Origin of the sequence: Pedobacter petrophilus, from assembly GCF_009674725.1 — a bacterium.
GTDB classification, from domain to species: domain Bacteria; phylum Bacteroidota; class Bacteroidia; order Sphingobacteriales; family Sphingobacteriaceae; genus Pedobacter; species Pedobacter petrophilus.
On record NZ_WKKH01000005.1, the window covers coordinates 1 to 57,671 of the forward strand.

Annotated in this window: 48 protein-coding genes (1 of these 48 running past the window's edge); 22 read left to right on the plus strand and 26 right to left on the minus strand. The window is 39.3% G+C overall.

Going from position 1 to position 57,671, the window contains the following annotated elements:
* The coding region (locus GJU39_RS23510; protein ID WP_209437586.1) for a hypothetical protein at positions 1-219 on the plus strand (219 nt) is incomplete at its 5' end.
* Positions 220-852: 633 nt separating this feature from the next.
* Here GJU39_RS23510 and GJU39_RS04270 read toward each other — a convergent pair.
* The 11 genes from GJU39_RS04270 to GJU39_RS04320 all read right to left on the minus strand — a co-directional run bounded on the left by GJU39_RS04270 (position 853) and on the right by GJU39_RS04320 (position 17,239).
* On the minus strand, positions 853-2,478 hold the full coding sequence (locus GJU39_RS04270; protein ID WP_154279461.1) for an NADP-dependent glyceraldehyde-3-phosphate dehydrogenase: 1,626 nt from the start codon (positions 2,476-2,478) through the stop codon (positions 853-855).
* Positions 2,479-2,577: 99 nt separating this feature from the next.
* Entirely contained in the window at positions 2,578-4,017 is a 1,440-nt protein-coding gene (locus GJU39_RS04275; RefSeq protein WP_154279462.1) for an MFS transporter, read from the minus strand.
* Positions 4,018-4,036: 19 nt separating this feature from the next.
* Positions 4,037-4,699, minus strand: coding sequence for a bifunctional 4-hydroxy-2-oxoglutarate aldolase/2-dehydro-3-deoxy-phosphogluconate aldolase (locus GJU39_RS04280; RefSeq protein ID WP_154279463.1), 663 nt, complete (start codon positions 4,697-4,699; stop codon positions 4,037-4,039).
* The gene (locus GJU39_RS04285; RefSeq protein ID WP_154279464.1) at positions 4,692-5,747 is read right to left on the minus strand and encodes a sugar kinase; all 1,056 of its coding nucleotides are present in this window, start codon (positions 5,745-5,747) and stop codon (positions 4,692-4,694) included. Before GJU39_RS04285 ends, GJU39_RS04280 begins: the two co-directional genes overlap by 8 nt.
* Positions 5,748-5,881: 134 nt before the next feature.
* Complete coding sequence (gene uxaC / locus GJU39_RS04290; protein ID WP_154279465.1) at positions 5,882-7,282, minus strand: glucuronate isomerase; 1,401 nt, start codon at positions 7,280-7,282, stop codon at positions 5,882-5,884.
* A gap of 169 nt (positions 7,283-7,451) precedes the next feature.
* Positions 7,452-9,098, minus strand: coding sequence for a UxaA family hydrolase (locus GJU39_RS04295; protein ID WP_154279466.1), 1,647 nt, complete (start codon positions 9,096-9,098; stop codon positions 7,452-7,454).
* A 2-nt stretch (positions 9,099-9,100) separates the two neighbouring features.
* A complete protein-coding gene (locus tag GJU39_RS04300; RefSeq protein WP_154279467.1) occupies positions 9,101-10,612 on the minus strand; it encodes a tagaturonate reductase in 1,512 nt (503 codons plus the stop codon).
* Positions 10,613-10,696: 84 nt separating this feature from the next.
* A complete protein-coding gene (gene pelA, locus GJU39_RS04305; protein WP_154279468.1) occupies positions 10,697-11,710 on the minus strand; it encodes a pectate lyase in 1,014 nt (337 codons plus the stop codon).
* An 807-nt stretch (positions 11,711-12,517) separates the two neighbouring features.
* Positions 12,518-14,449: a glycoside hydrolase family 88 protein gene (locus GJU39_RS04310; RefSeq protein WP_154279469.1), complete on the minus strand. Its 1,932-nt coding sequence runs from the start codon at positions 14,447-14,449 to the stop codon at positions 12,518-12,520.
* A 1-nt stretch (position 14,450) separates the two neighbouring features.
* Positions 14,451-16,124: a glycoside hydrolase family 28 protein gene (locus GJU39_RS04315; RefSeq protein ID WP_154279470.1), complete on the minus strand. Its 1,674-nt coding sequence runs from the start codon at positions 16,122-16,124 to the stop codon at positions 14,451-14,453.
* 146 nt (positions 16,125-16,270) lie between these two features.
* Positions 16,271-17,239, minus strand: a complete 969-nt coding sequence (locus tag GJU39_RS04320) for a pectinesterase family protein (protein WP_154279471.1) — start codon at positions 17,237-17,239, stop codon at positions 16,271-16,273.
* Positions 17,240-17,567: 328 nt separating this feature from the next.
* Here GJU39_RS04320 and GJU39_RS04325 point away from each other — a divergent pair, with 328 nt between their 5' ends.
* Together GJU39_RS04325 and GJU39_RS04330 are read left to right on the plus strand one after the other, a co-directional pair.
* Complete coding sequence (locus GJU39_RS04325; protein ID WP_154279472.1) at positions 17,568-19,208, plus strand: glycoside hydrolase family 43 protein; 1,641 nt, start codon at positions 17,568-17,570, stop codon at positions 19,206-19,208.
* Between the two features lie 10 nt (positions 19,209-19,218).
* Entirely contained in the window at positions 19,219-20,007 is a 789-nt protein-coding gene (locus tag GJU39_RS04330; protein ID WP_154279473.1) for a rhamnogalacturonan acetylesterase, read from the plus strand.
* A 53-nt stretch (positions 20,008-20,060) separates the two neighbouring features.
* Here the strand turns inward: GJU39_RS04330 and GJU39_RS04335 are convergent, their stop codons facing one another.
* The 5 genes from GJU39_RS04335 to GJU39_RS04355 all read right to left on the minus strand — a co-directional run bounded on the left by GJU39_RS04335 (position 20,061) and on the right by GJU39_RS04355 (position 25,479).
* Entirely contained in the window at positions 20,061-20,495 is a 435-nt protein-coding gene (locus GJU39_RS04335; protein ID WP_154279474.1) for a carboxymuconolactone decarboxylase family protein, read from the minus strand.
* Positions 20,485-20,631 carry a hypothetical protein gene (locus GJU39_RS04340; protein ID WP_154279475.1) on the minus strand — a complete coding sequence of 49 codons (147 nt, stop codon included), beginning with the start codon at positions 20,629-20,631 and terminating at the stop codon, positions 20,485-20,487. Before GJU39_RS04340 ends, GJU39_RS04335 begins: the two co-directional genes overlap by 11 nt.
* 375 nt (positions 20,632-21,006) lie before the next feature.
* Positions 21,007-21,576: a Crp/Fnr family transcriptional regulator gene (locus tag GJU39_RS04345; protein WP_154279476.1), complete on the minus strand. Its 570-nt coding sequence runs from the start codon at positions 21,574-21,576 to the stop codon at positions 21,007-21,009.
* 253 nt (positions 21,577-21,829) lie between these two features.
* Complete coding sequence (locus GJU39_RS04350; protein ID WP_154279477.1) at positions 21,830-22,603, minus strand: GLPGLI family protein; 774 nt, start codon at positions 22,601-22,603, stop codon at positions 21,830-21,832.
* Between the two features lie 65 nt (positions 22,604-22,668).
* Positions 22,669-25,479 carry a TonB-dependent receptor gene (locus GJU39_RS04355; RefSeq protein ID WP_154279478.1) on the minus strand — a complete coding sequence of 937 codons (2,811 nt, stop codon included), beginning with the start codon at positions 25,477-25,479 and terminating at the stop codon, positions 22,669-22,671.
* Between the two features lie 135 nt (positions 25,480-25,614).
* Between GJU39_RS04355 and GJU39_RS04360 the strand changes: the two genes are divergently transcribed.
* Complete coding sequence (locus GJU39_RS04360) at positions 25,615-27,423, plus strand: DUF4153 domain-containing protein (protein WP_154279479.1); 1,809 nt, start codon at positions 25,615-25,617, stop codon at positions 27,421-27,423.
* A gap of 305 nt (positions 27,424-27,728) precedes the next feature.
* On the opposite strand, the gene amaB is transcribed toward GJU39_RS04360, so the two are convergent.
* Entirely contained in the window at positions 27,729-29,270 is a 1,542-nt protein-coding gene (gene amaB / locus GJU39_RS04365; RefSeq protein WP_154279480.1) for an L-piperidine-6-carboxylate dehydrogenase, read from the minus strand.
* 122 nt (positions 29,271-29,392) lie between these two features.
* On the opposite strand from amaB, the gene GJU39_RS04370 reads away from it, so the two are divergent.
* Positions 29,393-31,903, plus strand: coding sequence for a M1 family metallopeptidase (locus GJU39_RS04370; RefSeq protein ID WP_154279481.1), 2,511 nt, complete (start codon positions 29,393-29,395; stop codon positions 31,901-31,903).
* An 88-nt stretch (positions 31,904-31,991) separates the two neighbouring features.
* Here GJU39_RS04370 and GJU39_RS04375 read toward each other — a convergent pair whose 3' ends face one another.
* From GJU39_RS04375 to GJU39_RS04385, 3 genes are read right to left on the minus strand one after another with little or no spacing between them, the layout of a single operon-like run.
* The gene (locus GJU39_RS04375; RefSeq protein ID WP_167515636.1) at positions 31,992-32,888 is read right to left on the minus strand and encodes a DUF1735 domain-containing protein; all 897 of its coding nucleotides are present in this window, start codon (positions 32,886-32,888) and stop codon (positions 31,992-31,994) included.
* Between the two features lie 13 nt (positions 32,889-32,901).
* Positions 32,902-34,404, minus strand: a complete 1,503-nt coding sequence (locus GJU39_RS04380; RefSeq protein ID WP_154279483.1) for a SusD/RagB family nutrient-binding outer membrane lipoprotein — start codon at positions 34,402-34,404, stop codon at positions 32,902-32,904.
* Positions 34,405-34,421: 17 nt separating this feature from the next.
* On the minus strand, positions 34,422-37,532 hold the full coding sequence (locus tag GJU39_RS04385; protein ID WP_154279484.1) for a SusC/RagA family TonB-linked outer membrane protein: 3,111 nt from the start codon (positions 37,530-37,532) through the stop codon (positions 34,422-34,424).
* 275 nt (positions 37,533-37,807) lie between these two features.
* On the opposite strand from GJU39_RS04385, the gene GJU39_RS04390 reads away from it, so the two are divergent.
* From GJU39_RS04390 to GJU39_RS04425, 8 genes are all read left to right on the plus strand, one after another.
* A complete protein-coding gene (locus tag GJU39_RS04390; RefSeq protein WP_154279485.1) occupies positions 37,808-38,452 on the plus strand; it encodes a hypothetical protein in 645 nt (214 codons plus the stop codon).
* Between the two features lie 432 nt (positions 38,453-38,884).
* On the plus strand, positions 38,885-40,288 hold the full coding sequence (locus GJU39_RS04395; protein ID WP_154279486.1) for a tetratricopeptide repeat protein: 1,404 nt from the start codon (positions 38,885-38,887) through the stop codon (positions 40,286-40,288).
* Between the two features lie 61 nt (positions 40,289-40,349).
* Complete coding sequence (locus tag GJU39_RS04400; RefSeq protein ID WP_154279487.1) at positions 40,350-41,117, plus strand: phosphosulfolactate synthase; 768 nt, start codon at positions 40,350-40,352, stop codon at positions 41,115-41,117.
* 87 nt (positions 41,118-41,204) lie between these two features.
* On the plus strand, positions 41,205-41,948 hold the full coding sequence (locus GJU39_RS04405) for a shikimate dehydrogenase family protein (protein ID WP_154279488.1): 744 nt from the start codon (positions 41,205-41,207) through the stop codon (positions 41,946-41,948).
* A gap of 49 nt (positions 41,949-41,997) precedes the next feature.
* Positions 41,998-42,588, plus strand: coding sequence for a gliding motility lipoprotein GldD (gene gldD, locus GJU39_RS04410; protein WP_154279489.1), 591 nt, complete (start codon positions 41,998-42,000; stop codon positions 42,586-42,588).
* Between the two features lie 4 nt (positions 42,589-42,592).
* Positions 42,593-43,231 (plus strand): MBL fold metallo-hydrolase, encoded by a 639-nt coding sequence (locus GJU39_RS04415; RefSeq protein WP_154279490.1) that lies wholly within the window; start codon positions 42,593-42,595, stop codon positions 43,229-43,231.
* 89 nt (positions 43,232-43,320) lie between these two features.
* Positions 43,321-44,550, plus strand: coding sequence for an ABC transporter permease (locus GJU39_RS04420; RefSeq protein ID WP_342448176.1), 1,230 nt, complete (start codon positions 43,321-43,323; stop codon positions 44,548-44,550).
* A gap of 2 nt (positions 44,551-44,552) precedes the next feature.
* Positions 44,553-44,936, plus strand: a complete 384-nt coding sequence (locus tag GJU39_RS04425; protein WP_154279491.1) for a hypothetical protein — start codon at positions 44,553-44,555, stop codon at positions 44,934-44,936.
* A 251-nt stretch (positions 44,937-45,187) separates the two neighbouring features.
* Here GJU39_RS04425 and GJU39_RS04430 read toward each other — a convergent pair whose 3' ends face one another.
* From GJU39_RS04430 to GJU39_RS04440, 3 genes are all read right to left on the minus strand, one after another.
* Positions 45,188-46,867: a sodium/sugar symporter gene (locus GJU39_RS04430; protein WP_154279492.1), complete on the minus strand. Its 1,680-nt coding sequence runs from the start codon at positions 46,865-46,867 to the stop codon at positions 45,188-45,190.
* A gap of 129 nt (positions 46,868-46,996) precedes the next feature.
* Entirely contained in the window at positions 46,997-48,328 is a 1,332-nt protein-coding gene (xylA, locus tag GJU39_RS04435) for a xylose isomerase (protein WP_154279493.1), read from the minus strand.
* Positions 48,329-48,352: 24 nt separating this feature from the next.
* Positions 48,353-49,828: a xylulokinase gene (locus tag GJU39_RS04440; protein ID WP_154279494.1), complete on the minus strand. Its 1,476-nt coding sequence runs from the start codon at positions 49,826-49,828 to the stop codon at positions 48,353-48,355.
* A gap of 225 nt (positions 49,829-50,053) precedes the next feature.
* Here GJU39_RS04440 and GJU39_RS04445 point away from each other — a divergent pair, with 225 nt between their 5' ends.
* From GJU39_RS04445 to GJU39_RS04460, 4 genes are all read left to right on the plus strand, one after another.
* Positions 50,054-50,389 (plus strand): tRNA-binding protein, encoded by a 336-nt coding sequence (locus tag GJU39_RS04445; protein ID WP_154279495.1) that lies wholly within the window; start codon positions 50,054-50,056, stop codon positions 50,387-50,389.
* 176 nt (positions 50,390-50,565) lie between these two features.
* Positions 50,566-51,033 carry a nucleoside deaminase gene (locus GJU39_RS04450; protein WP_154279496.1) on the plus strand — a complete coding sequence of 156 codons (468 nt, stop codon included), beginning with the start codon at positions 50,566-50,568 and terminating at the stop codon, positions 51,031-51,033.
* A gap of 405 nt (positions 51,034-51,438) precedes the next feature.
* A complete protein-coding gene (locus tag GJU39_RS04455) occupies positions 51,439-52,047 on the plus strand; it encodes a superoxide dismutase (protein WP_154279497.1) in 609 nt (202 codons plus the stop codon).
* Between the two features lie 99 nt (positions 52,048-52,146).
* Positions 52,147-52,608 carry a hypothetical protein gene (locus GJU39_RS04460; protein WP_154279498.1) on the plus strand — a complete coding sequence of 154 codons (462 nt, stop codon included), beginning with the start codon at positions 52,147-52,149 and terminating at the stop codon, positions 52,606-52,608.
* Positions 52,609-52,681: 73 nt separating this feature from the next.
* Here the strand turns inward: GJU39_RS04460 and GJU39_RS04465 are convergent, their stop codons facing one another.
* Together GJU39_RS04465 and fcl are read right to left on the minus strand one after the other, a co-directional pair.
* Positions 52,682-53,614, minus strand: coding sequence for a hydrogen peroxide-inducible genes activator (locus tag GJU39_RS04465; RefSeq protein WP_154279499.1), 933 nt, complete (start codon positions 53,612-53,614; stop codon positions 52,682-52,684).
* Between the two features lie 582 nt (positions 53,615-54,196).
* Positions 54,197-55,123, minus strand: a complete 927-nt coding sequence (gene fcl / locus GJU39_RS04470; RefSeq protein WP_342448177.1) for a GDP-L-fucose synthase — start codon at positions 55,121-55,123, stop codon at positions 54,197-54,199.
* 113 nt (positions 55,124-55,236) lie between these two features.
* Between fcl and trmB the strand changes: the two genes are divergently transcribed.
* Positions 55,237-55,887 carry a tRNA (guanosine(46)-N7)-methyltransferase TrmB gene (gene trmB / locus GJU39_RS04475; RefSeq protein WP_154279500.1) on the plus strand — a complete coding sequence of 217 codons (651 nt, stop codon included), beginning with the start codon at positions 55,237-55,239 and terminating at the stop codon, positions 55,885-55,887.
* Positions 55,887-56,219: an MGMT family protein gene (locus tag GJU39_RS04480; protein WP_154279501.1), complete on the plus strand. Its 333-nt coding sequence runs from the start codon at positions 55,887-55,889 to the stop codon at positions 56,217-56,219. Before trmB ends, GJU39_RS04480 begins: the two co-directional genes overlap by 1 nt.
* Here GJU39_RS04480 and GJU39_RS04485 read toward each other — a convergent pair.
* Positions 56,209-56,568 (minus strand): hypothetical protein, encoded by a 360-nt coding sequence (locus tag GJU39_RS04485; protein WP_154279502.1) that lies wholly within the window; start codon positions 56,566-56,568, stop codon positions 56,209-56,211. The two genes, GJU39_RS04480 and GJU39_RS04485, sit on opposite strands and share 11 nt — an antisense overlap.
* 58 nt (positions 56,569-56,626) lie before the next feature.
* On the opposite strand from GJU39_RS04485, the gene GJU39_RS04490 reads away from it, so the two are divergent.
* The 3 genes in view from GJU39_RS04490 to GJU39_RS04500 are tightly spaced (at most 47 nt apart) and all read left to right on the plus strand, a layout consistent with a single transcriptional unit that may run on beyond the window.
* Entirely contained in the window at positions 56,627-56,980 is a 354-nt protein-coding gene (locus GJU39_RS04490) for a carboxymuconolactone decarboxylase family protein (RefSeq protein WP_154279503.1), read from the plus strand.
* A 47-nt stretch (positions 56,981-57,027) separates the two neighbouring features.
* A complete protein-coding gene (locus GJU39_RS04495) occupies positions 57,028-57,390 on the plus strand; it encodes a four helix bundle protein (protein ID WP_154279504.1) in 363 nt (120 codons plus the stop codon).
* Between the two features lies 1 nt (position 57,391).
* On the plus strand, positions 57,392-57,671 hold the start of the coding sequence (locus GJU39_RS04500; RefSeq protein ID WP_154279505.1) for a DNA-3-methyladenine glycosylase I. The gene runs 305 nt beyond the window's last position; the window shows 280 of its 585 coding nt (coding positions 1-280); it begins with the start codon at positions 57,392-57,394; its stop codon lies beyond the right edge, outside the window.

Below are 57,671 nucleotides of genomic sequence, written 5' to 3' on the forward strand. Positions count from 1 at the left end.
CCTTGCTATACCGGAAATAGCCACCAACAACGGGTAGCGGCCCTGATCCGTGTTTATCTGTGTCCATCCGTGGCAAATTCTCAACTCCCAACTCCCAACTTTTCTACGCCTCACTGGACACCCCGAAGAAAAATCGGGTCTAAAAATCACCTTGCTAGTGTTAGGGGAAAGAGAGTGAAAAGATTGCACGGCTTATTGCTTCCAAATTTCCTGGCCTGAATAATGGATTAAAATCGTCGTCTTCTTCGCGGAAACCGTCATTGAAGAATCTACAAACAGATTGCTTCGTCGTGCCTTCTCGCAATGAAGTAATAATGTGCCGCTACCGCTTAGGTAATCTCTTTAATCTTACCAAGCCTAAAATAATAATTATCTATAATTCATAGACCAATACAAATCTAAAGGACGATTTTTCGCATAAGGACGATTTACTGACGGCACTCCGCTATTAACACCCCGCTATCTGCACCCCGCTATTGCCACCCTGCTCTCCGGCATAGGAGATGATGGAAGGAAAAGCAGTTGAAAACCACCCCCACCAACTTTCACCCCCTCACCCAACCAAGGCAGCGCACACTTGCCGATTCTTCATCGGTACTTGTGCTGCCGAAATCAGTTTTCGACGCGCTTATCCAACATCAGATCCAAGCCTTGATTTTTGTTAAACTTTTTATCAAGAAAAAGTTTAGAGCCCCTCCGGCGGCGGCGAGCCGAAACCAAGCCAGCGCAGCGGCCAAATAATTAATAAGCCTCCACTGGATAGATTTGCTTCAATTCGCAAGGATGATACTGCTAAAAAACCGCAAATCCACAGATTTGAATCTGCGAACCTGCGGCTTAACAAGAGAGGCATTAAAAAATATATTTCGTACTCAGGAAATTAGAATCATTTCCATTCACAATTTCATTTAATAACTTTTTATTATCATCAGTAAACTTCGTTGCTACCAGCGAACGGATAGAGAACGAACGCAAGGCATCCACCACAGAAAGTGTGCCTTCGGCACTGTCTTTTCTACCTGTAAAAGGGAAAGCATCAGGTCCGCGCTGACATTGGCAATTGATATTCACCCTGCTCACCTGGTTCACCAGAGGATCAATCAGTGAAGAAATAACCGCTGCATTGTTACTAAAAATACTTACCTGCTGCCCGTGTGGCGAACCGATTAAATACTCAATAGGCTCTTCAAGGTCATCAAACGGAACCACCGGAACAATCGGACCAAACTGTTCTTCACGATACAATTTCATGTTGCTGTTTACCGGGTAAACAATCGCCGGGTACACAAAGGTTTCGAAGGTTTGTCCGCCGTTCTGGTTCACCACTTTAGCACCATGAGCAGTCGCATCATCAATACACTCTTTCAGGTATTCTGGTTTATTAAGCTCCGGAAGCGGCGTAAGGTTCACCCCTTTTTCCCATGGCATTCCAAATTTCAGTTTCTCCACTTCTGCAGATAAGCGCTTTAAAAACTCCTGAGCCAAACTGCGGTGAACATAAACGATTTTAATCGCAGTACAACGCTGTCCGTTGAAAGATAATGCACCCAGCACCGTTTCAGAAACAGCCAGATCTAAATCTGCATCTTTCGTAATAATGGCTGCATTTTTAGCATCCAAACCTAAAATTGCCCGCAAACGGTTTACTTTCGGGTGCAGCTTTTTAAGTTCATTTGCTACCTTACTCGAACCAATTAAAGTAAGCACGTTAATTTTTCCAGATTTCATTAACCCGGGTACAATCGAATTTCCACGGCCATAAATGGTATTCACTACTCCCTTTGGAAAACTGGAACGGAAAGCTTCAAGCAAAGGATAATGCAATAACGTACCATGTTTAGGTGGTTTGAATAAAAGCGTATTGCCCATAATCAAAGCGGGAATCAACGTTGTAAAAGTTTCATTTAACGGATAGTTAAACGGGCCCATACAAAGCACCACACCTAGTGGCGAGCGACGAACTTGCGCCACAATACCTTGCTCAATTTCAAAACGCGATGATTGCCTGTCGATATCCTTCAGCGCATCAATAGTAGCATAGATATACTCCACTGTCCGGTCGAATTCTTTCACAGAATCGGCATAAGATTTACCGATTTCCCACATAATAAGTTTAGCAACAATTTCCTTTTGCACTAACATTTTATGCGTGAAATTTTCTACGCAGGTAATGCGGTCAGCTACGCTCATGGTTGGCCATTGTCCGCGGCCGTTATCATAGGCAGCAACGGCAGCATCTAATGCTTCAGTTGATTCTTTCTCGGTACAAACCGGAAAGCTTCCAATCCGTTTTCGTTTGTAACCTTCGGGAGTTTTAACGCAAACCGGAGAAAAAACTTCGTTAAAAGGTCCGCTCCAGGTTTTCATCTCCCCGTTAGAAAGAAATTCTTTTTGATCGATTTCTTCCGCCAGCCTAAATTCATCAGGAATCTGGCTTTCTTCAACGAAAATACTTTCGAGGTTTAATGTTGTGTTCAATTTTAGTCTGGGTGTTAGGTTTGCAATTATAAATCTATGGGGTAAGTATAGATTTTTGGTGTTTTAAAGCTGGATCTTTTAGCAGGATCCGGCTTAAAATTATTTCAGTTCAATCACTTTATATTTTGGAACCAATGTTTTCATCACTGTCCAGCCGATTAAGTAGCAAACTGCACAGATAGAGAAGATGATAAAATAACCAGCTTCTTCACCTTTAAAGCCCATGAAAACGATTTTGTTTTTGCCGGTATAATCAAACAATACGCCAGATCCTTTATTGATGATGAAAGATCCGATCCCCCCAGCCATACCACCGATACCGGTGATGGTAGCGATTGCTTTTTTAGGAAACATATCGCCCACGGTTGAAAAAATATTTGCCGACCATGCCTGGTGTGCTGCACCCGCTATACCGATAATAATTACCGGAATCCAGTAAGTAATGTGGCCCAGCGGTTGTGCTGCTAAGGCTAATAGCGGAAAAAATGCAAAAATTAACATCGCCCTCATCCTGCCTTCGTAAGGATTCATACCTTTTTTTTCAACGAAATAGGTTGGTAACCATCCACCGATAATAGAAAGTAAGGTGATCATGTAAAGTACAAATAATGGCAATGCGCTCTGGGTAGAATCCATATTGTAAACAGATTTCAGATAAGCCGGTGTCCAGAACAAAAAGAACCACCAAACCCCATCTGTCATAAACTTACCAAAGGCAAAAGCCCAGGTTTGTTTGTATTTAAAACAATCTATAAACGAAACTTTTTCTTTGGTTTCTTCAACATAATCAGCCAGTTTACGGTCGGCAATAACATCCTGCTGAATGTAAGCCAGTTCTTCTGCACTTACCCTTTTATGTAATTCGGGTTTGTTATAAACGAAAACCCAAAGGCCCATCCATACAAAACCTAAAGCACCAATAATGATAAAAGACATTTCCCATCCGTAAGCCTTTGCGATAAATGGAATGGTAATTGGCGCGGCAAGTGCACCCACCGTGGCACCAGCATTGAAAATACTCGTGGCGAAAGCCCTGTCTTTTTTAGGGAAATATTCTGCCGTAGCCTTAATCGCTGCAGGAAAATTACCCGCCTCCCCTACTGCTAAAACAAAGCGTGCAAAAATAAACAGGGTTACACTTACCGACACAACCATTCCGGTATTGTTGATGCCTTCAATAATATCTTTCGCTCCTTCAAAACTGACAAACCAGTTGCCGGTGGTAATTCCAGCAGTTGCAATACCACAAAAAGCATGTAAACAAGCCCCAACAGACCATACACCAATGGCCCATAAAAAGCCTTTTTTGGTATCAAGTTTATCTACCAAACGACCAGCAAAAAGCATAGATATGGCATAGAAAATCGAAAATAATGCGGTTATATTCCCATAATCGTTATTATCCCAATGAAATTCTGGCTTGATAAAATCTGTCCAGGTGAGTGATAACACCTGTCTGTCTAAATAATTTATAGTGGTTGCAAGAAACAGAAGTAAACATATGGTCCATCTGTATTTGCTTGGTTTGACTTGGCTCATTTCAGGTTATTGTGGTTAGTTACTTGCTTTGTTGAATCAGGTGGAGTGCGAGTTGAGTGTTTTCGAAAAGTTCGTCGTACAGGCCTTTACTCATCACATCTTTACTGATCAGTTTGCTTCCCATACCAACCGCACAAACTCCAGATTTAAACCAGGTCTTTAAATTATCAGCATTAATTTCCACGCCCCCTGTCGGCATAAATAGCTGCCCTGCAAACAGGTCTTTTATAGATGAAATAAACTCCGGACCTAAAATATTAGCCGGGAAAATTTTAATCAACATTGCCTTATGTTCCTGCGCTACACTGATTTCAGTTGGCGTCATACACCCCGGAATCCAAAGCATGCCAATTTTGTTGGCAATTTCTGCAACTGCAGGATTAACGATTGGTGCAACAATAAAATCTGTTCCCGCTTCGATAAATGCATTTGCATCTGCCGGGGTTTTGATCGTTCCGATACCCAGATAAAGATCAGGCATTTCTGCATCTCTGATTTCTTTTAACTTTTTGAAGTTCGGCAAAGCTGATTTACCCCGGTTGGTATATTCGAAAACCCGAACTCCGGCTTTATACAGGGTACGTAAGATTTCTACACTTCCTGCTTCGCTGTCCTGGTAAAAAAGGGGCAGCATGCCTTGTTCTAAAATGGCATCTAAAATCTTGTGCTTGTTACTAATCATGATGTATAATTCTTTTTTCAATATCCGCTACGGTGCTGGTGGTGGCATCGCTCGGAATGTATAATTTATCGTAAGCTGCTGCAGTGGCAAAATTTAAGGTTTCGGCCACTGGAAGCTGGTTGTAAAAGCCGTAAATCAACCCGGCCATAAAACAATCGCCACTGCCTACCTTATCTAAAATCTCTTCAGAAACATATTCCGGAGAAACGGTTAATTCATCATTGCTGTAAATGGCAGTATAATACCTGATTCCTTTTCCATGATCGAAACGAAAGGTATTGGCCACCGCTTTACACGCCGGAAACAACCCTAATATTTCTTTGGAGGTATCAGTTGCCTGTTGCAGCAACGTTTCCTTTGCATAACCTTCTGTCGGCAATAAATCTTCGTGAAGCGCAGTGCCTAACATTTTTTGTGCTGCCCAAACGTTGCCCATAATCAGGGTGCAATATTTAGCCAGTTCAGGGAGGATATCAATGGGGTCCTTACCGTATTTCCAGAGTTTAGCCCTGTAATTTAAATCTAAAGAAATGGTGATGTTTTTTTGGGTTGCCACTGTTAATGCTTCCAGGCAAACATCTGCAATAGCTTGATTAATTGCCGGGCAAATGGCACTGAAGTGAAACCAGGTAACCCCCTCAAAAACTTCATCCCAGTTAATCTGGCCAACTTTTAAACAGGCATAAGAGGAGTTTGCTCTATCGTAAATGACGCCGGCATTTTTTAAATCTTTTCCCTTCGGAAGGTAGTATAAACCCAAACGATCGCCATGAAAAACCATTGGTGTGGTATCGATCTTTCTTTCTTTCAGATAACCAACAATCTCTTCAGTAACTGAATTTTCTGGCATGGCCGATAGATAAGCAGAAGGCACATCCCACAACGCCAAAGCGGTTGCTACGTTGAGTTCTGCTCCGCCAACATAAAAAGGCAGCTTATTTTCCTTTAGCCACTGTCCATCCATATCCGGACAAATGCGCAAAAGGATTTCTCCAAAACTTAAAATTTTTTCTCCCTTTTTTGCTAAGGATGATATTTGGTCACTCATTTTTTTGTTTGATCGGGTTCGTTATGATTCGTGCATACACTCCTCATCGATTTAGTTAATTTGTGAAGCAATAAATTTGATTAGTTTAAGGATCAATATTTAGTCAACACAAACCAGCACACAGGCCTGTTTAATTAAAATGTAAAGTAATTTTTTGCGTTAAAGTACGAAATATCCTGCACTATTTTGCCCACCCATTCCAAATCATCAGGCAACTCGCCGTTTTCCATGTCTTCACCAAAAAGGTTACACACTATTCTGCGGAAATATTCATGGCGGGGAAAGGAAAGGAAGCTACGGGAATCGGTCAACATGCCTACCAGGCGGCTCAAAAGCCCCATATTTGATAAGGCATTTAACTGTTTAATCATCCCGTCTTTCTGATCTAAAAACCACCAGGCAGAGCCAAACTGAACTTTCCCAGCTACAGAACCATCATTGAAGTTTCCGATCATGGTTGCAATTAATTCATTATCTGCCGGGTTCAGGTTATAAATAATGGTTTTTGCCAGTTTATCCTGATTATCTAAACGGTTTAAGAATTTGGAAAGCATTCTGGCCTGAGAAAAATCACCTATCGAATCCCATCCGGTATCTGGTCCAAGCTGACGCAACATCCGCGCGTTGTTATTTCGTAAAGCACCTAAGTGATATTGTTGCACCCAGCCTTTTTCATGATCCCACTCTGCAAAACAGATCAGCATGGCTGATTTAAATTTCAGATTTTCCTCGTAAGAGATATCCTGTTTAGTTCTGATTTTATCGAAAATGGAAGTAATTTCCTGATCGGTATAATCTTCCGCATAAATTTGCTCCAAACCATGATCAGAAACGGAACATCCGTTGGCTGCAAAGTAATCATGACGGCTCTTCAGTGCAGTAATATAATCCTGAAAATTGCTGATCGTTTGACCGGCAACACCTTCCAGTTTATCAATATACTCATTTAAGCCAGCCACATCATCACTGTTCATTGCCTTATCCGGACGGAAAGCAGGCAGCATTTTTAAAGCTACCCCTTCTTTAGCCAGCTGCTGATGAAAGTTCAAAGTATCTAACGGATCATCCGTAGTACAAACCGCTTCTACATTCATTTTTGCTAATAAACCACGAACCGAATATTCTGGCGTTTGGAGTTTTGCAGAACACTCATCGTAAATTTTACGGGCAGTTTTACCCGATAAAATGTCGGTGATGCCAAAATAACGCTGCAGTTCTAAATGTGTCCAATGGTATAGCGGATTGCGTAAAGTAAAAGGAACGGTTTCTGCCCATTTCTCAAATTTTTCAAAGTCTGAAGCATCACCAGTAATGTACTTTTCATCAACCCCGTTGGCACGCATGGCTCTCCATTTGTAGTGATCGCCTGCTAACCAAACCTGAGTAATGTTTTCAAATTGCGTATTGTTGGCAATCTGTTCCGGGATCAGGTGGTTGTGATAATCAATAATGGGTAACGATTTTGCAAAATCATGGTAAAGCTTTTCAGCCGTTTTGCTTTGCAAAAGAAAATTTTCGTCTAAGAAAGATTTCATTTTTTAAATGAGTTTTAGATCGTTACTTGTAAAAGAATTGATCTGTTAATATTTTAATTTAGTGGCCTGTGTTTCCACAGACCGGGATTTATTTTTTCTAATTCGTCTTCATGTCTAGCACTCTTCACCCAAGACTATGTACTGTCGACTCCAGACTAAAGACTCCAAACTAAAGACTAACCCCTCTTTTCCATGGAATAAAGTCATCCTGATTCAACAATACTGCTTTCGGAATTACTTCACCACTGGCGGCTTTAATGCAATATTCCAGAATATCCTCACCCATTTCTTCGATGGTTTTTTCGCCTTCTATTACTGGTCCGCAGTTGATATCAATGATATCGCCCATGCGTTTTGTCAGTGCATTATTGGTAGATACTTTAATGGTCGGGCAAACCGGGTTTCCGGTTGGCGTGCCTAAACCGGTGGTGAATAAGATTAAGGTTGCGCCGGCTGCTGCTTTACCAGTTGTTGCTTCGACATCATTACCAGGAGTACAAACCAGGTTTAATCCGGGTTTTGTAGCCGGTTCGGTGTAATCCAGTACATCTTCCACCGGTGATGTTCCACCTTTTTTAGCAGCGCCGGTACTTTTAATTGCATCGGTAATTAAACCATCTTTAATATTTCCTGGTGATGGATTCATGAAAAATCCAGAACCCACATTTTCTGCAGCCTGGTTATAAGCTGTCATCAACTGAATGAATTTACGTGCCGCAGTTTCATCTTTCGTACGATCAATTAATTGTTGCTCAGCGCCACAAAGTTCTGGAAATTCGGCTAAAAGCACTGTTCCACCCAGGGCCACCAATAAATCTGAAGTATAACCAACAGCAGGGTTTGCACTAATGCCGCTGAAGCCATCGCTTCCACCACATTTCACACCTAAAACCAATTTGCTTAAAGGCGCCGGCTGACGTTCAATTTTATTAATTTCAGTTAAGCCAATAAAGGTTTTTCTGATGGCTTCTTTTACCAGTTGTTCTTCGCTTTGCGATTGTTGCTGTTCGAAAATAAACAACGGTTTATCGAAATTTGGGGAACGGTGTTTCAAGTCATCCACAAAATCCTGAACCTGTAAATTCTGGCAGCCCAAACTTAAAACGGTAACGCCTGCCACATTTGGATGATCGGCATAGGCTGCTAATAATTTGCTTAATACTGCGGCATCCTGACGGGTACCGCCGCATCCACCCTGATGATTTAAAAATTTTATCCCATCTACATTTTTAAAAATGCGGTTGGCAGCAGGATTTGACTGTCCGATAGCACTGGTATCAGCTTCTGCTAAATCTTCACCGCTTTTGTAAGCCTCTACCAGGTGATGTGCATAAGATTTGTATTTATCGGTTACTGCATAGCCCAATTCATTGTGTAAAGCTTCTCTGATTACATCCAGGTTACGGTTTTCGCAAAAAACGGTTGGAATAAACAACCAATAATTTGCGGTTCCCACCCGACCATCGTTACGGATATAACCGTTAAACGTTCTGTCTGCAAATTTTGAAACATCAGGCGCATGCCACTCATAGTGGTAAGGCCTGAATTCGTATGGATCGGAAGCATGTTTAGTGTTCTCCGTATCCATCAATCCACCCTTAAGGATAAAATGCTGGGCTTTCCCTACCAAAACGCCATACATCATAATATGATCGCCGGCATTCATATCCTGCATAAAGAATTTGTGTTTTGCCTGGATGTCATCCTGCAAAACATATTCGTGACCATCATAGATAACCGTTTCGCCTTTCGTTAAATTTTGTAAGGCAACGAGCACGTTATCATTCGGATGGATTTTTAATATTCTAGTAACCATTTTTAAATTGTTCTTTCTGAGTGCAAGTTACTTAAAGTTTCTTTTGCTCCCTTACTTTGTAATTGCTCCACGTAACCTTTAACAGCTGCGTTGAAACCTGGATAATTGTTTAAATTTTTATCCCAAAGACGTCTGTCACCTAAGGTGCTATCCACAACGGTTTCCGGGGTTTGCCAATATTGATAAAGCACCTCTGCAAATTCATCCTGGGCCGGGAAAGTTTTACCATTTACGGTTGAAACATAGTTTTCTCCATCTTTGGTTACGTTCATAAAAACGATGTAAGCCGCAACCCCCAGGGCAGTAAGTTGAGGAACTTCATTTTTTAAAGCATAATATTTTCTAATGAGCGGCATGTTGCGCATCTGTAATTTCTGCGTATAGTTCAAGGTAATGGCATGCCATTGGTGCTCTAAAAACGGATTACTGAACCGATCAATTACACTTTTGGCAAAGGTGATGGCTTCTTCTTTGGTAATATCTTCGTTTTCTACCACCGGCGCAATTTCTTCCTGCATCAGTTTTAACACATGGTTAGAAAATTCCTGATCGGCCATGGCTTCTTTCACGGTGTGAAAACCGGCTAAAATGGCTAATCCGCAGTTGATGGTATGCGTTCCGTTGAGTAACCGAAGTTTTAGTTCTTTAAATTTATCAATTGACGGAACAATGAATACGCCTTTATCCGCGTTAACGAATGATAAAACTTCTTTTACTTTTTCACTTGCCGATTCAATTGCCCAAAGCCTGAAAGGTTCTGCCATAATCATCAGCCCATCGCTGTAGCCCAATTCAGTTTCAATCGCTTGTTGCGCTGCCGTCGGAAGTCTTCCCGGAACAATTCTATCAACTAAGGTTTTACAGAAATGATTCGCTGTTCTTAACCAGTTTTCGAAATCCCAACCCAGTTTGTTCTGGATGGCCAGGTCCAATACAATCTCTTTTAATTTATCGGCATTATCGCTGATTAATTCTGTAGGAACGATTACCATTCCGCTGTCATCCGATCCGCCAAATGCCTGGTAACGCTCATATAAGAAAGCTAAAAGCTTACCCGGGTAAGATTGCGGCGGACTATCGGTAACTTTATCTTCACTTTTTACGATGCCTACTTCTGTGGTATTCGAAATAACCACTTTCATTTCTGGCTGGTGTGCCGTTTTTAAAATCTCAGCCCACTCAGATGTGGCAGATAATACGCGGCTGATGGAAGAATTGATGAGGTTCTCTTCAACTTCTATACCATCTTCAATGCCTTTAACACAAAGTGTGTACAAATTATCCTGATCAGCAAAATCATCTACGCCGGCTTTAGAAGTTGTTTTTACCACTACAATTCTGCCATTAAAAATGCCCTGGTGATTTGCTTTGTCAATAAAATAATCTGGCAGGCCGCGTAATAAAACGCCGGTTCCAAATTGGATTACCTTCTCTGGCAACTCCAGCATTTCAGCAGTTGGTTTAAGCACCTTATCTCCGCTAATGTTTTTTAAATTTTCTTTGTTTAAAATCATGTTCTTACGATTTCCATTATGGCCAGATTTGACACAAGCAACGTGCGCTTGCCGCATCTGATCATGCTGAGTAAAACTTTATTTTTATTTTCCGTTGGTTACTAACCACTTCGGATATTCCTTTTCAATTACTTTCTGACCCCAATTGCCATACCAGGCATAGCCGCTTCTTCGTTCGGGACTTAACTCTTCCAGTTTGGACTTTATAGTATTATCCCGATCTCCAAAAACCGGACAGTTCTTATCCAGATCATAAAACCTGGCCCAGGCCATGCTCGTTTCATCAGGCACTAATGCTGCCGTTTTACCCTTTTCCCTATCGAAACGATAACCTTTAATTTTGTAGGTATCGAACCATTTCACTGCAGCAGAGATGGATTTTTTAACTTCTGGTGATGGATTTTTAATGCCCATCAGAAAACGAATAATGCCTACTGATTCGCTGGTTGCTAAAGAAGCTGGTTCGAAGGCCCTTGCTTTTGCCGGCAACATCGAATCTTTATCATATTGAGCCGCCCAAATGGTTAATGTACCATTTTGCTTTACCTGTGTTTTTATAATGCAGTCGGTTCCTTTTTCAATGGCTTTCTCCACTTTCGGAAGATATTTTGGGTTCACCACTTCGAAATCATTTCTTCCATTGGCAATGTCCTGCAAAATGTTCAAAAGGTTCACCATGGCATCATCATTGTAAGTAATTTCTGAGCGATAAAGAGATTGATCGGGATAATATTGCGGCCATCCGCCATTCTCATATTGTGCTTTTAAAATATAATCAAGGCCTTTTTCTGCAGCACTTAAATAGGCCTTGTTTTGGGTTTTCTTATACGCTTTTACTATATAAACCACTTCTCTGCTGGTTGCTTTATTATCGAAAGTAGCATGCTTATCTTCAGTAGCCTTTATTTTCGCACGCAGTTGCGGCGTTAAAGTGGCATCATAATTTACCACACTCTTATCTCCTAATTGCTTCGGCCAGCCGCCGTTGCCGAGCTGGTAAACCAACATCTTTTCTGCGGCAGAATCAGTTGGCTTTTGCGCATAACAAGATGCCATGAGCATGCAACAGAAAACAGTTAATAATAATTTAATTCTCATTTTGTTTGTTAGTTTAAATTAACCATGATGCACACAGATAAACACAATTGTAGTGTTCATTTTGCCAGTCTTGATTTTCACTTCCATTCCTACGGATAAACGTTTTGATCTAAAACTATTTCTTTTCTTGCCACGGAAACCCGGATTTGCACGGAAGTTTTAATTCCACTTTTTCCGTGTCTTCTGTATTTCCGTGGCAAACTATTCTTTTTCTTGCCACACAGACCTTGATTTGCACGGAAGTTTTAATTTCACTTTTTCCGTGTCTTCTGTGCTTCCGTGGCAAACTATTCTATTTCTTGCCACCCAGACCCGGATTTGCACGGAAGTTTTAATTCCACTTTTCCGGGTCTTCTGTATTTCCGTGGCAAACTATTCTTTTTCTTGCCACCCAGACCCGGATTTGTACGGAAGTTTTAATTCCACTTTTTCCGTGTCTTCTCTATTTCCGTGGCAAACTATTCTTTTTCTTGCCACCCAGACCCGGATTTGCACGGAAGTTTTAATTCCACTTTTTTTCCGTGTCTTCTGTGCTTCCGTGGCAAACTATTCTTTTTCTTGCCACCCAGACCCGGATTTGCACGGAAGTTTTAATTCCACTTTTCCGGGTCTTCTGTATTCCGTGGCAAACTATTCTTTTTCTTGCCACCCAGACCCGGATTTGCATGGAAGTTTTAATTCCACTTTTTCCGTGTCTTCTGTATTTCCGTGGCAAACTATTCTTTTTCTTGCCACCCAGACCCGGATTTGCACGGAAGTTTTAATTCCACTTTTTTTTCCGTGTCTTCTGTATTTCCGTGGCAAACTTTATTTCTTAACTGGCACTTGCTTAATCAACCAGTTCACCAAATCATTCGTTGCTTTAAAGTTTTCGAATTCTGCAGGCAATTTTCTTCCATCGATATACTCGTTGTAAAACCACGGATCGCCAACTGCGAATACCGTTCCTTTACCATATTTTGCTGTCGCGATAACCACATCACCACCTTCACTTAGTGCAGAAACTGCAGGTGCTTTAGCTACAATGGTGGAAATCTCTTTGATATAAACCTTTTTGGCTGTTTTGAAAATTGAATTTCCTGCTGGAATTTTAATTGCGCCCTGTTCAAAATTTGCACCCTGAACCCGGTTACGGCTATCCTCATTAAATTTAATTCCGAAAGATTCTGGCAAAACATTAAATTTCGTTAGCTCACAATTGCCCACATCATTAAGCAACAACACTAAAACACCGCCGGCTTTAACCCATTCACTCACTTGTTTAGCGTGTTCAGCATTCATGAAATTAGGATTCGCTGTTTCCTTTTCCGTATCCGGATCTACGATGATGTAAACGTTACTTCCCTTAAGGTTTGCAGCAGTTGGCGCAGATTTTAAGGTAGAAGTTTTTACACCTGCATCATTAAATACTTTTCCAAGCAATGAAAAGCCATTATTGTCATCTTCATCCCACAGGTAATGAAATGGAATTTTATCCCCCGTTGGGCCGGTCATGTACTCGTTATTGAAGAAATTATCAACAGTTACGGTTAAGCCTTTTCCAGTTTTAGGCAAGGCAGCAATTTCCATTTCTGATGATGCACAGATAAAAGCACCAACCCCTTTCGGATCGTTTGTAATTACCTTTTCGCTGATGTAATATTCGAAGCTGCCATCGCGGTATTTTGGTTTCCCCCCCAAGCCTGAAACGGAAACTGTTTTAGTAAGATTCACCCGTTCATCACCAGCTTTTTCGATAAATTCTTTCTTTAAACCAGCATAACCTTTCTTTGCTGCCGCGGTAAAAGACTGTGGTAACCAGCCTTTACGAACGCCTTTGGCTAAGCCATAAACAAACATGCTCGATGCAGAACTTTCCAGATAGTTGCCTTTTTTGGTTGCCAAATCCAAAATATCATACCATACGCCAGATTTTGCATCCTGATACTTCAGGGTAGCAGTTGCCGTGCGGTTTAAAATAGCAATTAATTCTTTTCTTTTTGGATGATTTTCCGGGAAGTTATCCAACACATCAACCAAAGCCATGATGTACCAGCCCATTGCCCTGCCCCAGAAATGCGGCGATAAACCAGTTTTTGGATCTGCCCACTTTTCTGCCCTGCTTTCATCGTAGCCATGGTATAATAAACCTGTTTTCGGATCGCGTGCATTTTTTTCCATCCAGATAAACTGATTGGCGATATCATCAAAAGCGGCATCCTTTTTCATCAGTTTCGCATATTCAGCGTAAAATGGCTCGCCCATGTACAATCCATCCAGCCACATCTGGTTTGGATAAATTTTCTTATGCCAAAACCCACCCTCTTTAGTACGCGGCTGGTTCTGTAATTGATCATAAAGCTTATTTGCAGCCAAAAGATATTTCTGCTGCCCTGTTACCTTATACAAAAGCAAAAGTGACCGACCGTTTTTAATGTTATCGATATTAAAATCTTCTGGTTTATAGGTACTGATATTTCCTTCTTTATCTAAATAGGCATCCATAGAAGATTGGATGTATTTGAAATATTTACCATCTCCGGTGTTGCGCCAAACGGCAGCAGCACCTTCCAGCACAACACCCATATCGTAAGTCCATTTTGGACCTTTAGCACTTTTTAAGGCTGTTGTATCCTGGAATAATTTTTCCATTGCGGTTAAGGTTAACTGCTCTGAAAGTTTCTTTTGCGCAAAACCTGTAAGGCTTAATGTCGATAATCCCAGACATGCAATTGCGGTGTATAAAATTGATCTCTTCATATTATTTTGACATCTCTAATGCTTTTTTATTTACTTCACTAGCAACATTTGTAGCTTTTTTTGCTTTGGAACTATCAGTTCCACTCACCTTAATCCCTTTAGATTTTTCTCCGGCAATACTAAATAACAGTTCTGAACCTGGTTTATATTGAAGATTATCGATGTTGATGTTTGAGCTGTTTTGAATATCCACCACAGGATTGGAATTCTCGGTAATTACATTCACATTTTTCAGGAAGATGCCCGTAGCCTCAATAATTTCAATGCCTTTTTTCGACTGGATGGTAACGTTTTCCAAATGGATATCTTTGATGTTCATTTCTGGTAAGCCCCTAAAAAAGATTGCTTTTTCTGCACCGTTGGCTACCACATCTTTAATGTAAAAATTTCTGAACTGAGGCGTTTCTTCCGTAACCGGAACCATTACACTTTTAATGGCATCACGCTTTTCGCCAGCCAAAACAATTGGATCGACAGCGGCATAATACATATCAAAAAGAATGGCTTCACCTGGAATATCGATCATGTTAATGTTGTTTACATAAATGTTTTCTACAATTCCGCCACGGCCGCGGGTGGTTTTAAAACGCAAACCGATATCAGTTCCGATAAAAGAGCAATCGTAAACCCAGATATTTTTAGCGCCACCACTCATCTCGCTTCCAATAACGAAGCCACCGTGAGCATGGTATACCACATTATTTCTAACAATTACGTTTTCAGTGGGTACGCCACGTTTGCGCCCTGCTTCATCTCTGCCAGATTTAATGCAAATCCCATCATCACCAACATCAAAAGTGCTGCCTTCTATCAATACATTTTTACAAGATTCTACATCTACTCCATCGCCATTCTGTGCATACCAGGGGTTTTTTACCTGAAGATTTCTTAACGTTAAGTCTTCACAAAGCAGTGGATGCAGGTTCCAGGCCGGTGAATTTTGAAAGGTAACACCTTCTAAAAGGATCTTTTTACAATTGGTCAATACCAGCAAATTCGGACGAAGAAAATCTTTAATGTCTTCATAATCTTTTGCTGTTTTTCCTGGCTCAACTACCCCTGCATTTTTGGTGTTTGAACCCTTAACCGTCTTTGCAGATGGAAACCACATTTTGCCGTCCTCGCGTACAATTCCGCCGGAAGCCACCAGGGTTTTCCATTGAGATTCTGTTAACTTATCTTTTTTAACCATGCGCCATGCACCACCGTTGCCATCGATAATTCCGGTGCCGGTAATGGCAATATTTTCCAGGTTGGTTCCAGAAATGGGGCTTTGGTTACGCCAGGCCGGTCTGCCTTCCCAGTTTCCTTCTACTAATTTATATTGGTTAAAATCATCAGTAAACTGAAGAATTGCATCGCGTTTTAAATGTAAATTAACATTGCTTTTCAGTTCAACAGGGCCGGTAAGCCATAAACCTGATGGAATCAAAACCACTCCTCCACCCTTCTGACTAACACTTGCAATGGTTTTATTTATGCTTTCTGTATTCAAAGTCACTCCATCGCCTTTGGCGCCGAAAGTAATAATACTTGTGGTGTCATTTTTGATTTTAACCTGCTGAATAATGGGTAAACTCACTTTTTGCTGAGCTAAGGCCATGCCTGCAGATGATATAAGGATGCATGCGAGGGCGATTTTAGATCGGCATAAACTTCCTGAAATGTGTTTCATTATTGCGCTGTTAAATTATACTTGGTTATTGTAATAACAAGTGTACGTTGTTTGCCTTTAAAAGCGAAACTAAATCTATGCAAACGTTGCCGGAAAAAGGCACCTTAAAACAAAGTCTAACAAGACTTAAATTACTGTTGAACAGCTTAATAGGCTCCCTGTTTAACTACAGGATTCCATCCGCGGAAAACGTTTTCCATAATGTAACTTTTATACTCCTCCTGGCTAAGCTGATGAGACCATTTTGCCCTGTTTTTTGAATCAGCGCCTTTTCCTGTACTCTGGTATTCAGCATAGTAAGCCGTTTGTTCATTACTTTCTTTCCCCCAGTTGTTCCAGCCTTCCGGGCGGATAATAGCCGGCAACTCGCAGTTTAAAAAAGCAACCTTGGCATATGGGCGCCACGGGCGACCGAGGTAAAAACTATTGGCCGGAGCATCACCAACAACCTTACACTTGTTAAAAACATAGCCAAATTTAGTGGTGTCAGCCGTAGAGGCAGCAGTAATGTAGCCTTGTTTTTTACAAAAGATGGTACAGTTTTCAAACCAGGCGGTAGCAGCGCCAAAAATAAAATCTACCGTACCTTCGATGTAACAGTTTTTATAGAACTGCCTGTTGTTCCCACCATAGGTATATAAGGTATCCTGGAAACCCAAAAACCTGCAATTAACAAATGTTGATTTATCGCCACCTGCCCAAACGGCTACAGCCTGACCTACCGGACCAGAAGAATTTTCAAACGTAATATTCTCCGCAGAAAACCCCTCACCATAAATATAGAAACTGGATGAACCTGACGTGCCTTTATCTTCCCCAAAAACATTCTTCTTTTGAGCGAAATCATCATAAGTTAAGATTGTTTCACTTAAACTTTCGCCAACTAACCTCACGTTCTTTTTGGTGGCTGCCAGGATTAATTTTTCTTTGTAAATTCCTTTTTTTATAAAAATAATTGTGACTTTATTTCTGAAATCAGGTACTGCATGAATGGCTTCCTGCACAGTTTTGAAGTTGCCGCTTCCTTTCGCATCTACAATAAAATCTGGCTTGGCATCAATTGCATTTGCGGTGAATGAGTACGCAACAAACAGTACTAAAATAATGAATTTCATATTGGGATCTGGTTAGGCTTAAATTAAATCGGCCACGTAAAGTTTAAACTTAATCACGTAGCCGAGCTTTAACAAATATATGATGAACAATTTTAAACATTAATAATCATCAGAAAGAAGAAACGCCAACAATAAAGATCGCAAACGATGTCGGGAACGATTGCACAGTATCAACTTGTTCACAAATAAAAAAAGGCTTAATCTTGTTTGTAAGCAAATTTGTTTGATTCGGGAATGAGGCAGCAACCCATCTTCCTAAAACGGGAGCCTTTTCCAGTGATTAACATTAATTTAAGCGAATAAAACTAACCAGGTATCAATTACGATAATGAAATATTTATTTAATTCTATTCTTATTTTAAGTGTGAGTACAAGCGTAATGGCGCAGCAGGCACCACCTACAAATTACGTTTCAAAGGTCTGGGTGGCAGATCAGGGCAACGGCACATTCAAAAATCCTGTTATTAATGCAGATTATTCAGATCCCGATGCGATCCGCGTGGGCGACGATTTTTACCTGATTGCTTCAAGCTTTGATGCCATACCCGGTTTGCCAATTCTCCATTCTAAAGATCTCGTGAACTGGAAAATTATTGGACACGCCCTAAAACGCCAACCACCGTTTGAGCATTTTGAGAAAACGCAACATGGCAATGGCGTTTGGGCACCGTCTATCCGATATAGAAATGGCGAATTTTATATTTATTACCCGGATCCTGACTTTGGCATTTACCTCACCAAAGCTAAAACCATCACGGGTGAATGGTCTGCTCCGAAACTGGTGGCAGCAGGTAAAGGCCTGATCGATCCGTGTCCGTTTTGGGATGAGGATGGGAAAGCTTACCTGGCCTATGCCTATGCCGGAAGTCGTGCCGGAATTAAAAGTGTTTTAGCCGTAATGCCGCTTACTGCTGATGGTACAAAAGCAACGGAAACCGGAAGAATAGTTTACGACGGGCATGAACTTGACCCGACCATTGAAGGGCCAAAAGTTTACAAACGAGACGGATATTACTACTTATTCGCCCCTGCAGGCGGGGTTTCAACCGGCTGGCAACTGATATTAAGGAGTAAAAATATCTATGGCCCTTACGAGAGAAAGGTAGCGATGGATCAGGGAAAGTCTACCGTGAACGGTCCGCATCAGGGTGCCTGGGTAAATACACAAACCGGTGAAGACTGGTTCCTCCATTTCCAGGATAAAGATGCCTACGGAAGGGTAGTGCATTTGCAACCGATGAAATGGGTGAACGACTGGCCTGTTATTGGCAGCGATAAAGACGGTGATGGTATAGGAGAACCGGTAACGACCTATAAAAAACCAAATGTTGGTAAAACTTATCCGATCGTTACACCATTAGAAAGTGATGAATTTGGCACAGCAAACCTGGGTTTACAATGGCAGTGGCAAGCTAATCCGCAGCCAGCCTGGTTATTTACTGATGCCGGTAAAGGGATACTGAAACTTTACACTGCTAAAACTCCCGATGAGGCCAAAAACCTTTGGGATGTGCCTAACTTATTGCTGCAAAAATTCCCGGCAGATGAATTCACGGCAACCACAAAGGTTAACTTTAAACCAAATCCAAAGCTCGAGGGCGAAAAAACTGGTTTAGTGGTAATGGGGAGAAGTTATGCGCAGTTAAGTATTAAGAGCAAAAAAGATGGCCTTTACTTAATGTATGGGGTTTGCCAGGGTGCTGATAAGGGAAAAGCAGAAAACGAAAAAGAAATTGGGAAGCTTAAAAATGGCACGGTACACTTTAGGGTAACTGTTTCAAATGGCGCGAAATGTAAGTTTAGCTATAGCGAAGATGGCCTCACTTTTAATCAGGTTGGCGATGAATTTCAGGCGACTGCCGGACAATGGATTGGCGCAAAAGTGGGCTTGTTTGCCATTCGAGATACGCAAACCAATGATTCAGGTATAGCAGAATATGATTGGTTCAGCATTGGTAAAATAAAATAATCGTACGCACATGAAAAAATATATCAAACCTTTTATCATTCTGGGAACAGCATTTTTATTGATGTCGTTTATGGTGAAGCGGGAGCCTGTAAAAGTTTACCTCATTGGTGATTCTACCGTTGCAGATTACGCACTGGAAGAACAATACATGGAGAAGCGTTATCCTTTAATGGGCTGGGGGCAGGTGTTTCAACAGTTTCTTTCAAAAGACAGTCTGAAAAACCTAAACCACTTAATCAAAAGCGATAGTGCGCAGGTGATCGATAAAGCCAAAGGCGGCAGAAGCACCCGATCCTTTTTTGAGGAAGGCAGATGGAAGGAGATTTTGTTGACGCTAAAGAAAAATGACCTGGTATTAATCCAGTTCGGACATAACGATGCAGCGAAAGATAAGCCTGAACGTTATGTGGATATTCCCGGTTATAAAGATTTTCTCCGCATGTATGTAAAGGAAAGCCGTGCAAAAGGTGCCAGGCCAGTCCTGATCACACCAGTAACCAGAAATTATCCCTGGAAAGAGGGGAAACTCGGCAGCGCACATGGCGAATATCCACAGGCGGTAATTGATGTAGCCAAAGAATTAAAAGTTCCGGTTATCGATTTAACTACACTATCCGCAGCATTTTTCACTTCCAAAGGAAATGATTTTGTTACGAAGAATTACTTCATGAATTTAGATTCAGGCAAATACGTGGCCTATCCGAAAGGACAAAAAGACAATACACATTTCCAGCCCGAGGGGGCAAAAGAAATTGCCCGTTTGGTGTATGAAGGATTGAAAAAGATTAATAAATTGTAAAAAAGAATGACCAATAGGATAAGAATTGACCACCTATCCTATTGGGTTGTAAACTAACCAACCGTTAATTTAGTGGCAATGGCAATTCTGTTCCATGCATTAATGGTTACGATAGCCATCATAATCTGTGATAACTCTTGTTCGTTAAAGAGGCTGGCTGCATTTTGATAGGTCGCATCAGAAACATGGTTTGAAATTAAGGTTACCTCTTCTGTTAAGGCTAAAACTGCTTTTTCTTCTTCAGTAAACAGGGTGGTTTCTTTCCATGCATTTAAAAGGTATAAGCGCTGTTCGGTTTCACCAATTTTACGCGCATCTATCGCATGCATATTCAGGCAAAAAGCACAACCATTAATTTGCGATGCCCTCATTTTAATTAGCTCTAAAAGAATCGGATCAATTTTGCTGGTTGATAAATATTTCTCCAAACCATACATCGCCTGATAAGCGGCTGGTTCTACCTGTTGAATGTTTACTCTACTTTCCATTTTCTTTGTTTTTAATTACCCTGTAAAGGTCGGCAGTAGGGAAAACAAAAAACTTAATCTGGTTTAAGAAAGCAAGGTTATTTATGTTTTTCAAGAGATCATAAAGCAGATTCATACCTGCAATTACCGGAGGCATTTAAATTTTGGATCAAGCTTACTTAAGCTAAACAGCCTCTGCATTCTCCAATGCACAAAGTGAAACATTTTTAAGCGAAACAAAAAAATGTTTCAGGGAAAAAATGTTTCACTTTTCCGAAACAAAATAGTTGGAAACAAAAAAATGTTTCCAACTATTTTGTTTCGGAACTGGTTTGACCTGGATTAGAATATGTAAACAGATGGGCTTTTCTTTTTTCCGGCTTTGTACCAGTGCACGTATATATTGGCAAGTGGTGAGATAGTGCTTTTTTTAATATAAGCTTTTCGCACCCGGTACGAATGCACCGGTGAGCGAATTTTAGCAGAGTCAATAATTTCTAGTGCAACAGGTGTGCAAGGGAGCGGGCTAAACCTATTTTATCGTTCTAATCTTACTCAAAAATTCTGGTGTAAAACCCAGATATGAGGCAAGCATATATTGTGGGATGCGTTGTACAAACTCAGGAAATAAGCCATTAAAATGGCGATACCTTTCTTCTGCACTAAAGCTGTAAAGAAACATAATCCGCTGTTGGGAAGCCTGATGAAGTTTTTGAAAAATAAGCCTGAAATATTTTTCAAGTTTAGGGATCCGTTCAAACAACTTTTCATAATCCTGATGCGCAATTGCGATGACTTCGGTTGTTTCTGCCGCCTGAATAAAAAAATCAGATGGCTTCTGAAACATGAAACTCGTCAGGTCAGAAATCCACCAGTTTTCGATTGCAAATTGAGTGGTTTGCGCTACGCCCTTCACATCAATAAAATATAAACGTAAACAACCTTTCACCACAAAATAGTTGGACCTGCAGATTTGCCCCTGCTCCAATAGAAATGTTTTCTTTTTAAAGGAAAAAGATTTGAGTGTTGAGGTCAGAATTTCTTCTTCCTCATCACTCAAATCTACAAATCGTTTAATATGATTATAAAGGGGCTGATACATTTCAGCCTAAAATAAGAATAAGCTTGCCATTCTTCTATATGTTCAAATTTTAAAACTTAAAATAACAACTCTTCCTTTCGACTGGAGCATAGCGAAACGGAGAAATCTTTGAACCAGGCTAATAAAATTCAAAGATTTCTCCGCTACGGTCGAAAGAACGAATAAAAAATATTTTTAGAAAATGAAAGTCTTGCATTAAAAGTCCATCGTTTTAACTAAGGAATGAGACCAATGAAAAGGATAATATTATTCATTACATATCTGCAGATTTTAATATATCGCTGGCATAGTTTCCCCAATCTTTTAAAGCGCTTTTTAAAATATCACTCAATTGCTTTTTATTTACGGGTTTCCCTTTGGAAGGAATTTTAAGCTTTGCATCCGCCACTTCTAAATCACTTACTTTAGTGGCAAACCAGGTAATGTGTTCACGAGGCAAGGCAACACCCAATATCATACCGGGTAATCCGCTAAAGGTTTCAGGACCACCGGATACAGGAATCGCATCAGTATAAAAAGCAACGACATAGATAGAATCCATTATTAAGGCATTTGCCCTTCTACAATCATATCCTGCAATGTTTCTAAATTCATCCGTTATTTTCCAGTTTATTTTGCGTATCGAATCCTTAACAAGATAAGTTTCTTCATAAATTGATTTTTGATTAATGCTGGTTTCAGTTTTCAGATTAGTTAAGATAATATTATTCTGCTTTGCGGAGGCAAAACTATTCAGCCAGTTGTTAGTACCACTTTCATCCGGTAGCGGATTGAAAAAAGTTTGGTTATTCTTAAATGTAAGCTCACTTTTTAAGGTCTTAAATTGTGGATTGTTATTTTGGTATTCTTCCAGCGCCTTTGCACTCCAAAAATTATCAGGGTATCGTGTTGCCTGGTCTTTAAGCAGGGCATAAACGTTTACCTTCTTTTCAAATTCTATCATACCCTGGTTTACAAATCGTGCATTTTGTGCCATTGCACAATTCATTGTACAAATAAACACCAGTATAGCATATCTTAATTTCATTACCATAATTTTTAAAGGTCAATTTTAAATTGTTTCGCAAATCGCAAGCCATTTAGAATGGTCGATTATTTTTGAGGAGTGCCACCGCCCATTTTATTAAAATCCCAAACTAAGGAGAACATAAAATAACGGTTGATATTATTATAACTGGTTTGGGTGATCATGTTTGAATAGGAAGATCTATTGAAACCACGATTCTGATTAAATAAGTCATTTCCACGAATGGTAAATTTCAGGTCTTCACCTTTAAAAAAGGCCTTTGTAACAGCAGCATTAATAATTATTTGTTCAAAACTGGTATCAAAAGCTGGCGATTTAGGCGTGTAAGTGTATTCACCATCGGCCCTGATTTTTATTTTCTTAGGCAAATTGATCCCGATGCCTCCATAACCCTGCATTCCCCACCCCTTATTAGCACGATCTTTTTGTAAAGAAGCTACCTGCGCATTATAACTCGGACCAAAGTTAATATAGAATTCACTCTTATCATTGTATCTGTTAATGTCTATTGAAGGATTAAAACGAGTGGTTACTATTTGGTTTAATTCGACAGCCTCACTTAACTGGCTTTTTACATAACTATAATTCGTATTGCCGCCTGCATTTAAACCTAGGCCAACATTGGCATCAAACAAAAACTTAATCTTTCTTCTAATGCCGCTATATAAGTTATAATTAATAGGGGTTTTATCTGATAGATTTACAGATCTGGCTATTGTTTTTCCAGATGCATCTGTTTCTGTACTGCTTACAATTGCTTTATTAACGAAGCCGAAACTACCGTTTATGTATACCGATTGCTGGCTTAAAACTTTATATGAGTTATAATTCACATTAAAACGGCTATTAAATGCCGGGGCCAAATCAGGGTTACCCAAAGGTTGATATAATGGATTGTCATTTACCCTTACTGGCTGCAACTGGTCTACAGAAGGTTGATTGGTATTGCCATTATAACTAATCCGTAAAGACTTTTGAGCAGAAAATTTGTATAAATAGCTCGCCTGAGGTAGCCAATTTATAAAACTCCTGTGATAACGCTGATTTGATAACTGTTCCAGCTGATCGAACTTTACTGCACTCAACTTGCTACCAAAACTAATGGTTGTTTTTAGTTTTTTATAATTAAAAACGGCTCCACCCTGGTTAATATATTGAGTAGCTTTAAAATCATTACTAAATTCTGGATCAAGAACATCATAATTTCCCGGTGAAGATTGATTAAAAGATTTACGATCAGAACGGCTATCATTAATCCCAAAACCATAATTCAGCACCAAGGCCATTGATTTGGTAATTGGCTCATTATAAGTAATATTGGTACTTAAAGTAGCGTTTTGAGTATTATTTTTCTTAAACTGGTCGGTTAGCTCCTGTCTGAGAAACGCACTGGATTCATCAAAATAATTAACATCCGAATATAAAAAGCCTTCACTATTTATCACATTAAATCTCTGGCTAATATTCACAGAATAATTACGCCCCAGTTTTTTAAGTTTCTTGGTGTAAAAGGCAGAAATATTAAAATTCTGTTCTTTACCATTATTCCTGTTTGATTGAATATTGCTATTTAGCTTTGAATTATCTCCTCTTAAACCGATACTCTTTAAGTCAGATGTATTATCGCTGTTTTTAAGCAACCCATCCACTGAAACTTTGAGGTTACTTGTGGTATCTAATTTGATCGTATATGTGGCATCAATTTTTTGTCTGAATACATTTCGATCAGAGTTTTCATCAGTATTTGTATTGATAATGCCATCGGGTAAATTATTTTGACTAATGGTATTTTTATTGGTTTTAATACCTAATGATCCTAATTTATAATTTGTATTTATAGTTTCTTTATCATTATTCCATTTATTATCATAATGTGCTCCACCAGTTAAAGCTCTTGGTATTCCTTCTCCGTAATAATTACCGTTCTCTAAGTCGTCTCCACTGCCATAACTAAACCACATGCTTCCATCTTCACCCATTTGCATGTTGTCTCCGCCGGTATTTAGTTTATTATTGTCCTGCCAACTCAGTCCGGTTGTACCATTATTACCCGCCGTACCATAAACAGAGAACTTTTGTTTGGCCTTGAAACGGTTAAACAAAGCCTGGCCCTGGTAGAAGTTATCCGTACCATAACCAGCATCAACTTTTCCGAAATAACCACTTTTTTTATCTTCTTTAAGCTTAATATTTATGGTTTGTGTTTTCTGTCCGTCATCAACGCCTGTAAATGCGGCCTGATCGCTTGATTTTTCATAAAGCTGAACTTTATCTACCATATCAGCCCTTAGGTTTTTGGTAACCAGTGTAGGGTCATCACCAAAAAATTCTTCGCCATCTACCAGTACTTTTGGAACGGTTTTCCCTTGCGCAGTAATCTTACCATCTTTATCAACCTGTATCCCTGGAAGTTTTTTTAATAAATCTTCAACTTTATCATTTGGCTGTATACTATAACTTGATGCATTAAATTCTGTAGTATCTCCTTTAATTTTAATAGCAGCTCTTTCTCCCTTGATAATCACATCTGCCAGAATTTTAGCCATTCCGGTTAAATTAATCTTTCCAAAATCGATGTCTTTTTTAGTAGAATCCAAAGTAAAGTGATCAACGAAATCGGCATACTTTGGATAGGATACCAGGAGGATGAATTTTCCATTTTTGATGCCGTTAATTTCGAAAGAGCCATTTTCGGCAGACCGGGTGAATTTTACCAGGGTAGAATCTTTGGCATTTAATACGGCAATCGTTGCACTTGAAAGGAGTGTAGTGGAAGCGGTGTCAATTGTGCGGCCCTTAATCTGATGAATGTTTTGTGCCTTTAAACCAGACATAACAACAACCAGAAAGCACAAAGAGAGGAGCGTTCGTTTCATAAACAGATGATTAGTTTTTCTGCCACAATATAAAACTAATGCCTTAGTTAGGAAAGGCTTTAACCTTTTTTAACCATTTAATCATATAGTTTTTACATTACTAAAAAAATTATCTTTAACAAATTTTTAGCGCTTATGAAACTACCCTCTTTACAGCATCTTTATCAAGGTTTAATAGCCGTAATTAAACGCTTTCCGGTTCAATGTATATTCATCATCATAGCAACAAGCTGCTGGGCTTTCTATGTTAATATTGATAATTACGACAATGATTCCAATCATTATCGGCTTTTGAACTTATTGGTTAAAGCGATTTTTATCAGTAACCTCGGCCTTGCACTTACCTTGGCTTTAGATCTATTGGCCGAAAAAAAACAGTTTAAGCTGCAAAAAAAGTGGTTGATCAGAACGCTCGCAGTTTTATTCTGCATTTTACTTTTCTTTTTGTTCGATCTGAACAACAACTTTTCTGATCAGTTGCGGATTGCTTTACTGGCTTTTGCGTTTCATTTATTCGTGGCCTTTTCTCCCTTTATGGATCAAGGCCACATTAATGGTTTCTGGCAATTCAACAAGGTTTTATTCCTGCGCTTTCTTACGGCTGCACTTTATTCTGCTGTTTTATACGGAGGTTTATCTATTGCACTTGTAGCTATTGATGGCTTATTTAATGTTAATATTCGCTGGCAGATTTACTTAACGGTTTTTGCAATAATAGCAGGCGGTTTCAGTCCGGTTTTCTTTCTGGCCGGTGTACCCCGAAACTTTCAACAGTTAGATGAAGATGTATCTTACCCAAAGGGATTAAAGATTTTTACGCAGTTTGTGCTCATTCCGTTAATGACCATTTACCTTGCCATTTTACTGTTTTACGAAATCAAAATCATCATCAGCTGGTCGCTGCCAAAAGGCATGGTTTCCAGTTTAATAATCGGCTACACCGTATTTGGAATCCTTTCTCTCCTCCTCATTTACCCAATGAAAGATAAGGAAGGCAATAGCTGGATAAAGCTTTTCTCGCGCTTCTTTTATACCATGCTGTTGCCGCTCATCGCACTGCTTTTATTGGCCGTTTGGAAAAGGGTTGGTCCGTATGGGATTACCGAAAGCCGGTATATCCTGATCATCATCGCCATTTGGCTTACCTGCATTACCGCATATTTTCTGTTCAGTAAGAAAGAGAATATTAAAGTAATCCCGATCAGCCTCGCAATTATAACGCTTCTCGCTGTTTATGGCCCGCAAAGTGCAAGTGGCCTTTCCGGATATTCTCAGTTAAGCAGGCTGAAGACAATATTCAATTCAAAATCAACTGAAGCCCTGGAAGAGAAGCCAATGATCATCAGGTACCTGGTGTCGAGACATGGTTTGAGTGTTTTGCAGGGTTTTACTAAAAAAGATTTAGGGCGTATAGAAGAAGCCATCAATATCAAATACTTTCGCCGGTATGCAAGGGAAGAAGCGGCAATAGACTCTGCCTTTTCTATTTTGAAGGTTAGCAGTGAACAAAGTGTTAATAGTAGTTCTGAATATTCATTTACTAATTCAAATCACGAATTTTACGATATCAAGGGTTATGACTACTTCATGAATATCAACAGCTATGAGGATGTGCAGAAGGTTTTGGAAGGCGTAAAAATAAAAGTTGATCGCAGGAGTGATAATGATATCGTTGTTATTAATCTGGGAGATACCGAGAAAATTACGGTTGACATTGCCGAAATTTTTGATCGTGCTGTGGCCCAGGCCGACCAAGAAAAATTAAAACCTGCAAAAAATACAAGGGAATTCTTTGTCCCTGAAAAGGAGTTCTCCTTTTCTAAAACTGTTAATCATTATCAATTTACCTACGTAATCGAAAGTATCCGCGGCTATAAAAGCAGGGGTAACACAAAGGGTGGATGGTTCAATGTAGAAGCCCATTTGCTGATTAGGAAATTATAATTTAAAAAAGCAAGCTAGCGCCCAGGAGCAATTTCATATGATTTACTGTTCTTTATATAAAGAGTAACTTCGTATTTATTGAAGTAGGAATCCAGCGACCAATTCATCGTTCCTCCGTCATGGCGAGGCGGCTTTTTCAGCCAACGAAGCAATCTCTCTTACCAAATAGATTGCTTCGTCGTACCTCCTCGCCATGACGGAATTTCGAGATAGCAAGGGAATCTGGCATCACAATCCAAACCTCGCAGGTTTAGATTGTCTGATAAACAACTTTTAAAACCTGCGAGGTTTAGAAAAAAAACTTCCTACAAATCAAATTTAATGCCCTGCGCCAATGGCAAAGTATTCGAATAATTAATCGTGTTGGTTTGCCTGCGCATGTACGCTCTCCAGGCATCAGATCCACTTTCCCTTCCTCCGCCAGTTTCTTTTTCACCCCCAAATGCGCCACCGATTTCGGCTCCTGATGTACCGATGTTTACATTGGCAATACCACAATCAGAGCCCTTGGCCGATAAAAATAATTCTGCCTCTCTCAAATTTAAAGTCATAATTGCCGATGATAAACCCTGTGGCACACCGTTTTGCAAAGCAATCGCTTCATCTAAGGTTTTATATTTAATAAGGTATAAAATGGGCGCAAAGGTTTCATGCTGCACAATTTTGAAATCGTTTTTTACTTCCGCAATACAGGGTTTTACATAATAGCCACTGCTGTAATGATCGCCAGTTAATACACCACCTTCAACCACAAAATTCCCACCTTCTGTTTTACACTTTTGTATCGAATCTAAATAGGCTGTAACTGCATCTTTGTCAATCAGCGGTCCGACATGATTATTTTGATCCAATGGATCTCCAATGCGTAACTGATCATAAGCTTTCACCAGTTTTTCTTTAAAAACATCGTAAACACTTTCCTGAATAATCAGCCTTCTGGTAGAGGTACACCTTTGACCAGCCGTACCAACAGCACCGAAAACAGCCCCGATTAAACTCATATCCAAATCGGCATGTTCTGAAATAATAATTGCATTATTGCCACCTAATTCCAGCAGCGTTTTACCCAGGCGGGCGCCCACTGTCGCAGCAACTTCCTTTCCCATCCGTGTAGAACCGGTTGCAGAAATCAATGGCACGCGGCTATCATTGGTCATCACCTCTCCTACTGTCCTATCGCCTAAAATTAAGCTGCAAACACCTTCTGCTACCTCATTCTCTTTTAAAACCTGTGCGATAATATGTTGACAAGCAACTGCCGTTAACGGTGTCTTTTCTGATGGTTTCCAGATGCAAACATTCCCACAAACCAAAGCTAAGGCTGCATTCCAGCTCCAAACTGCTACCGGAAAATTAAATGCAGAAATAATCCCCACTATCCCCAACGGATGCCACTGCTCGTACATCCGGTGATTCGGGCGTTCGCTATGCATGGTTAAGCCATATAACTGGCGCGATAAACCCACCGCAAAATCGCAGATATCAATCATTTCCTGCACCTCACCAAAACCCTCCTGCAGGCTTTTCCCCATTTCATAAGAAACCAAGGTACCTAAAGCCTCTTTATTTGCCCGTAAAGCATCGCCGAATTGCCTCACAATATCACCACGTTTTGGTGCCGGCACTGTTCGCCAATCTGCAAATGCAACTTGCGCAGTTTCTATAACCTGTTGATAATCTCCGGTAGTGGCCACCTTTGTTGAAGCAATCAGTTTTCCATCAACCGGAGAAAAACTTTCCAGCGATTCGGCATTTGCATCACCGCCCCAGCTACTTCCTGTGCTGAAAGCTGCATTATTGGCTTTTACACCTAACTGATCCAAAATGGATTGAATATTTGTAGTCATATATCTAACGATTTACACAAAAAAACAAAAAATTAAGGGAAAGCGGGTACATTTGAGTCGTTACTTTATCACAATAATTTAGATGTTGTTTTAAACCTAACTGACTTACATAATCATAGAAAATGAATAAAAAATTCCTCACCTGTAGCGCCTTATTGCTTTCCCTTTTTGTGGTTAGCCATGTTTCGGCTCAGGAAAAACCTGCAGAAAAATCTCCGGACTTATCTGTTTATCGCGTTACGCCAACCAAAGTGAATGATTTAGTTCATACCAAACTTGATGTATCGTTTGATTACGCCAAGCGCTATTTAAACGGAAAAGAATGGGTAACCCTTAAACCGCACTTCTACCCGACAGATTCTTTAACGCTTGATGCCCAGGGGATGGATATCAAAACCGTTGCGTTAGCTGGTGCAAAAGGAAATACTCCTTTGAAATATGTGTACAACGACAATAAGTTGTTTATCACCTTAAATAAAAAATACACCAACACCGAAAAGTATACGGTTTACATTGCTTATACGGCAAAGCCGGATGAATTAAAAGTAAAGGGTAGTGCCGCAATTACGGATGCAAAAGGCTTGTATTTTATCAATCCGGATGGAACAGATAAAGATAAACCCACCCAAATCTGGACGCAAGGGGAAACGGAATCTTCTTCGGCATGGTTTCCAACAATTGACAAACCAGATCAAAAAACCACGCAGGAAATTTCGATGACGGTTAAATCTAAATACACAACTTTATCCAACGGTAAATTAGTGAGCCAGAAACCAAACGCCGATGGTACCAGAACTGATACCTGGAAAATGGAATTACCGCATTCGCCTTATTTGTTTATGATGGCTATTGGCGATTTCAAAATCACAAAAGACACTTATAAAGGCAAAGAAGTAAATTATTACCTCGAGCCGAAATTCGCACCCTACGCTAAACAGATTTTCGGTAAAACACCAGAAATGATGAAGTTTTACAGTGAAACGTTGGGCCTGGATTATCCCTGGAACAAATACGCGCAGGTAGTGGCCAGAGATTATGTTTCCGGCGCAATGGAAAATACCACGGCAACATTACATGGAGAACAGATTCAAAAAACAGACCGTGAATTGTTAGATGGCAACGAAGAAGGGACCATCGCGCATGAGCTTTTTCACCAATGGTTTGGCGATTATGTTACGGCAGAATCATGGTCTAACTTAACCATGAACGAATCTTTTGCCACCTTTGGCGAAATCATCTGGCACGGCCATGACGCTGGAAAAGAGGCTGAAGATAAATCGCGCTACGAGAAACTACAATCCTATATCAGTTCTACAAAAAATGGCGAAAGTCCGGTTTTGGCTCGTTTTCATTATGGAGATAAAGAAGACATGTTCGATAATGTGAGTTATGCCAAAGGATCGGTGATTTTATATGCATTGAAAAACCAAATGGGCGATGCTGCTTTTTATAAATCACTCAACAAATATTTAACTACCAATGCTTTTAAAAATGGCGAAACGCATCAGCTGCGCTTAGCAATGGAAGATATTACTGGTAAAGACTGGAGCCCATATTTTAACCAATGGTACTATAATGGCGGTCACCCGATTTTAGCTGTAGATTATGGCTATTCAGGTGGAAAGGCCACCATTAAAGTAAAACAGACCCAGGATTCGGCAGTACAAACATTCACTTTACCTGTTAAAATTGACATTTACTTCGGTGGAAAGAAAATCAGTAAAGAAATACTAATCAATAGCCGCGAACAAACTTTTTCTTTTGAGGTAAGTACTAAACCCGATTTAATTGATTTCGATGTAGATAAGATTATCGTAGGTGAGTTGAACGACAATAAAGTTGCCGAGAACTATTATTTCCAATACAAAAATGCACCAACTTATGCCAACAGAATTGAGGCTTTGCAATTCATTATGCAGAGTAAGGCAAAAAGCGGTCAACAGATTTTATTGGCAGGCTTAAAAGATCCTTCAGGAGATTTACGTGCATTAAGTATTGATGGATTAAACCTGGAAGATGCACAAATTAAAGCAGCTGCAATCCCTGTTTTACTTCAATTAGCGAAAACAGACCAGGATACGGAAGTAAGATCTGCAGCAATTTCTAAGTTAGCAGAAACCGGCGACCAGGCCTATAAAAGTTTATTAATAGCAAGTACCAAAGACAGGTCTTATCGTGTAATTGCAGCGGGAATTAGCGGACTTGCAAAACTTGCACCGCAAGAAAGCTTAACTGCTTTAGCTGCTTTGGATGAGGACACTAAAAATCATATTGCCCCATCAATCGCTACGCTTTACATCAGCGACCCGAAAGATGAGCACCAGGAATTTTATGCCAATATTACCAATAAAGGAACCCGGAATGAAGTTTTTGCAGTGATTGGTCAGTACTTTCAATACCTGCGGGCTAACACTAACCCAGCTGTAACGGAAAAAGGCTTACAAAATATTAGCAATGTAATTGAAAGGTTAAAATTGCAGGCTTATTTAAACAAGCAACTCTCCACTGCTTATGAAGCAACCGCAGAAGGCAAATCTACACAAGCCAACTCCGCAAGTGGGGAAGCAAAAACAAACCTGAACAAACAGGCAGCGTTATTTAAAAAAGCAGCTGCAGTTTTAGGGAAAGAATAAGGTCAAGACCATAAAAGAATATCATTTAACAAGAAAAGCCCTGCATTGCGGGGCTTTTCTTGTTAATGTTACCTCTTAATAATTATAATTATCTCGGCGATACATACGTTAAGGTATCGGTTGCCGCTCTGCTCACTGGGCTTGCGCCCCACTTAAAGGAAAGATAGAAAGTTTTGGTTGCCGGGTCATAACGATTATCATAAGCAGGATCATTTGCTAAACCTAGATTTGCGGTACTTTTCATGGTTACTTTATTCGTTGTAGGATTAACATTGATAGTTAAACCATCAATACCGCCTGCACCACCACCATCAGCCCAAATTTGAGCAAAATTGACAGCATTAGCACCATTACTTGGTAAATCTTTACTTAAACCTTTATAGAACCCGGTTAAACCGCCAGTATCACCTTCTCTAAAAACATATCCTTTTAAGCTATATTTTCCATCATACTTGTTTCTAACCGCAACCTTAATTACCACCGAACCAAACTTTTTGCTGATTACTTCTCCTGATGCATCTTTAATGGTTACCGGAAGACCATAGGATATTGCCGGATCAAGGAGTGTACTTATAAACTTTACAGGAACCTGTACCCGGCGGGTGTTGGCCGGAATGGTAATGCTTACAGGCATGGTAAAAGCGTTGCCTGGCACTATCGTTAACGCCGGATCTGAAGCATGTGCCGCATTATATGTAGCGAGTGCCGATGGATCAATAGACAATGTTACCTTGATATCAGTAGGTTTTGTAGTTGATGCAGCGTAATTAATATAAAAAAGATAATCGCTGGGTGCATCTTGCTGAATCAGTGAAGTAGTTAAGGAATTTACACTACCATCACCAACTGGTGAGCCAACCGGAATTTCTACAACAGGTGTTGTGGCAGAAAAATCTGGCTGTTCATTTTTATTTTTTAAGCAAGAAGATAGGCTTATTACGCAAAGCGCAGCAATTAAGCCTGTTAATATATTTTTATTTTTCATCTTTTTGTGATTATTATTTAACATCCCAGAAAATTCTAGACGTAAATTGGTTGATTGTACCTTCTCCAATAACATTAGCCGAATTGGTATTATATTCCCTTTGCGGATACAACATTCTTACCGGAATCTTTTTAGTGGTTACCGTAGAAGCAATGGAAATCGGCATATCTGCAGGTAACTCTAAACGTCTGTAATCCGTCCATGGTTCTATTGCATTGGTACCGTTCATTGCTGCCCATTTTTGTTTAATGATCAAAGCAATTTTATCCGCATTGGCAGACCATGTAGCAACAGTTTGATCGGCCAGGTAGGTTGTAGCTTCTGCCTCTGTTAAGCCAAGGTATACGAAGTTTGCAGTTACTGCTGCTTCATAAGCTGTTTGTGCAGAACCGCTGATATACCCCCTTTGAGCAGCTTCAGCCTGTAAAAACAAGCTTTCAAAATCAGTGATGATTGGCTGAGGCTGATCATATGATTTTAATACGCCCTTACCAATACTGGAAACGGTTACAATGGTTTGATCAAAATTAACATCTTGCCCCCACACTAAACTCACATAGTTACTTCCTGCACCATCATTCACAGTATTGTATAGTCTGCCCAACCTTGGGTCGTCATTATCCTGAAGGAAATTTAAACCATAACTGCTGGCTAACATATAACCATGTGAAGCCGTTCTGGTTCCATCAACGCCATAACCGTACACCGCCCAAAATGGGTTTTGCTTACCTGCAGTGTTTAAATAGCCCGGGTTGTTAAATATGCCGTCTCCTTTTCCGATAAAACCTAAACCATTTGCCGTAATCTTTGCAATCTCATCTTTAATGTACTGTTGTCTGCCAGGCATTTCAGATTGTCTCAATAGCAGTCTCAACTTTAAGGTATTGGCAAATTTACCCCATTTCTGTGCGTTTCCTTTGGCATAAATATCCGCAGCAGCATCAGCCGGGCTAATAGTTGCCGTTTTAAATAAGGTAGCTGCAGTATCAAGCTGTTTTGCTAAATCTTCATAAATATCCTGGGCCTTATCATATTTTGGGTTCAGGAAAAGAACTGATTTTGAAGCCTGTGTATAAGGCACATTACCATAGAAATCTACCAGATACTGATAATCCCAGGCTTTCATGGTTTTAGCAACTGCTACGAAAAAATTCTGTCCGGCGGCTCTACTTTGTGTCTCTAAATAAGTGTAATCATTCAGGTTATCGTAAAGGTTAGCCCAAAGTACTGTAGAGCCACTCCAGTTGGTGGTAAAGTTATAGGAACGCTCTTCATACCAGCCAGAAACGCCGCCTGGTGTCATCCAGTAATTCATCCACAAGGCTGCAAAACTGTAAAAGATAGACCCACCAGTTGTATAAGCCGCGGTATTATTTAATGCACCGGTTAAAACCAAAGCTGGTTTAACTACTGTGGCATTATTTGGATTCTCGTTAATATCTAAAAAATCCTTTTTACAGGCACCTAACAATAATATTGCTGATACGGTAAACACATATATTAATTTCTTTTTCATCTCTTATTCATTAATTGTTAAAAGCCAATGGTTGCAGTGAAACCATAAATGCGGGTTGGCGGCGTCTGATTTAAGTTATTTACACCTTGTGCATTTCCCGTTCCTACATTAATTTCCGGATCGGTATAAATGTTATCGCTCGGTCTGAACATAAACAGGTTTCTTCCAATCAGGGCAATGCTGGCATTTTTAATAAACTTAGCCCTGTTTTGGAGCCATTGGGTTGGCACATGGTAAGCCAAAGAAAGCTCTCTGATTTTCCAGAATGCAGCACTCATTACATAGTTAGAAGCGGTATTGGTGCGAATCCCATCGCCCCAGAATGAGCCGTTACCCTGAATCGTTGTGGTATTGGTATTCGGCACATACACCCCTGGTGAGGTTTCAATAACTGAATTAGGATAAATGAAACGCTCACGTCCTGCCTGACCGGAAGTATAACTAATCCCGGCAAAATCAAGTGTACTGGCAAAACTATTGTAGAAAACATTACCACTGCGGTATTCTGCTACACCAGATAAAGTGAAGTTTTTGAAAGTGAAGCTGGTGTTAATACCCAACACACTGCTAGGATTGGTTTGTCCGAAATCTTTATTAATTGGATTAGAAAGTGGCAAGCCGGTATTTGCATCTACAATTACGCGACCGTCCGGATCTGTTTGATAACTACTTACCTGTAATGAAGGAAAACTCTGGCCTACCACGATATAGTTATTATCGCCAATACCCAATTGGTTCTGACCTTGATATAGTGACAGTACCTTATTGGTGTTATAAGAATAATTCACACCAACATTCCATCTAAATCCATTTGACAGACCTATAACCGGTGCAGCATTTAAGCTAAACTCAATCCCTTTGTTTTCGCCCTCACCTGTATTAATAATGGCACTGTTATAACCTGTTGTACCAGATAAATCTATCCCGTTAATAATCTCCTGGTCTTTGGTGTTTTGAAGATATGCAGAAGTTTCTAAAGTAATGCGGTTATTTAAAAAGCCGATATCAAAACCAATTTCCTTTGAAATTGTCTGCTCTGGTTTTAAGTTTGGATCATACACGGTATTATCAATTGAGTAACCTGCAGTGCCGCCATATGGGAAGTTCCCTGCCGGGCTTATAGTAGAAACCAATCTATATGGATCTATCTGCACTGCATACACTTTTGAGATTCCTCCGCGGATTTTTAAATTACTAATTATCTTGCTCTCCTTTAATGCCGGAATCGCATCCGTAAGGGTTAAAGCTGCATCAATTGCAGGATAGAAGAAAGAACGGTTACTTTGTGCCAATCGCGAATCCCAGTCATTTCTACCAGAAATATGGATGGTTAAGTAATCATTGTAAGTAGCCGTTACATCACCAAAAACACCCAATTGACGGGAGTTGCGTTCCGTTTCAGAACCTACAATTTCACCCGTTCGGTTATTAATGTTAAACAGGTTATCAACCACTAAATTTGAACCGGATTGCGATAGGTATTTGTAATTCTTCTGGATTACCTGCGCACCACCTATCAGCGTAAATTTAAATTGATTAAACGTTTTAGTTGCGGTAGCCAGAAAATCTCCTGTGTATCTGCTTTCAAATTCATTATAATCGCCTACTGAAGACCTAACATATTGCGTAGCAGCTGCTGCTTTACCAGAGTCATGCGCAAAGTCTGAATATGTAAAGGCATAATTCTTATTTTTGCCCTGGGTGTTTTTGCTGCTAAAACCACCTCTGGCCAATAAGCTCAACCAATCTACCGGCTTATAAGTGAAGGATAAATTACCCAATAAATCATCTCTTCTTTCATTGTTACGGTATTGTTGTAAGCCAAAATAAGGACTGCTGTAATAATCATTATAGTAATCATTAGGGTTACCATATTTCGAGGTCAAATCACTGTACTCTGTTAAAGGAACATTACCTGGTGTATTAATAATATTATTATATACCTGGTTGGTACTTTTATCGTAGTTTCTCTGCGTATAATTAAAGGAATAATCGGCGAAAAACTTATCCAGTTTACGTGTTCCGTTAATCCGGATGGCTGTTCTGTTCGATTTATCACCGGGTACATATCCCTTACTATTTACGCGTTGCAGGTTAATGTACGTGGTTCCGTTTTCATTTCCACCAGAGTAAGTAAGATCGTTTTGTTCATCAATCCCGGTTTCAAAGAAGCTTTCTTTCTCTCCATCTTTATAGCTATAAGGAACCATCTGGTATGTGCCATCTTCCAGCACGCGACCTAGTGGCCTGATGCTGCCATCAAAACGTTCTCCAAAGGTTTGATTTTCAAAAGGCGTATATAACCCAAATCCAAAATCATCCTGTGTAGTTCCGCCACCAAACTCCTTCTGCTCCTTAGGGAAGTAACTTAAACGATTTAGTAAAGTTGAATTAGTAAAGCTTATGCCACCTCCATTAGGAGTTCCCCTTTTGGTACTTACAATGATTACACCGTTTGATGCATCTGAACCATAAAGCGCAGCAGCGTTGGCACCTTTTAAGATGTTCACATTTTCAATATCATTCGGATTGATCGAATTTAACTGACTAAGCGGCACAATAATCCCATCCAATACCAAAAGCGCCTGATTGTTTCCGGTAAAAGACCGGTTACCACGCAACACAACCCTTACCTGATCACCTGCATCGATTTGGTTATTTGCCTGGTTAATCTGTAAACCGGCAACCTTACCGGATAAACCTGTTGCAAGGTTGGTTGGCCTGCTGGAAGTTAAGGCTTTACCTGTTACCTGTTGCGTAGCATAACCAATTTCTTTTGGCTTACGTTTAATTCCTAAAGCGGTAGAAATCGTAACCTCACTCAGGCTTTTCGAATCCGGCTCAAGGCCAACATTGAAATTTGATTGTGAACCAACTGTAATTTCCTTAGCTACAAACCCAATGTAAGAGAACTGTAACACATCATTTGGACTAACATTGATTGTAAATTTTCCATCAGAACTGGTGGAAACGGCTTTACTTGTCGCCTTTACACGAACACTTACACCTGGAAGAGGCAGCCCATCGCCAGATGCAATCACTTTTCCAGTAACATTTTTACTTTGCGCATTTGACTGAATGATGCCACAAAATAAAAATATGACTAAACACAGTACGAGTTTTTTCATAATTCTTTAGCTTGTTTTAGTTAATAATCCCCGAATTACAGTTATTTCTTTCAATAAATCAAAATTTTTAACATATATCTTTAAAAAAGATTAAATTGCTTTTAAATTATCACTAAAATGTTTTAGCATGAAAGAGTTTCTATACAAAACCCTTACTAAAAACTACTTATTTTAGCTTTTTTTATATTTGTTTTCATTCTGGTTTCTAAAAAATATTTTATCAGAATGAAACTAAACGAAAGACATTATCTTTTTAACTTTTTATAAAATAACTCATGAAAAAACTTGCTTTTTTTCTGCTCTTTATTGCAGCAGTAACATCGTCTTCTGCACAAAATGTAACGGTAGGCCCGGGCGAGAAACCGCTTTTAAAAACTCTTATAAAAACTCCGGTAGAAGGAAGCGCTTATTTTAATGATCGTTATGGCAAAGGGAAAATAAGAACTGTTAGCCAAAAAGAGTTTGAAGTCAAAAACCTCCGGTATAATTTAGATACCCAGCAACTGGAATATACAGAAAATGATCAGGTGTATGCCATTCAGGATTCTGTGCAATCTTTTACGCTTTCTGACCCATCCGGAAAAATCCACACCTTCGAAAAAGTAAAAAATATTACACCCCGGCCGTTTTTTGAGCTCTTGGTTAACGGACATAAAAAATTATATAAATTAAACGAGGCAAAAAAACAAACCACTGAAGATTACTATACCAAAAGAAAAACAAGCAAAATGGTGCGTCAAGACAGCTACTTTGCCAGCGAAGATGATAAATTTCAAAAGATTAACCCATCTGTAAAAGGATTAAGCAGCGTGTTGGCCAATCAGCGTGAGCAAATCAAAACGTTTATTACACAAGAAAACTTAGACTTAAAATCAGATGCCGACCTGGTTGCGGTGTTTAAATTTTACAATAGCCTTTAATTAAAAGCTTCGGGTCCGAAGGCAGCTAAAAACATTCGGACCCGAAGCATTTCAACATGCTGCTTACTTTTACGGCCCAATCCTGGCAAATGCTGATATAAAAATCATTCATAGTGACTAGTTTTTACGCAACAGATCCACTTTCTGTCCGGATTTAAGCTTCACTTCATCTCCTATCTTTCCTGACTTCGGCATTACGTTAGTGCGATATATTTATCCTATTTTTGTAAAAGAAGGGAAAAGGAACCGCGATGTTGAAAAAATCTATCGATTATCCACACATCATTATTGCAACAATAAGCTTTATTTTCAGCCGTTTACATCGTTTTCAACAATCGATGTTAATAATTATTTCTAAAGCGGATAATTTAATTTGGTAAACTTATATTGTATTTTTCTGCCAATTGGCACGGTTCTTTAATTTAATTGTATATGGAAGAAGAATTCTTTTTTGAATCCAACGAAGACGCACAACGTTCGGTAGAACGCTACGAAGAGATGATCCGTAATCAGGATCAATACTTTTTCGATGCAGGCGCCTTTGAGTATATTGTAGATTTTTACATTGAAAAAAATGATCCGGTAAAGGCTTTGCAAGTGGTAGATTACGCTGTTAATCAACACCCTTATGCAACCGTATTTTTAATCAAGCAGACACATCTTTATATTTTAACAAACGATCATGACAGGGCTTTTCTTGCCTTGCAAAAAGCCGAATTACTGGAACCATCAGAACCGGATATTTACTTATTGCGTGGTAACATTTACCAGAATACCGAACGTTATAGCGAGGCACTGGAAAATTATGAAAAGGCTTTAAGCTTGGCAGAAAGCACAGATGAGGTACTTTTGCAAATGGCTTATGTGTATCAAAGCATGGGCGATTATGAAAGTGCAATTACTTATATTAAGCTTAGTTTAGAACAAAATATGGAAAACCAGGATGGCCTTTACGAGTTGGCCTTCTGTTACGACGTGTTGGATAAGCAGGAAGAAAGCATCAAATTTTATCAGCAATACATCGATACCGATCCTTATTCTTATGCGGCCTGGTATAACCTGGGCAACAGTTTCCATAAGCTGAATCTTTTTGAAAAAGCCATCGACGCTTACGATTATGCCATTTTAATCAAAGAAGATTTCAGCTCTGCTTACTTTAACAAAGGTAACGCATTGGTGCAATTGGATAAATACGACGAAGCGATAGAGGTTTATAAGCACACTTTTGAGTATGAGCAACCCAATGCAGACACTTACTGTGCCATTGGCGAATGCTACGAGAAGTTAGAAAAAATGGATGAGGCCCGTTCATATTACAAGAAATCGGTAAAAATGGACCCGAAGATGGCTGATGCCTGGTTCGGGATAGGCGTAACCCTGAACCATGAAGAACGTTATTTTGAATCTTTGCATTTTTATAAAAAAGCAATCGATTTAGAAGCTGAAAATCCGGATTTCTGGTTTGCGATGGCTGATGCCTACTATAAGCTTGGTCAGATTGAAGAATCCATAGTAGCTTACGAAAAGGTTTTGGAATATAATCCTTTGGATATAGAAGCCTGGCTGGATTTCAGTACGGTGCTATACGAGCAAGGCAAATTATTAGAAGCATCGGAAACGATGGCAGAAGCGATAAAGAATAATCCGGAAGCCGCCGAACTTTATTACCGCATGGTGGCTTACCTGTTTGCACTTGGAAATTATGCAGATGCACTGGGATTTTTAGAAACTGCGTTAACCACTGATCCGGATAAGCACTATATTTTGTTCGAGTATTTGCCTCAATTGCAGGATAACAGCGCCATTATCAACGTTATTAACCGCTATATTAGATAACAGCCTTTTGAGAAAAATTTAACAAATAAATCTCAAATTTTTTTTTCACTTTTGTACGCATATGAATTACCCATTATTAAACGTTCCTGAACGTCCTGCTAAACCACGCCAGAATGGCCTTACAATGGTTATGGATAAAGGATTAAGCCTGCGCCAGGTGGAAGATTTTATTGAAGTTGCCGGTGTACATACAGATATCGTAAAATTAGGCTGGGCGACATCACACGTGACGCCAAAACTTAAAGAAAAATTAGCTTTATATAAAAGTGCCGGTATTCCTACCTATTTCGGAGGAACATTGTTTGAAGCTTTTATCATACGTGACCAGTTTTCAGATTATCAGCGCATTTTAGACCAATATGGAATGGAATATGCTGAAGTATCAGATGGTTCTATTGAAATTGAGCATGACTTGAAATGTGGCTACATTACTGAACTGGCTAAACAGGTTACCGTAATTTCTGAAGTGGGCAGTAAAGATGCAGCTAAAATATTTGCGCCATACAAATGGATCAAATTAATGAAGGCTGAAATCGAAGCTGGCGCATGGAAAGTAATTGCGGAAGCACGTGAAGGTGGAAACGTAGGTATTTACCGTGGTAGTGGCGAGGTTCGTGAAGGTTTAGTTGATGAAATTTTAACGCAAATCCCTGAAGAAACCATTATCTGGGAAGCACCACAAAAAGAACAACAGGTTTGGTTTATCAAATTAATCGGAACAAATGTAAACCTGGGCAACATTGCACCGGCCGAAGTGATTCCATTAGAAACCATTCGTTTAGGGTTAAGAGGCGATACGTTCGACTATTTCCTAAACCAGACAAAATAAAAATACTGACCTTGCGAGGCAAAAAGCAATCTTAAATCTGCTGATTTAGTCTGATTGCTTTCTGCTTCGCATTGACGTAATATACACATGAAAACTTACGGCTTAATCGGATTTCCGCTATCTCATTCTTTTTCTAAAAAGTATTTTACAGAAAAATTTTTAAATGACGGCATTGCTGATCATCAGTATGAGCTTTATTCTATCGAAAACGTCAAATCTCTTCCTGATTTATTAAGTAGTAATGAATCAATTTGCGGTTTAAACGTTACCATTCCACATAAAGTAAGTGTTTTGCCTTTCTTAAATGAGATTGAAGAAGCTGCAGAAAAAATTGGCGCAGTGAATTGCATCTGTGTAAAACGTTTTCAAGGCGAGACTTATTTAAAAGGTTTCAATACCGATGCCTATGGTTTTGAGAAATCTTTAACTCCACTCTTGCAACCGCAACACACCAAAGCCTTGGTTTTTGGCGATGGCGGAGCAGCCAAGGCCGTTAAATACGTATTAAAGAAACTAAAAATCGAATTTCAGGTGGTGGTGCGCAGCGTAACAGAAAATGCCATCTTATATTCCGAAGTAACACCTGAAATTTTAGCTAGCCATAAATTACTGATCAACACTACGCCCCTGGGCATGTCGCCGAATATAGATACATTTCCGGAAATAGATTTTACACATATCGCAGACCAGCATCTGGCATATGATTTGGTTTACAATCCACTGGAAACTACCTTTCTTTTAAAAGCTGCAGCACGTGGGGCGGTTACTAAAAATGGCCTGGAAATGTTGCATCAACAAGCGGAGAAAGCCTGGGCAATATGGAATAGATAGTTTTTCTCTGTGTTAAGGCAAGGAACAATAATCAAGATTATAAAGAACAATGAAGTTAAAATACATCATCCTTTTTCAAGTTGTTCTGCTGATCACCTTTTCGGCATGCCGGGATAATGATTATAGTCCTAAACCGAGAGCTTACTATCGCATTGAGTTTCCAAAAAAAGCCTATCAAACAATGTTAGCGCCCATGCCATTCCGTTTTGATTATCCAAAATATGCTACATTGGAGAAAGATCTAAGTCGCGATGCTCAAAAGAACTGGTATAACCTTCACTTTAAACAATTTAACGGTTACCTGCATTTAACTTACTATGACGTAACGGGCAAAGGGGAATATGAAAACATGGTGGAAGATGCGCGAAAATTAGCCTTTAAGCATACCATCAAAGCCAGCGCGATTGATCAGAAAGTAATTTATTATCCCGATAGGAAAGTATATGGCATTTATTACGCAATAGAAGGCAATACTGCTTCTTCTGTTCAGTTTTTCTTAACAGACAGCACCAAACATTATTTCAGGGGTGCCTTATATTTCAACGAGCGTCCTCAATATGATTCGATTGCACCCGTAATCAGTTTCATTAAAAAAGATATAGATACCTTAATCTCTAACTTCAGGTGGAAAAACCAATAACATTATGATTACCGTAAAAAGCTTAACATTTAATGCCTATAGTGAGAATACATATGTTTTATTTGATGAAACAAAGGAGTGTGTAATCATAGATCCGGGAATGTATGAGGGCTACGAACAAAATGAGCTGGTTTCTTTCCTCAAGGAAAATGGCCTTAAACCCGTTTTATTGCTGAATACACATTGCCACATCGACCACGTGTTCGGAAATAAATTTGTATTTGATACCTACGGATTGAAACCACAGTTTCATAAAGGAGAGCTGGAAGTCTTAAATGCGGTTCCGGCTTATGCACCGGCAATGGGTTTTACGCAATACCAGATTTCTCCGCTTCCAGACACTTTCTTAACGGAAGCCGATACGATCAACTTCGGAAACAGTTCGCTTTCTATCATTTTTGCGCCTGGCCATTCACCTGCCCATTTATGCTTTTACAGCAAAGCCGATCATACTTTAATGGGTGGCGATGTGTTGTTTCAGGGCAGCATCGGCCGGACAGATCTTCCCGGCGGGAATCATCAGCAATTAATTCAAAACATTTCACAGCGCCTGTTCGTTCTACCTGATGAAACCACAGTTTATCCGGGCCATGGTCCGGCTACAACTATTGGTTACGAGAAAAAACATAACCCATTCTTCTAAATGCGAGCGAAGGAAGTAGATCCTGTGCAATTAATGCACAATTGTTTGTTTCACATTTTCCAACTTACATTTTAACTATCTTTACCGCTGTGAATACGCCCCTATATATTGCAAAACGTTATTTGTTTGCAAAAAAGTCTACCAATGCCATTAACCTGATATCCGGCATATCTATGGTTGGTGTTATGGTTGGCAGTGCGGCGTTAATAATTATTCTTTCGGTATTTAATGGTTTAGAAACAGTGGTACTCGGGCTGTTTGATACGATGACACCAGAACTCGTTATTGTGCCAGCGAAGGGAAAAACGTTCGATCCAAATACAAGCTATTTTTCTTCACTGCAAAAAAACAAAGCAGTCTTTTCTTATACCGAAGTACTGCAAGAAAATGCGCTCCTTAAATACAACCAGAAACAGGCTGTTGGCATGGTAAAGGGCGTAAGCTTAGCCTATTTAAAAAATGCCAAGCTCGATAGTTCGATCCGTGAAGGCCATTTCACACTACAGAATAAAAGCGGGTATACGGCCGTAATCGGCTCGGCTTTGCAAAGTCAGCTTGCCGTAAATACAGTTGATCCATTTACAGAACTGGAAATTTTCTCTCCTAAAAAAACAATCGCAGTTAATACATTAAACCCGACAGAAGATTTTGTAAATAAAAGCATCAGGGTAAGTGGCGTATTTGAAGTGCAGCAAGAGTTCGATAACGGGATTATCGTTCCATTAGCTTTTGCAAGAGAACTGCTTGGCGAAGAGAAAAATGTTTCTACCATAGAAATTAACCTGCAGGAAGGAACCGATGTAGATCGTTTTAAAAAAGAAGTTGCCAGCAATCTTGGTGAAGGCTTTGAAGTGCGCAACCGGGCAGAGCAAAACCGATCGCTCTACCACATATTAAATACAGAGAAGTGGGCTGTTTATATTATCCTTACCTTCATTCTCATCATTGCTATTTTCAATATTATTGGTTCTTTAACCATGCTGGTGATCGATAAAATGAAAGACATTGCGATCCTCAGCAGCCTTGGCGCAAGCAAAAAACTCATCAAACGCATTTTTTTATTCGAAGGCATGATGATTACCATGTCGGGCTGCATATTAGGCCTTATAATAGGACTGATTTTCTATTATGTTCAGCATAATTATGGCATCATTAAAATGGGCGAAGCAAACTTATTAATGGATTCTTATCCAATCGGACTTAAATGGAAAGACTATCTTTTAGTGTTCTTAACCGTTGGATTTTTCTCATTTCTGGCATCAGCTTTGTCATCAAATTTAAGCGTTAAAAAGATAGACCAAATTAATCAAACTTTATAAGAATGAAATTAGTTAAACAGGCATTTGTATTTGTTGTAATCTTCGGATTGGCTATTACAGCTTGTAATAGGAAGGAAAAAGCCGCAGCGCAGGAGAGTGATGTTAAGGTTGTGAAAGGATTATATAGTTTCGGGCCGGAAATGAAATCCTTTACCATGTGTGATGATGGCCGTGAATATTGGGTGGCTGATAGCGTTAAAAATCTGGAGCTTTCTTACAGCAACCTTAATTTCGAAAAACCATACGAACCAGTATATGTAGAACTGGAAGGCTATTTTGCAAAATCAGATACCTCTGCGGTTTCAGCCGATTTTGATTCTACACTGGTGGTTACGAAAGTATTAAAAATCAGCAAAGAAATTCCTGACGGGCCTTGTTCACAATAGTTTCATACCAGTATTAATGATGTTATTATTTCGCCAGGAACCGTGATAAAAATAAGTCACCTTAATACTAATCTTAAAATAGTCGCCTTTAGCTGAAAACATTTAAATTATTGCCAGACTAAGCAGCTAATATAAAGCTTCAGGTCGTGAATGGTAAAAGTCAACTTCATGCTGATTAAAATTCTCCTTAACCAAAAAGAGCTCCGATAAAAATCGGAGCTCTTTTTGGTTTTATTAATATGGTGTTCCAGCTACCAATAGATACCATAAAGTGCAACCAGTAAGCCAACAATGATTAAGGCACCCACGGCAAAGCCTGGGGTTGTTTTAAACATACTCGAATCAATTTCAAGTCCTTTTGGATTGGCAACTCCTTTTCTATACTCAGTTAAGCTGATTAATACCATTCCTAAAATACAGAACACAAATACAATACCCATTCTATCTAAGAACGGAATTTCATAAATACCCGCTGCTGTTTTAACAGAGAATCCTATTCCTGATAAGAAAGAAAGATCCACCATTCCCGGTAAGAATTTTAACAACAACGACAAGCCAAAACCACCGATAGTGGCAAACAATGCCGCGTTTGAGGTAGATCTTTTCCAGAAGAAACCTAGAATAAACATGGCGAAGATACCCGGAGATACAAAACCTGTATACTCCTGAATGTATTGGAAACCACCTTTTTTATCGATTCCTAAGTGAGGTGCAATTAAAACACCTAAAACCATAGCCACTACAACCGCAATTTTACCGGTAAATACCAGGTCTTTTTCAGAAGCATCTGTTTTTAAAACCTTTTTATAGATATCTAAAGTAAAGATTGTTGCAATACTATTTGCCTTACCAGCCAGTGAAGCTACAACTGCAGCCGTTAATGCCGCAAATGATAAGCCTTTTAACCCGGCAGGCAATAAGTTTAACAATACCGGATAAGCACGATCCGGGTTTACAGAACCATCCTGCATCATTTCTGACTGGAAAGCACCATCTTTATATAATACATAAGCTGCAATACCAGGAAGCACCACAATAATCGGCATTAATAATTTTAAGAATGCAGCGAAGAGTAAACCACCACGGGCTGTTTTTAAATCGGCTCCTAAAGCGCGTTGAGTAATGTACTGATTACAACCCCAATAGTTTAAATTCACAATCCACATCCCACCAACCAGCACGCTCAAACCTGGTAAATCAATGTAATTTTCGTTGTCTGGCTTTAAGATCATTTGGAAATGTTCTGAAGCTTTTGAAGTCATTAAGCTATAGCCTTCAAAAACACCTGATGTACCGTAATGTGTAGAAACCAGGTTTAATGCCAGATAAGTAGTTGCTAAACCACCCAGAATTAAGAAAAACACCTGAATAACATCAGTATAACCAATTACTTTCATCCCGCCCAGGGTAATTAAAATGGCGAATGCGGCAATGGCATACATACAAAAAGTTAAATCAAAACCAGAGATACTGCTTACCGCCAATGCACCTAAATACAAAATAGAGGTTAAGTTAACCACTACATATAGTAACAGCCAAAACACAGCCATAATCATCGCTACGGTACCGTTATACCGCTGATGCAGGAACTGAGGCATAGTAGCAATTTTATTCTTGAGGTAAACAGGAATAAAGAATACGGCAACGATTACAAGTGTAAGTGCACCCATCCACTCGTAGGTAGCAATGGCTAAGCCCATTTTGAAGCCGGAACCACTCATCCCAATAAACTGCTCTGCAGAAATATTTGAAGCGATTAATGAGGCGCCAATTGCCCACCAGGTAAGAGACCCTTCCGCTAAAAAGTAATCCTTAGAACCTGTGGATGCAGATTTTTTCTTATTGTAGATGTAAAGACCGTAGGCTGCTACAATAACGAAGTAGATTGCAAATACAATGTAATCCTTCGTGTCCAGTAAGTTATGTTTCATTGAATGATAAAAGGTTATTTGGTTTAGAAATCTAAATGTAGTAAAATCATAAATCAATATTCACATTTTTTTAAATAAAAAACGTTAAAAAGACGTTTATTAATCTATGATCTTACTTAAACATTGATTTTAGATGTATCTGTTGATCAGATTTTCAAGATATTCTTGTCTGCCACTCCTCACTTCCGGTTCGCCATTTTCTGCAGCATAGTTTCTTAAATCTTCCAAACTCAGCTTTCCTTGTTCAAATTCGGCACCTTTACCGCTATCGAAAGAGGCATAGCGTTCTGTCCTTACTTTTTTGTAATCAGATTTTTGAAGGATTGCGTCAGCAGTAATTAAAGCACGGGCAAAAATATCCATGCCACCTACATGAGCATAAAACAAATCTTTTGGATCTGTAGAATTTCTGCGGATCTTGGCATCAAAATTTACACCACCACCCTGAAGGCCACCACCTTCTAAAATGATTAACATGGATTCTGTTAATTCATTAATATCATTCGGAAACTGATCAGTATCCCAGCCGTTTTGGTAATCACCTCGGTTGGCATCAATTGATCCCAGTAAACCGTTATCAACGGCAACCTGTAATTCATGCTGGAACGTATGACCAGCTAAAGTAGCATGGTTTACCTCCAGGTTTAATTTAAAATCGTTTAATAAATCATATTGTTGCAAAAAGCCTTTCACCGTAGCTGCATCATAATCGTATTGATGTTTCGATGGCTCACATGGTTTAGGCTCAATAAAGAAGGTTCCTTTAAATCCTTGTTTGCGTGCATAATCTTTCGCCGTGTGTAAAAATTGCGCTAAATGCTCTTGCTCACGTTTCATATTGGTATTTAATAAGCTCATATAACCTTCTCTTCCACCCCAGAACACATAGTTTTCACCGCCCAAAGCAATTGTAGCATCTAATGCCGCTTTAACTTGTGCAGCACCATGTGCCAAAACTTTAAAATCCGGATTGGTAGAAGCACCGTTCATGTAACGCTCATGGCTGAATAAATTTGCAGTACCCCAAAGTAACTTCACACCGCTATCTGCCTGCTTTTGTTTAGCATATTCTACCAGTGTTTGTAACCTTTGTTCGTTTTCAGCAACATTATTTCCGTAATCAACAACGTCAACATCATGGAAACAATAGTAAGGCAATTGCATTTTAGTAATGAACTCAAATGCAGCGTCCATTTTATCTTTTGCCCTTTCAATGGCATCTTTCTTTTCATCCCATGGAAAAACGTGTGTTGAGCCACCAAACGGATCTGCACCATTACCATTAAATGAATGCCAGTAAGCACAGGCAAATTTGAAATGCTCATTCATGGTCTTTCCCGCCACTACCCTATCGGCATCATACCACCTGAAGGCTAATGGATTATCACTTTCCAGACCTTCGAATTTAACCTGTTCAATGCCTTTAAAAAATTCTTTTTCTCCTGTTACTACGTTTTTCATTGTACTCTTATTTTGCGGTTCTGTTTATAATAATTTGATTAAAATTTCTTTCCATTCCTGGTAAATCGGCTCATATTGCTCCGAATTTTGCGGGTTTAAGGTTTTGATTGCCTGGTGTTGCGTAAAAGCATCTTCAGCATTTTTAAAAATTCCGGCGCCTATTCCAGCACCCAAAGCTGCCCCCACGCTTCCATCGTTCTCATAAAGTTCAACGGGAATACCGGTTACATCTACAAAGGTTTGTGCAAATACATCACTCAAAAACAGATTTGCCCTGCCTGCACGAATCACTTTTGGCTGCATGCCATTTTCCCTCAGGATATCTAAACCATACCTGAAAGAAAAAGCAATCCCCTCCTGTACCGCCCTGAAAATATCTGCCTGCTGATGAAGGTTTAAATCGATGCCGATTAATTGGCCACCCGTAAATTTATTGTTCAACATTCTTTCTGCGCCGTTTCCAAAAGGCAATACTTTAAGTCCTTTACTGCCAATCGGTGCTGTTGCAGCCAGTTTATTTAAGGCAGGGTAATTGGTATCCGGAGCGAAATTGTGTTTGGCCCAACGGTACATGCTTCCTGTTCCGTTAATGCAAAGCAATACACCGGTGTGTTTCTTTTCTTTGGTGTAGGTTACATGCGCAAAAGTATTTACGCGTGATTGCTGATCGTAAGTTAGTTCATCACTTACGCCGTAAATTACACCGGAGGTACCCGCAGTTGCCGCAACTTCGCCAGGTTTAAATACATTTAGCGATAAAGCATTATTAGGTTGATCGCCAGATTTATAAGAAACCGGGATTCCGGCTGTTAGTCCGAGTAAACCCGCCACTTCTTCGCTTAATGTTCCATGAGCTGAAAATAATGGCTTAATTTCCGGGATCAATTTCTCATCAAAACCATAATATTCCATTAAATCGCTGGAAATTTCATCATTTTTGAAGTCCCAGAAAATGCCCTCAGATAGCGCCGGGATGCTGGTGGTAATATCTCCTGTTAATTTCATGGCAATATAATCGCCGGGCAACATGATTTTATCAATCTGGCGATAAACATCCGGTTCATTTTCTTTTACCCATGCCAGTTTGGATGCGGTGAAGTTTCCCGGAGAATTTAATAAATGCGAAAGTGATTTATCGTGACCAATGGCTTCGAATGCACCATCACCTAACTCCACAGCACGGCTATCGCACCAGATGATGCTGTCTCTCAACACATTTTGTGCCTGATCTACCACCACCAAGCCATGCATCTGATAGGCAATACCGATTGCTTTAATTTCCTTCGGATTGAAAGCCCCGGTAGCATTGAGCCTTAAAATAGCCTGTTGTACATTCTTCCACCATTCTGCAGGCGACTGCTCTGCCCAACCGTTTTTTACTGCTTTTATTTCTGTTTCTTCATCCGGATATTGAACGGTAGCCACACATTTCCGGGTGCCTGCATCTACTGCTGCAACCTTAATTGAAGAGGTGCCAATATCTATCCCTAATAAATACATTCTTTTTTAATTAATTTTTTAATATCTGGTTATGCAAACGGTTGCATAAAGTTAACGGTAAAAATCCTAATCGCAAATTTTTTAGCTTTTATTAATTATTTTTAACAAATAAGATTAGGATATAGATGTAGCGTATGGTTACCAGAAATGAAAAATAGTGCTTCTGGAAGGTATTAGCTTAATAATTATTCATTTTCATTAATTTGCACAAAATTAAATTTGATTATGCAACAAATATCATGGGATGATTTTGAAAAGGTTGAACTCAGAATCGGAACAATTATAGAAGCTTTAGAATTTCCGGAAGCCAGACGACCAGCTTATAAGTTAAGGGTAGACTTCGGTGAATTTGGAATCAAAACCAGCAGTGCCCAGATTACTAAACATTACAGCCTTACAGAATTAGTAGGCAAACAAATTATCGGCGTGATCAATTTCCCTAAGAAACAGATCGGCAAATTTATGTCGGAATTTTTGGTGACCGGTTTCGCAGATGAGAACGGTGATATTGTATTATCAGCGGTTGAACGGAAAGTACCGAATGGCAGTAAGCTGGTTTAGGCTGGCTTTGTAACGATTGTGCAGTGCATTTTATTTTTAGCCTTGATTGGAATGCCAGCTCCCGATTTTTTCTAATCGGGACTATAATGGAAAGCAGGACCGAACCACCCGACAAGCACTGCCATTGCGCTCCTCATCAATTAAAGTCAGCATGAAAGATTGCCTATATTTGCACCATGAGTTTTTACAATTTTGAAGAAACAAATTCCGAGGAAGAAGATATCCACTATATGAAACTGGCTTTGGAAGAAGCTAAAAAGGCATTGGCAGCGGATGAAATTCCAATCGGTGCAATTGTGGTGAGCAAAAACAGAATTATTGGACGGGGTTATAATTTAACGGAGCGTTTTAATGACGTTACCGCACACGCAGAAATGCAGGCCTTTACTTCTGCAACACAAACCATCGGTGGCAAATATTTAAAAGACTGCACTTTATATGTAACTATAGAACCTTGCGTAATGTGTGCCGGCGCCAGTTACTGGACTCAAATAAGCCGGATTGTTTACGGGGCAAGGGAAGAAAAACGAGGCTTTATTTCTAAAGGTTCTAATCTCTTACACCCAAAAACCATTTTAAAAGGCGGCGTAATGGCTGATGAATGTGGATTGTTAATGAAAAGTTTTTTTGAGAAGAGGAGATGAGGGAGTAGTAATTAGTATCAAGTAGCGAGTATCAGGTATCAAGACTAGACGTTAAAGCAAAGAACTGATGTATATTAGTAGTAAGTAGCTAGTATCAGGTATCAAGACTAAATGCTAAACACCTTAATGATCCTTAATTTCTTAATATTTTTAACGCGAAAAGAAAAAAGACCGATATGCACACCCTAACTTAATAATCCTTAATTCCTTAATGTTTTCAATAAAAATAACGCCTATACTAACTTATGGTTTTGAATTTCTTTTATCCAGTCTCTTGATTTGAATAAGCAAGTCTACTCTATGTTAAGAACCAAAATACCATTTGATGATAATAACATGAACAAATCTTAACCTACGAATGTTATATTTGCTCAACAAACATTTTTAAATTTAAAACATAAAACTATGGCTTTTGAATTACCAGCGTTACATTACGCTACAGACGCATTAGAACCGCATATTGATAAAACTACCATGGAAATTCACCATGATAAACATCACCAGGCTTACGTAACCAACTTGAACAAAGCTGTTGAAGGTAAACCAGAGGCGAATTTAAGCATCGAAGAAATTGTTAAGAACATTTCAAAATATCCTGCTGCTGTTAGAAACAATGGTGGTGGTCACTATAATCACTCTTTATTCTGGAACGTTTTAGGTCCAAATAAAGGTGGCGAGCCAACTGGCGATTTAGCTAAAGCGATTAACGAAACTTTCGGTTCTTTCGCTGAGTTAAAAACTAAATTACAGGAAGCTGGTGCAACTCGTTTCGGATCGGGATGGGCTTGGTTATCGGTTGGTGCTGATAAAAAACTTCAGGTTTCATCTACTCCAAACCAGGATAATCCTTTAATGGATGTTGCTGAAGTAAAAGGTACACCTATCTTCGGTATTGATGTTTGGGAACACGCCTATTATTTAAAATATCAAAACAAACGTCCGGATTACTTAGCTGCAATCTGGAATGCTGTGAACTGGGATGCTGTTGCAGAACTTTACAAAAAAGCATTGTAAGCAAAACAATATAGTTAAACAGGAAGGTCTCGGTGTAAAAACCGGGACTTTCTTGTTTTAAGATAATTACCTAACTTTACCACAATTAAAATATTCGAAATGAAGAGGGTTATATTTTTACTTTTAGTTTTAGCTGGAATAAGTGTTGCAGCGAATGCGCAACAAAACAAGATGCCAACGCCAGATGAAATTGCGAAAAAGAACGTGGACGATTTAGATAAAAGGCTAAAATTAAATGATACCCAGAAAAGTGTAATTTATCGTTTCACTTTTAACCAGGCCAAAGAACAGGCAGATTTGGTTAAAAGGCAACAAGCTGGAAATTCCCGGGAAGAGGATGTAGATAAATTTTATAAGCTTCAGAACGAAACGTCGAAAAGCATTCGCAATGTATTAAAAGGCGAGCAACAAACCGAATACGACAAAGTGATTGAAGAACGTTTAAGTGGTAAATCTGCTAAAAACAAAAGCAAGAAAAAGAAAAAAGGTGACGAGCCAGAGGTAGAAGGCGACATTAAAGGTTTACTTTCAGCACCTCCGTTAGTGCCTCAAAAACAGTAATAACATTCTTTTATTTCCAGGTTTAGGATTTGCTTCTGCGGTTTGAACGAGACTTTCTATTCGGGGGCCTGAGTTAAATCCCTACAATATCCTTCTTCTTTTTTTGTTTCATTGCTTTGGGAATAATTTCTAAGATTTCATCTTTTAAAGCATTTAACATTCTCTTTTTGATAAAATTTTTGTGTGTAACCAGACTGATTTCCCTTACTGGTTCAGGTGATTTGAAATGACGGATTTTACCGGTTTGCTTGGCACTTAATTCAGCGATAGCTAATTCTGGTAATAATGTGGCGCCGCCATTTAAATCCACCATTCTGATCAGTGTTTCTACACTCCCGGTATTGTATTCTAAACCTTGTAATCGATTGTTTTTTGTAGAGCGACAAATATTCAACACCTGGTTGCGCATGCAATGCCCTTCATTCAGCAGCCAGATATTTTCTTCATTAAGATCTTCTGCATCTACCGCTTTCTTTTTATAGAGCTTGCTATTTTTACTGATATAGCTGACAAAGTTTTCATAATAAAGTGGCGTTTCAGAAATATTGGCATCGGTTAATGGCGTAGCTAAAATTCCACAATCTAAAACGCCTGTTTTAAGGTGATGAATAATATCCTCTGTGGTGTATTCCCAAATCAACAATTTAAGATCGGGGTATTTCTCCAGCATAGCAGAAATTACTTCGGGCAATAAATAAGGGGCAACTGTAGGGATTACACCAATTTTAAGCTCTCCTAAAACATCCTGCTGCTGACTGCTGATTAATTCCTTAACCTTTCCGCTTTCCTGTAAAATAACCCGTGCCTGTGCAATTACCTGTGCACCGATTTCTGTCGGAAAGACTGGTTGTTTACTGCGATCAAATATTTTAACACTTAATAACTCCTCTAGTTTTTGCACCTGCATACTTAAGGTTGGCTGGGTTACAAAACACTTATCTGCAGCCGTTACGAAACTTCTGTAGGTATCAACTGCAACAATGTATTCTAGCTGAACTAAAGTCATATAGTCTAAATTTATTTATTTATCCAAAGATATAAATTTTAACTATAATTAAAATTAGGGAGTGATAGAATTAGGAAATGAATGATTGACAGAATGAATAAGTATTGAATGAATGCGTGAATATTTGACTATTAACCTGCAATTGTAATTAATGCCCAAGCTTTCAACATTCTCTCATTCAAACATTCAATTCCTCTTTCATTCAAAATTAGCGAATAACTGAATTATATTAAATGATAAGATCGCCAATCAACATTCTCTCATTCAAAATTAGCGAATAACTGAATTATTGAATGATAAGATCGCCAATCAACACTCACTCTTTCAAAATTAGCGAATGACTGAATTATTGAATGATAAGATCGCCAATTAACATTCTCTCATTCAAAATTAGTGAATGACTGAATTATTGAATGATAAGATCGCCAATCAACACTCACTCATTCAAAATTAGTGAATGACTGAATTATTGAATGATAAGATCGCCAATCAACATTCTCTCATTCAAAATTAGCGAACGACTGAATTATTGAATGATAAGATCGCCAATCAACATTCTCTCATTCAAAACTCAATCATTATTTAGTACCTGCTTTCAAAATCCTGATAGGCTAATTCGATTCCTTCACGAAGTTCTACCTTATGTTTCCAGCCTAAATCATGCAGTTTAGTTACATCCATTAATTTTCGTGGTGTTCCATCCGGTTTGGTGGTATCAAACACCAGTTCGCCTTCAAAACCCAGAACTTCTTTAATCAATAGCGCCAAATCTCTGATCGTTAAATCATGACCGGTACCGATGTTGATGAGGTTACGTTCATTGTAATGTTCCATTAAAAAATAGCAGGCATCAGCCAAATCATCAGCAAATAAAAACTCACGCATTGGCGATCCAGATCCCCAAACCACCACTTCCTTTACATTATTGATCTTTGCTTCATGAATCTTACGAATCAATGCAGGCAAAACATGAGAGTTCTGTGGATGATAATTATCGTTATACCCATATAAATTGGTTGGCATTACCGAAATAAAATTAGCGCCGTATTGATCGCGGTAAGCATCGCACATTTTAATCCCTGCAATTTTCGCAATGGCATATGGCTCGTTGGTTTCTTCTAAAGTTCCGGTTAATAAATAATCCTCCTTCAAAGGCTGCGGCGCCAGTTTAGGATAGATACAGCTTGAACCTAAAAACATCAGTTTTTTCACTTCATTCAGGTAAGCATTATGGATGACATTGTTTTGAATCGCCAGATTTTCATACAGGAAATCTGCACGGTAAGTATTATTGGCTACAATGCCACCAACTTTCGCCGCAGCCAGGAAAACATAATCAGGTTTTTCGGCAGCAAAAAAATCAGTTACCGCCTGTTGGTTCCGAAGATCCAGTTCGGCAGAGGTTCTGGTAATGATATTCGTATACCCTTCTTTAACCAGTTTCCGGTAAATGGCAGAGCCTACCATTCCACGATGCCCGGCAACATATATTTTTGCGTTCTTTTCCACAGTTGTTTTTATAGGTTACAAAAATACAATTCCTTGATAAGAATGGCATTAATCTTTCTGTCAAAAGAACTTCGATATTGATTTAATTGTATTTTTGCAGAAAAATTAAACTTTTGGGTAAAGATAAACTTAGACGTTTTGCAGAGATCGAAACATTTGCAAACGTATATCAATTAGAAGAGGGCAAGGTATTAAAAGGGCATTGGGCAGCTAATCACTTCAAAAACGCCAATCCTGTTGTGCTCGAACTTGCTTGTGGAAAGGGTGAATATTCTGTAAATCTGGCAAGATTATTCCCTGATAAAAACTTTATTGGAATCGATTATAAAGGAAACCGCATTTGGCGTGGTGCCAAAACGGCTATTGAAGATGGCATTGATAATGTAGCCTTTTTAAGGATTCAAATTGAAAATTTACTTGATTATTTCGACGGTGGTGAAATAGACGAAATCTGGATTACCTTCCCTGATCCGCAACCACAGGATAGTCGCGAGAAAAAGCGCTTAACCTTTCCGGCTTTTTTAAACAGGTATAAAATCGTGCTGAAGCCAGGTGGTTGTGTTAACCTGAAAACAGATAACGATCAGCTTTATGCCTATACCGTTGAAAAAACTGCGGATTTGGGCTTAACCGTTCATAAAAATACCGATCATTTATACACCTCAGCGTTTGCTGATGAGGTATTGTCGATCAAAACTTATTATGAAAAAAAATACCTGCTTCATGATAAAAACATCAATTACATCCAATTCTCCTTTGAATAATGAACACGAACTTCTACGAGCAGGTTTATGAGATTGCGCGACTCATCCCAAAGGGGAGAGTAACGTCTTATGGTGCCATCGCTAAAAGTTTAGGTGCAGCAAAATCATCAAGAATGGTAGGCTATGCCATGCGTTATGCAGGTACTGCACATCCGAAAGTTCCGGCACATCGCGTGGTGAATAGCAGTGGATTATTAACTGGCAAGTTTCATTTTGAAACCCCGGAAATGATGGAAGAATTACTGGCCGGAGAGGGCGTAGAAGTAAAAGACGATAAAGTGGTGAACTTTAAAAATGTATTCTGGAATCCGCTGGAAGAAATTACAGAATAACAGGCAGACTTCGTTTGTAGTCTGTTAAGGTAAAAACAATAAGCAGCAGTATCCCAAAACAGGCATAAAACATTTCATCAACGATATTGCCTTTAAATACAGTAAAGGCTAATACAACTAAGGTTATGCTCACCACAAGTTCTATTAAACCATGAATTTGAAGGTTAATTATCTTAAAGATACCACCGCTGAATTTGGTACACACGGTGAATAAGAAATGAATTATCCCTAAAGTATAAGCAAGGGTGGATGCAGTTGATGAAAGCCCGAAGAGATCAGGCGAAATCAGTAACAACATCACCAGAATATAATCCAATACCGCATGAAATTTTGGGGATATAATTTTCATATTCAATTATTTAATTTATTAAACAATCATCTATTAAAAAAGATTTAGATTTTACAATATGGGAAAGTTAGTAGAAGAATTTAACGGCTATCGCGAAAAAATGAACGATAGAATTATGGAAACGGCTAATACAAACATCAAACGTTTTTTCGCCTTAGACACTACTTCTTATGCAGATGGTGCTCTAGATGTAAAAACCAAAGAGATGTTAGGCCTTGTTGCTTCGATGGTTTTGCGTTGTGATGACTGCATTAAATACCATCTGGGCAAATGCCACGATGCCGGTGTAAACAGTGAGGAAATGAACGAAATTTTCATGATCGCCAACCTGGTTGGTGGAAGCATCGTGATTCCGCATTATAGAAGAGCTGTGGAGTATTGGGATGAATTGTTATTGAGTCCTAAGTCCTGAGTCAATAGTCTTACTCTTAATTGCTATATTGAGTCAAAATAAATAGCATGGGGAAGTTCAGAGAATTAATTGTCTATAAGAAAGGTTTTTCCTTATTAATGGAAATTTATACGTTGACTAAAGATTTTCCGAAAACTGAACAATATAGCTTGGTCGATCAAATGCGAAGGTCATCTAGATCGGTGTGCAGCAGCATTGGCGAGGCCTATAAAAAGAGGCGATACCCAAATCATTTCATTAGTAAACTAACAGATGCAGATATGGAAAACGGCGAAACACAGGTTTGGCTCGATGTTGCTCTGGCTTGCAATTATATTTCAACAGACACCTATCATACCTTGGATACTGAATGCGAAGAAATCAGTAAATTATTAAACTACATGATTAACAACCCTGCTAAGTTCGCGTAAAATGACTCAAGACTCCCGACTAAAGACTTTAGACTTAATAAGATGCTCATGGGCGGGCACCGATCCCTTATATCAAAAATACCACGATGAAGAATGGGGGAAACCTGTTTATGATGATCAAATACTTTTTGAATTTCTGATCTTAGAAGGTGCGCAAGCAGGCTTAAGCTGGATCACTATCCTCCGGAGGAGGGAAAACTACCGCAAAGCTTTTGCTAATTTTAATGTAGAAAAAGTAGCTGCTTTTGATGAAAAAGATGTAGAAAAACTGATGAATGACG

What these genes read in the sequence shown, in the direction of transcription:
- GJU39_RS04325 (WP_154279472.1), top strand. Translation starts at nt 17,568, where the DNA reads ATGAAATATTTATTTAATTCTATTCTTATTTTAAGTGTGAGTACAAGC.
- GJU39_RS04395 (WP_154279486.1), top strand. Translation starts at nt 38,885, where the DNA reads ATGGAAGAAGAATTCTTTTTTGAATCCAACGAAGACGCACAACGTTCG.
- amaB (WP_154279480.1), bottom strand. Translation starts at nt 29,270, where the DNA reads ATGACTACAAATATTCAATCCATTTTGGATCAGTTAGGTGTAAAAGCC.
- GJU39_RS04355 (WP_154279478.1), bottom strand. Translation starts at nt 25,479, where the DNA reads ATGAAACGAACGCTCCTCTCTTTGTGCTTTCTGGTTGTTGTTATGTCT.
- GJU39_RS04310 (WP_154279469.1), bottom strand. Translation starts at nt 14,449, where the DNA reads ATGAAGAGATCAATTTTATACACCGCAATTGCATGTCTGGGATTATCG.
- GJU39_RS04280 (WP_154279463.1), bottom strand. Translation starts at nt 4,699, where the DNA reads ATGATTAGTAACAAGCACAAGATTTTAGATGCCATTTTAGAACAAGGC.
- GJU39_RS04450 (WP_154279496.1), top strand. Translation starts at nt 50,566, where the DNA reads ATGAGTTTTTACAATTTTGAAGAAACAAATTCCGAGGAAGAAGATATC.
- GJU39_RS04485 (WP_154279502.1), bottom strand. Translation starts at nt 56,568, where the DNA reads ATGAAAATTATATCCCCAAAATTTCATGCGGTATTGGATTATATTCTG.
- pelA (WP_154279468.1), bottom strand. Translation starts at nt 11,710, where the DNA reads ATGAGAATTAAATTATTATTAACTGTTTTCTGTTGCATGCTCATGGCA.
- GJU39_RS04425 (WP_154279491.1), top strand. Translation starts at nt 44,553, where the DNA reads ATGAAATTAGTTAAACAGGCATTTGTATTTGTTGTAATCTTCGGATTG.
- GJU39_RS04285 (WP_154279464.1), bottom strand. Translation starts at nt 5,747, where the DNA reads ATGAGTGACCAAATATCATCCTTAGCAAAAAAGGGAGAAAAAATTTTA.
- GJU39_RS04330 (WP_154279473.1), top strand. Translation starts at nt 19,219, where the DNA reads ATGAAAAAATATATCAAACCTTTTATCATTCTGGGAACAGCATTTTTA.
- gldD (WP_154279489.1), top strand. Translation starts at nt 41,998, where the DNA reads ATGAAGTTAAAATACATCATCCTTTTTCAAGTTGTTCTGCTGATCACC.
- GJU39_RS04300 (WP_154279467.1), bottom strand. Translation starts at nt 10,612, where the DNA reads ATGATTTTAAACAAAGAAAATTTAAAAAACATTAGCGGAGATAAGGTG.
- GJU39_RS04405 (WP_154279488.1), top strand. Translation starts at nt 41,205, where the DNA reads ATGAAAACTTACGGCTTAATCGGATTTCCGCTATCTCATTCTTTTTCT.
- GJU39_RS04320 (WP_154279471.1), bottom strand. Translation starts at nt 17,239, where the DNA reads ATGAAATTCATTATTTTAGTACTGTTTGTTGCGTACTCATTCACCGCA.
- uxaC (WP_154279465.1), bottom strand. Translation starts at nt 7,282, where the DNA reads ATGAAATCTTTCTTAGACGAAAATTTTCTTTTGCAAAGCAAAACGGCT.
- GJU39_RS04340 (WP_154279475.1), bottom strand. Translation starts at nt 20,631, where the DNA reads ATGCCTCCGGTAATTGCAGGTATGAATCTGCTTTATGATCTCTTGAAA.
- GJU39_RS04380 (WP_154279483.1), bottom strand. Translation starts at nt 34,404, where the DNA reads ATGAAAAAGAAATTAATATATGTGTTTACCGTATCAGCAATATTATTG.
- GJU39_RS04415 (WP_154279490.1), top strand. Translation starts at nt 42,593, where the DNA reads ATGATTACCGTAAAAAGCTTAACATTTAATGCCTATAGTGAGAATACA.
- GJU39_RS04350 (WP_154279477.1), bottom strand. Translation starts at nt 22,603, where the DNA reads ATGAAATTAAGATATGCTATACTGGTGTTTATTTGTACAATGAATTGT.
- GJU39_RS04495 (WP_154279504.1), top strand. Translation starts at nt 57,028, where the DNA reads ATGGGGAAGTTCAGAGAATTAATTGTCTATAAGAAAGGTTTTTCCTTA.
- GJU39_RS04335 (WP_154279474.1), bottom strand. Translation starts at nt 20,495, where the DNA reads ATGGAAAGTAGAGTAAACATTCAACAGGTAGAACCAGCCGCTTATCAG.
- GJU39_RS04375 (WP_167515636.1), bottom strand. Translation starts at nt 32,888, where the DNA reads ATGAAAAATAAAAATATATTAACAGGCTTAATTGCTGCGCTTTGCGTA.
- GJU39_RS04390 (WP_154279485.1), top strand. Translation starts at nt 37,808, where the DNA reads ATGAAAAAACTTGCTTTTTTTCTGCTCTTTATTGCAGCAGTAACATCG.
- GJU39_RS04315 (WP_154279470.1), bottom strand. Translation starts at nt 16,124, where the DNA reads ATGAAACACATTTCAGGAAGTTTATGCCGATCTAAAATCGCCCTCGCA.
- GJU39_RS04370 (WP_154279481.1), top strand. Translation starts at nt 29,393, where the DNA reads ATGAATAAAAAATTCCTCACCTGTAGCGCCTTATTGCTTTCCCTTTTT.
- GJU39_RS04455 (WP_154279497.1), top strand. Translation starts at nt 51,439, where the DNA reads ATGGCTTTTGAATTACCAGCGTTACATTACGCTACAGACGCATTAGAA.
- GJU39_RS04460 (WP_154279498.1), top strand. Translation starts at nt 52,147, where the DNA reads ATGAAGAGGGTTATATTTTTACTTTTAGTTTTAGCTGGAATAAGTGTT.
- GJU39_RS04490 (WP_154279503.1), top strand. Translation starts at nt 56,627, where the DNA reads ATGGGAAAGTTAGTAGAAGAATTTAACGGCTATCGCGAAAAAATGAAC.
- GJU39_RS04430 (WP_154279492.1), bottom strand. Translation starts at nt 46,867, where the DNA reads ATGAAACATAACTTACTGGACACGAAGGATTACATTGTATTTGCAATC.
- GJU39_RS04360 (WP_154279479.1), top strand. Translation starts at nt 25,615, where the DNA reads ATGAAACTACCCTCTTTACAGCATCTTTATCAAGGTTTAATAGCCGTA.
- GJU39_RS04295 (WP_154279466.1), bottom strand. Translation starts at nt 9,098, where the DNA reads ATGGTTACTAGAATATTAAAAATCCATCCGAATGATAACGTGCTCGTT.
- xylA (WP_154279493.1), bottom strand. Translation starts at nt 48,328, where the DNA reads ATGAAAAACGTAGTAACAGGAGAAAAAGAATTTTTTAAAGGCATTGAA.
- GJU39_RS04275 (WP_154279462.1), bottom strand. Translation starts at nt 4,017, where the DNA reads ATGAGCCAAGTCAAACCAAGCAAATACAGATGGACCATATGTTTACTT.
- GJU39_RS04480 (WP_154279501.1), top strand. Translation starts at nt 55,887, where the DNA reads ATGAACACGAACTTCTACGAGCAGGTTTATGAGATTGCGCGACTCATC.
- GJU39_RS04385 (WP_154279484.1), bottom strand. Translation starts at nt 37,532, where the DNA reads ATGAAAAAACTCGTACTGTGTTTAGTCATATTTTTATTTTGTGGCATC.
- GJU39_RS04345 (WP_154279476.1), bottom strand. Translation starts at nt 21,576, where the DNA reads ATGTATCAGCCCCTTTATAATCATATTAAACGATTTGTAGATTTGAGT.
- GJU39_RS04400 (WP_154279487.1), top strand. Translation starts at nt 40,350, where the DNA reads ATGAATTACCCATTATTAAACGTTCCTGAACGTCCTGCTAAACCACGC.
- GJU39_RS04445 (WP_154279495.1), top strand. Translation starts at nt 50,054, where the DNA reads ATGCAACAAATATCATGGGATGATTTTGAAAAGGTTGAACTCAGAATC.
- GJU39_RS04440 (WP_154279494.1), bottom strand. Translation starts at nt 49,828, where the DNA reads ATGTATTTATTAGGGATAGATATTGGCACCTCTTCAATTAAGGTTGCA.
- GJU39_RS04465 (WP_154279499.1), bottom strand. Translation starts at nt 53,614, where the DNA reads ATGACTTTAGTTCAGCTAGAATACATTGTTGCAGTTGATACCTACAGA.